We start from the raw sequence: 42,183 nt of genomic DNA, 5'->3' as shown, positions 1-42,183 counted from the left end.
TAATAGCGCGCTTCCTTGGGTGTCGGTCACGCCAACAGTTTTCAATAGATCAGCTAAAGAAATATCTCCGGTATAGGTGACTTTTAAAGCTTGACCCTTTTGATAATCAAATGTTACGGTTTTTCCGCTGATTGCTCCAGAGAACTTATAAGCGGAAGGGGACTTGCTGCTGTCCACTGTCAAGCTAGGAGCGGTTATAGAGCCGGTTAATAGCGCGCTTCCTTGGGTGTCGGTCACGCCAACAGTTTTCAATAGATCAGCTAAAGAAATATCTCCGGTATAGGCTACTTTTAACTCTTGACCTTTTTGATAATCAAATTTTACGGTTTTTTCGCTGATTGCTCCAGAGAAGGTATAAGTGGGGTTGTCGGTGTTTAAAGCGCCTATGGTTAAGCTGGGATTGTTGATTGAGCCGGTTAATATCGGACTTGCTGTAGTGGTAGGAACTCCCACAGATTTCAATATATCTGCTAGAGAGCCAGCACCGTTATAAGTGGCTGTAATTGAATCGGCTTTAATCTCAAAAGTTAATGGCTTTAAAGTATCGAGGATATCTTGGAGGGCTTTTTTTGCGGTTGCAGATATGCTAACTTTGGCATCTGCTAAACTTTTTTCTACTTCTGACAAAGAAGAAGAAATCAATAATACAGAAGCATAATTTGCCATCGTTTCTGGAGTAAACGCAGAGGCAAATTTGCCTTCTCCTAGAGCGACTTATAACTCCCAGTCACCGCCCAATGCAGCATTCCCAGTTAAGTTAGCTGAGGCCGCAATATTTGCGCCAATCAAAGTCCTTAATTTGGCGAGAAATTCTGTACCTGCATCTCCTGCGGCGACTTGACAGCCATAAAGAAACAAGCTCGGTGATGCACTTTCACCGGCTACAAACCACTGTTTCAGTTGTTGGGCATACTTGCTCAGAGTATCTAGGCTGAGTTGGGCATTTCCCAAATACACGCAACCGGGCGCACCGTGGGAAACAATATGCACTCCCGAAATAGCGTGGCGATTTGCAAGTTCTTCAGTAATTTGGCTAATGCCATCTTTTGTAGCGTCAAGAATAATTACTTCTGTTCCTGCTTCTACTCCTGCTGCCAATGTTTGATAATCGGCAATTTTAGCATCGATGAAAAGAATAGCCTTTTCGATATTAGAATTAATCATGTTAGTCAGGGTGGAGTGTTTTTTCGGGTGATTTGTAAATGGTTCTGGGTAGAAAACACCACGCCGAGTGTTGCGGTAAACTGCTCTTGAGTCAGTCCCGTGTTACTTATTGAATAAATCTGCCTATATTAAGTATTTACGGTGATCGGTGGCAGACATCCGGAAAGTCCACTTAAATAAATCTTCCTAATGGCAGTTGCCATTGCACGGCAGCTCGTGTAAGCCTGCATCCAAACCCCGATCGACAATATGCAGGGATTTTAGGTAAACGCTAGATCGCATTTGACATCGTTGGTTAAGCAAAAACATAATTTTGCTCATTTTGACGGCAGGACGGCTTTTTTAAGCTCGTAGCGGGTGCTGGCAGCATTGACGATCGCCCGCGTCGCATTTCCCCCCGATCGCTCCTGCCCCGGAATTGCCTTTAATCAGTTAAAGTAAGAAAAATAAGCGCAAGTACCGTCACTTTTGAGCGACAATGGCATCCTCTTCCTCTGTAGCAGTTCGCGAACTCCCCTTATTTCCGTTGCCGGAAGTGGTTCTATTTCCAGGTAGACCGCTGCCGCTGCAAATCTTCGAGTTTCGCTATCGAATCATGATGAATACGATTCTGGAGGGCGATCGGCGTTTCGGTGTGCTCATGTGGGACCCCAACCAAAACAAAGTCTCTGCCGTTGGCTGTTGCGCCGAAGTGATTCACTGCCAGCGCCTGCCGGACGATCGCATGAAAATTATGACCCTCGGACAGCAGCGGTTCCGAGTGCTCGACGCAGTTCGGGAAAAACCCTATTTAGTCGGTCTAGTAGAATGGATGGAAGACGAACCGCCGCAAAAAGACCTCAGACCTTTGGGAAAAGATGTCGAACAACTGCTGAGAGATGTAGTTCGCCTTTCCAGCAAATTAATGGATCAGCCGATCGACCTGCCGGAAGACATTCCCAGTTTGCCCACCGAATTGTCCTATTGGGTAGCCAGCTACCTTTACGGCGCAGCGACAGAACAGCAAACTCTTTTAGAATTGCAAGATACTGCTGCGAGATTGGAACGCGAAACCGAAATTTTGACTTCTACTCGCAATCACTTGGCAGCGAGGACTGTACTTAAAGATACCCTCAAGTAGTCAATGGGGCAGGCAAAAAGTACGATCGGTTTTGCCTGCATGGAAGCAAGAATCACACAGAGTCATACCATTTTCGATTTGCGATTTTCGCATTGGAGATTAAATAATTGAGAATTAATAGACCTTTTACACAAATATTTAGAAACGGGCAAGATGCCCGTTCCACAAAAATAAATTATTCTGTGGAACGGGCATCTTGCCCGTTTCTAAATTAGATGCTTGTGTTAGAAAATCACGACCAACCGAAACCCTACGATGCAGTTAGAGGCGGTCAACTGCCACCTCCTGTGGGCGGTGTAGTGCTCGGCGGACTAGCAGGAGTTAAACATCGGCTGTCTAGTTCTGTCAAAGAACATCGAATTGCCGCCCTGAGAGAGACCTTGAATTACGGCGATGCAGGCTTAAAAATAGTCATCAAGATTTGTCAAAGCGAAACAGGGACTGTGCAGCGGGCGGCCTGCGATTTGCTTCGACAAAGGCTGAATTCGATCGCCCGCGAAAAATTACAGGCCTTTGTAGCTTCAAGTTCAGATTCAGAAGCTGAGTTAGACAGCACGGAAAAAATATTAAAGCACTCATCTCGTGCAGTCTCAGAAAAAAATTACGATCGGCAAATGTCCGAAGCACAGTTAATATTTGAGACAATTACGCAGCAAATGCAACCAAATTTGTTGCTATTAGAAGCACTGGTAGCCTCTGTAGAACGCGAAGAATTTACCAGCGAACTGATGAATCTTTGGGAACTATTAATCTTAGAAATTCAGGAACCTCTCAAAGAACTGCGTCAGGCTGTGGGCATTGCGATTTCCGCCCAACTGCGGATTCAGTGGCTGTACAATCAAGCTGAATCTCAAGCCAACCAGTGGCAGCAGCGAGCTTTGCTAGCTCTTCAGAAACAGGATGAGAATTCAATCCGCCTCGCCGTGGTTCGCCAGCAGGTTCAATTCGATCAGGCTGCAGAACTAAAAATTGACTTAGACTACCAAACTGTGCGAGTAGAAACTCTCAGTCGCAACTTGCTGGCTTTGGAAAGTAAGATTGCTCAAGCTAATTCCAAGAAAGAGATCCTCAAGATGCAGCTTCATTTTGCTAAGGTACAGCAGCAAATAGACTTCACTTTCAGCCAAGTCAATAGTATATTTTTTAGTCCTTAGTTGTCCGATTCTCCGGTTATATATTGCGTGAACTCAAACTTGTCTGACGCAAAAATGTATTGCCCCACTTAAAATTGCCTTATCTAACTTAGCTCCGTCCAGATTAGCGCCGCACAAAAATGCCCCGCTCAAATTAGCACCCCTCAAGTCAGATCCTCTCAAGTCAGCGCCCTCAAGGTTACTTTCACACAAAAAAGCGTTTCTCAAGTCGGCTCTTCTCAGACTCGCTCCCCGCAGTTTAGCCTCGCTTAGATTGGCTTTTTCAAGGTTTGTATTGTCCAAGCAAGCATCTAGGAGGTTTGCTTCCATCAAGTTGGCGTTTTCCAAGTTTGCTCCCCTCAAATTAACACCAATCATTTTGGTGTCGCTCAAGTTGGCTTTTTTCAGGTTTGCGTCAATCAGGTCAGCTCCTGTTAATCTTGCGAAAGTTAGATCGGCTCCGCTCAGGTTAGCCCCATTTAGGCTGGTCATCACCAGGCAAGCATTCTTTAGCTTGGCAGCTATTAAGTTTGCCCCCCTTAAGTTCGCCAAAGCAAAATTGATTTCCTTCAGATTTGCACAGGCTAGATTAATATGAATTAGGAAAGCTTCTCGCAAAGAAGCCTCTTTCAAGTTGGTTTCATGAAAATTTCTTTCTCCGGCTGCGTATCGCTTGAGAAGTTCATCCGCATTCATCTCGCCAGCCTCCTAAGTTTTACTTAAAAATAAATTATACTACTGACAGTACATTGTAGCAACCAAATATTTTTAAAGTTTCTGTGTGATTTTTTAATTCATCGAGTGCCGAGCGAACAACTGCTTGGCAGGCGTTAGCCTCAACGTCCATAAAGAAAATATATTCTCCGAGCGATCGTTTAGTCGGTCTAGATTCAATCCGACTTAAATTAATACCGCGACTGGCAAATACTTGCAAAGGTTTTACCAGTGCTCCCGGCATATTGGCAGGTACGCTAAAAGCTAGTGAGGTATGGGTGCAATTAGACGGTGAAGCATCGAGGATCAACTTAGAAGCAGATTGGGTAATGGATTTAAGGGATGAATGATCCCCTGGTTCTACGCTGGGGATTTCTCCCAAACTCTTGCTGAGTACCCAGAATCGAGTGTAATTATCGGGATAATCATTAATGGGGTGAGCTAACACTGGCAAATGGTAAAGTTCAGCCGCTCTTGGCGAAGATATCGCTGCTACATTTGTATCTTCCAGATATTGCAATGCTTCCGTGGTTGAGTTGGCGGGAATTAATTGAGCTGAGGGAATAAACTGCCCCAACCATACCTGACACTGAGCTAGCGCTTGCGGATGAGAGTAAATTTTTTTAATCTCGTTAAAATTTTTAGCATTAGACACCAGCGCATGGGAAATTGGCAAAACTAAGGCGTGTTGAATGCGGAGTTGATCGAGTCGCCACAGTGTATCTAAGGTGACAGTCACGCTGCCTTCGATCGAATTTTCGACGGGCACAACTGAATAGTCAACCTGCCCTACGGCAGATGCCTCTAGCGCTTGGGAAATGGTGGAATAAGGACATAGGGTGCATTCCAAGTTAGTTTCTTGGCTCAACCAATTGACATAAGCTAGAGCCGCTGTTTCTGCATTTGTACCAACAGGGCCGAGATGTGCGATCCTCTTCGAGGGCTTCGCTAACGAAATTTTCATTTAGAGGCAATTTTAGGTTACAAATGTTTGCTTTACTCTCATCAGCTAGGAAGTATGATGAAAAATTAGCGATGTCCCGAAAGGTTTTATCAGTGATTTCTCGGATGACATTGCTGGGTTAGCGACAAGCGTGCGCGACAAGGGTGCGCGACTGATGTCACCTTAAAAAAGGTGATACTTTATTAAGATATGCTTAGGAATCCTATATTTTGATATTTTCTCATGTATACCCGCTTTAATTCTTCCCAATCCGTTGAGCTCGCCGTACCAGAGGAACGGGTTCCCATTCAACATTATCTGCGCCAGCCGAGGCGACTGGTGAACGCCCTTGTCGATCAAAGTCGCACACAACAGCTAAACGATGACTGTTTCCGCCTGAAAATGCGACCGTTACAATTTATGATGCTGAGCATTCAACCCACAGTAGACATGAGGGTGTGGGCCCAGTCGGATGGCACAATCAATTTGGAGTCAGTCGCCTGCGAAATTCTCGGCGTGGGTTATATCAACGATCGCTTTGCTCTCAATCTCAAAGGAAAGCTTTGTGTACACCAAAGCAGCGGGGTAGCATACTTGAAGGGAAAAGCGGATTTGGAAGTGCAAGTAGAATTACCGCCGCCGTTTTGGCTGACGCCCAAACCCATTTTAGAAGCAACGGGGAATGCTTTGCTCAAGAGCGTACTGCTGAGCGTCAAACAGCGGTTGATGCACCAGTTGCTCTTAGATTACCGCCGCTGGGCAAGCAGCGAAAGTGAGCTAAGATCGATCGATCTCCCCCCAATCTTATCTTTAGAAGGGTGAAATCCTACTATAGAAGTTGTTAATTAATGTATAGGGATATTTAGGCGCAAATCAGGCGACTTACCACAATATTAGTTAGACGCTCGAATTGGGCATCGGTCTCTTTGTGGGAAGTAGCCAGCAGGGATGGATAGATAGCTGCGGGTCAGTCAAGATCGATTTGAGTGATCCCTCCAAGTTCATCGTCTTGGATTATTCCCACGCCCCCCGGCAAAGGAGTTGACCTGTCTTTTGAAACTTCGTCCTTTGGGCGGAGTTCCCGCTGCGGTGGCTTGATTATTTTGCCCGGTTGATTCGTTGCGGCCACCCGAATCCTGATTTTTGGCCCGGAATTGCCCAAGCGAATGGTCATCCCGTCCACAACTGACACCTGAGCGATCGGTCTATCATCTACATAAGTGCCGTTAGCACCAAAATTAATAATTTCCCAGCCGTGGGCGTGATTCCACAGTTCTACGTGGTGGCGGGAAACTACAGCGCTGTAAATAATTACATCATTGTCGTTCGATCGACCGATGCGAACCACCGGTTCTGATTCAAAACACCAACTTTGAACCGGGACAGACTGGATAGGATGTAAAAGAGTTAAGGTAATCACTGATGTTTTGACACTCCACCGCCAGACAGAAACGGGGATACTTCCAGAGAGATTTTTTGGGAGAAAACTGCAAAAATTTGGATTTTTAAAGCCGTCATCAGTGCGCCATGATTCCCTCTATTTGCCGGAAAAGTCGAACTTTTGGCTGCTTGAGGGTGAAGCAACTTTTGACGGTTAGCTTTTGGCGCAGGCGCAAATTTTTGCGGTACTCGGTAACAACCAAACACGATTTTATTAATCGGGTGAACTTCCCAATGATGGACAGCAGTTTTAACCGCTTGATTAATTTGGTCTGTGAGGGAGCGATTGTGCCGATGGCTGAGTCGCTCAATTCGATCGGTCAAATCACCGAAAAACGAGCGAGAAGCCCCTGGCTTTAGACATGGGGAGGAAAGCGGCAGCGACGACCGTCGCCTTGAAATATTTTTAAAACCCATAGCTATAGCCATCTTTTTTGTGGATTGCTTTGCAATACTTGTGGCTAATACCTGTTACTCTCCCAGCCTTCGTTACAATATCAAAACTGCCTGAAGCACGGCATAGAAGCCGCCCTGTATAAGAGCCGACTTTCTTCCCTGCGGTAACGGTTGCGCTGACAATATCGCCAGTCTGAAACCCTTTGTGAAGTTGCACTCTGGACTTGTGCCGAATGGGAAATCCGTACTGGTTTGTGCCGCACATCTGTCGTGTCCCCTGACCTTTTGCCACAATCAACAAAGGCTTTGAAGTCAATACTTTGAGCGTATCAATGCTGCCCACACACGCAGCATCAAGCCAGTGCGATTTAGCCAACCCTAACCGATGGCGATTAAACTTAGTTTGTCCGCCCGTGCCAGTAATGACGGGCAATCCCGTTTCTTTAAGTGCATTAAATAATGCCCATCTGGTTGAATTGATGGCTGCTGCATCTTTAAGAGGCAGTTTTGCCTGTTTGAGGATGCGGCTTAGCAGGTCGGGTTTAGTTGCTAAAAATGCTCGAACATCTTGATTGCCTTTCTTTCGGTTGCAATTGTGACAAGCAATCGTCAAATTGGAAACTCTGTCCGAACCGCCTTTTGATTTGGGTTGAATGTGTTCAACCTCAAGAGGTACATCTTTAACCGAGCAATAAGCGCACTGCCGATGCCATTTTTCCAAGAGATACTGCCGGACTTCGTAACCCTGCAATTCTCCCTGTTGATACATAACGCCTGAGATTTCAGGGTTTTGCATGAGTTGCAAGTCGAACCGCACTAGCTCTTGAGCAATACTGGCAACGGGAGCGAGTCGAATCAATTTGCTCCCCCATGTAAGTGTTGTTTCGACTCGGTGTTGCCCCGATGGAGCGAGCCAACCATCGGGGCGAGTGCGATTGAGGAATCGCGCCTTACGGTATCGAGTTTTGCGATTGCGTCTTCCTCGCCTAAGTTGACGGCGAGAGAGAAGTGCATCTTTAATTTGCTGGCCCCGGTGTTGCAGTTCGGCTCCGAAGATAATCTTGTTGCCCTGTTTGATTGCAACCCCCGTGACTTTCGATCCCGGATCTAATTTCAGTTCTAGCGGTTCAGGATTCGTCTCAACTGCTTTTTTCAAAACAATCGTAAACGGATAGCGGAGAAATACCGCTGCTTTTCCAGCTTTCAGCAATGGCCTTGCCATTCCTGGTTTACAGGGTGATAGCGGTTTGCGATTGGTATCAATTACAAAAACAAAGTTAGACATTGTTGCGTCTCCTCTGATTGCTCGTAACGTTCGCTTCGCCAATGTTTTCAAGGCTTGTCATGTTGGCTGCACTTCCTTAACCCATTACAGATGTTTAACAACCAACGATAGGGCTACAAACTAGCGACGCATTTGTAGGTATCGTGACCTTGAAAACGTAGACGCTCGTTGCGTCTGAGGCTGGTCGTGTTCTGGCTTGTATCCCGCTTGCGTTAGTCGGACAGTCTACAAGCCCCTGCCTTTAGGCATGGGGTTCATGACCCTTTTCCCGCTGATGAACCAGAGAATTCAACTCAGACCCGCGCTGGTTGCAGCGCTGATTCGAGTTCTCGATCGGGCCACAGTCACTGCTCAACGACTTGCTGTTTACAAAGAAAGAAGTTAACCAATTATTAATCCTGGGGTCTCTAGATAAAATACTTGTTGATTGTATCTGAGATGTTGCACCATTCTCAATTACTTGTTTAGGAACAGGCAAGATGCCTGTTCCACAATAAAATTCACTCTTTGTGGAACAGGCATCTTGCCGGTTCTTGAGAATGGTGCAAGATGTGAGTTGTATCAAACAGCATAGGTCATTTTGAGTTGCTAACATTTTCCTTATTGATGCGATACCTTTAAAATACAATGCTTTGAGCAGCACTGGAATTTTGAGCGACAACGCATCACTCTCTCATAGCGAAAATACCGATCGACCTTCCTCGCGCGGGCGGCCCCAAAATGCGCTCGGCAATTAGTCCCCCGGCGAGGGGGAAGGCCAAACTTCAGCTCAAATCTGACTCAGGCGGCTCCGGTTTCGGCTCTGGCTGGACAGATTCTTGCCTTTGCCGTTTCAACTCTGCAACTTTTTCTTGAGCTACATCCCTGACTTCGAGAGCTTTATCTTGGAATTTTTCCGCCAGACTTTGAGCGCCCCGCTTCACGCCTGCCACATTTTTGAGAGTTCTGTCGAAATCTTCATGTAAAAACTCTGCTACCAGACCGACTTTTTTGTGCAGTCCCTCCGCGTACTGGATGGGCTCCGATACAGCAGCTTCAGAGACGATCGCCCGCTTGCTGCCGATGGTCGAAATAGCTGCCACAGGTAACAAGTAAATGTCGTCTAAAACACCGCGCCAGCCGCTCGATTTAAATAGGTAGTGGGTGACTGAACCCGTGCGGACATCAAATAGGTAGTCAACCACTGCACCTGCCTGATTACCAGCGTCCGTGAGTACCTCAAGGCCGATCGGACAAACAGCTTGTTCCGGCTGATGCAATGGGGGCAGTTCCTGGTTAATAGTGACAAAAACATTTTCCCCCACCGTATCAACTTGCGCCCAAGCGAACCAAGTTTTTTTGCTGCCCAAAAGTCCCGACTTGCAAGTAAAGCCGATCGCCCGCTGGGAGTGAGCATCGAGCCAAACCCGATCTACCCTGCCGACCTCTTCCGCCGTTCTGCGGTCGATCGTGCGGCGGTTTAGCAGTTCGCTGCGCCTAACAATTTGTGGTGATGTACTCATAAATAAACTCCTGAGTGCCGCCTTTGAAAAATGTCGATCGTCCAAAGAAGCCGATTTAATATTCTTCTTGCGAATAATGGCGAGTATTATCTGCCTCGGTTAACTCATCCTCTTCCCTGGAAGTGCCAACTTCTTTGTGGTCGGGAACAGGAATCGTGCTAATGTGCACGCCGCCCGAGGGAGCGTGAATTTCCTTAGCCTCCCTGGGCTTGACGGTAATTTGTCCTAACTGGACAGAGGACTGATTCGGGCCTACGTTGATTTGAATTTTCGGCCCTGAGCGAGCCAAGTGAACGATCAGACCGTCCACAATGGGAACCTTAGCGATCGGCTTACCATCGAGGTAAGTGCCGTTGGTACCTAAATTGATCAGTTCCCAAGTTATGCCGCTGCGCCGCAATTCGATGTGGCGACGAGAAACCACAGCGCTAAAAAGAACGACGTGGTTTTCCGTCGATCGCCCGATCCGGACGACCTGCTCGTCTTCAAAGATCCAACTGCGGACGGGTATAGACTGGAGTGGATGTAGCAAGGTCAGCTTAATCACATTGGCAGCATTGAGTTTTGGTAGAGCGCCTCAAGATGCGATTTTAGATTTTAGACTTTCGATCGCCCAATCCAAACTCGCTCTAAGAGATTTGAAATAAAAACGTAACCAGGTCTCCTTTGCCCAGAGAGATGCGGTCTCCCGGTCGCAACCGGTGGCGGTTTCCCTTGGGTAGCGGAGTATTGTTGACGTAAGTGCCGTTGGAACTGCCTACATCTTCTAGGTAGCAAGCATCTCCCTCCACCCGGAGATTTGCGTGTACCCGAGAAACTATCTCAGAATTAGCAAATCCCGAAACATCAATATCCGGCGGTACTAAGTCATTTGGCTTGCCTATGTGAACCACAGACAGACTGTGAGGCAATTCCATCGGCGTATTTGTCTGAACGTGTAGCAGGCGCGCCGACTGCTGTTGCAGTTGAGTTTTAGCTACACCTGCTGGCTGTGGGCCAGGAACCGGAGGAGAGATATTTACTGGTGTTGCCACAGATTCAGTTGTAACAGGAACCGAGGGCGAAGGCGGGGGATCTGGAATCGTCGGAATGCTGGCGGGAGTTTTTTCCAAGTTGAGCCCCTTATTCAGGGTAACTAGAGGTTCCATTGCCATCAGGGGTTCGGGTGGCACTAAATCGGGCGCCGGTGACGATACCACTGTGGGGCCTACAGGCGAGGGGGACGGTACTGTCACCTCAACTTCTGGAACTATGGAACCCGGACGTAAGTTAAAGCCACACTGGCCGCAAAATGCTGCATCTGTCTGAACTGCTGCACCGCAGTTCGAGCAACTTGCGGTAACAGGTAAAGGCGTGTAGCAAGCCTCACACTGGCTGGCCCCGTCGGGGTTCTGGTGATTGCAATTGGGACAGACAATCATCGATTTCTCCTTGCTATCGGCCAGATTTTCAAATCAGCCTCATAAAAATACTCGTCGTGTATATGGTCAAATTTTAACTTTAACCGCCACAATTCTTATATTGCTTCGCTAATACTAGCAACTGAGCTGACGCCGTGACGTTAGCTGGGATGGGCAAGATGGAGTTAGTGATAATGCTGACTGTGTTGGCACGCTTGCGGCTCTGTCGGCTATTTTACTGCTTCGCCAGCAGCCGCATCGAGCAGCCACCAAAGCTCGCCCTCTGGTTGAACGAGTCTGGCTGGATAAGTCATTTCGTCGGCTGCGGGGGCAAAAATTTGAGCAAGAGCGGGTTGTTTGCTGGCTCCTGCGACCATGAAGATGACGCACCGGGCCCGGTTGATTAAGGGGACTGTAAAGGTAATGCGGGGTTGACCGTCTTTGTTGCCGACAGTTACTAGGGCGTCGCGGACTTGCAAGGCTGCTGTGCCGGGAAATAGAGAGGCTGTGTGGGCGTCGTCTCCTATGCCCAATAAAATGATGTCGAAGGCAGGAAACTCGCCCTCGGATACTTTGAAGAACTGCTGCACTTCGGTTTGGTGCGCGGCAGCGTCGGCTGCGGGGTCGCCGGCGGCTGTGGGCATGGGGTGGATGTTGCGGGCGGGGATATTCACTCGATCGAGCCACGCGAGGCGCGCCATTTTTTGATTGCTGTCTGGGTGTTCTGGGGGAACGTAGCGTTCGTCGCCCCAGAACACGTGAATTTTATCCCACGGCAGGTCTTGGGCTGCGATCGCTCTGTAGAGGGGTTCCGGTGTGCTTCCGCCCGCTGCGGCGATCGTACAAAGTCCGCGTTCTGCTATGGCTTCTGAGATTTTCGACAGCACAATCTCCAGCGATCGATCTATTAGTTGTTCACGATTTGCTAATACTTCAACTATTTTTTTCATTAATTTCCTCTCAACTTTCCTCTTCCTGTTGTTCTCAGCAATTGCCAATTTTACCTTGACATTTTGGTTAGACATTTTGGTTTGAGGTTGCTCTGCTGACAGACCCGGCAGGCATGGCACAGCATCCCATACAATTTTATCATCTTATGCCCCTTAATTTAAGGAAAGCAAGACATATTTCTACCAGTTCTTTATGGATTGTCACCGGTTGCATTGAGCTTTCGCAACTTTCAATCACAAGGGGAGCATCTCATATTTGTAAAAATACTTCTTCTGGCTCCTTCCTTCTTTTGGCTCCTTCCTTCTGCCTCTTTCCTTCTGCCTCTTTCCTTCTGCCTCTTTCCTTCTGCCTCCTGCCTCAAAACTCCAATTTCTAGCGGAGGGCTGCAAAGGTGAGATGCTCCCATCAAAAGTTCGATCGTACTGGCAGCATCTGGGCAGAAAGTAAAAAGCGTTTTTTGGGACTCCGAGCCGTCCCGCACAGCAAAGTCTATAAATATAGCGAGCCGGACGATCGCACACCGACAGTAAAAGCCAAACCGAGATGCTCCCGATCGCACTTACCCCGGCCTTGCAAAAATAATCAAGATTGATGTGGTAGACTAGGAAAAATAGTTTTAAATCCGCACGATCGGAAGGAAGCAAAACTATGTCACTTTTTAAGCGATTTCCTACATCAGTCCGCTATCTAATAGCGCGGTTGCGCCACTGGACCCAACCGGCGGTTTGGGCTCCGTTAGCCGTGCTGTGTGCGGGGGGGTTATTTATCTGGGAGGTCTCTGTAAATCCAGAAAGGTTGAGCATAGATGGCGAAGAAGAACCAGCCACAAACAATCCAGTTTCGCTATCGGGACTATCTGCTGAAGATACCGCCATTGCGGCTGAAATCGACAGCTCGCCAGTGCTAGTCAATCAGTTTAATGGCTCTACTGCTTCTGAACTGAACTTGTTAAATTCATCAGTAGTAAAAAGCAAAGGTTTATTCGAGGAACTTCGAGATCGGGAGTTAGAAACTCCTCAGCCATCTTCAGCCCCCAAGCGGGTAGGAAGCAGCGGATTTTCCCCCTTGCCAAATTTAGCAACTCCTGCTGTCGAGGCTGGAAACAATAATCCCCAAAATTCCAGCTTGCCCAGTTCAAACGCAACATCAGCGTTGAGTTTATCTGGCAGCGGGAGACTGACTTCCGGGATAAAAACTATCGAGCCTGAGTCTGGAGGTACAGCGAAAGCAACTTTATCGCAGGCGTCGAGTGATGCTAATTCAGATAAACAAAAGGAAAATTCTCTGCCTTTGAGTCCGCTGCAAGCAGCTATGAAAAAATACGTTGTTGCTAACACTTCGGCAACAGCGGCTTCGCCTGAGAAAACGGCAGACTCGGCTACATTGCTCGATCGACCGGCTTCCGATCCGGCGGCAGTAAATGCGACAAATTTGCTCCCAACGACCGCTACAGCTCAAGGTGGAGCAAATCCTGTGAATGTTCCCACAGCACTTCCCCCACTTGTGGCTCCGACAAATACTGTGAGCAACGAATCTCAAGAATTCTTAAAACCGACAGCTACAGTCTCTGAATCATTTGCTGGGTTAAATTCCAGAGTACCCAGCCTCCCCGAAATTAATGCAGCGGCTGCACCGGTGGCTTTGCCGAAAAATCCCTACCAAACTAATTTATCTGGTTCCGGCTTCGCACCAGAAGTTCAACCTGTGGCACTTCCAGTAGCCATACCTTCGCCAACACCTTTACTTCCCAATGTCGGTCAATCTCCCTTTCCGAATGTGATTGGGGGAAGTAAGATAATTAGCCCTCAATTCTCTCCCAATTCAGCGAATTCTCAATTTCAAACACCTCCACCGAGTCAGCTTAATTTGCCGCAGCAGCCTAACTTTGGAGTTGTTCCCCAAAACACAAATCAGGGCGTGCAGCCCATTCAACCTCAAACTTTTGCTACACCCCGCTCCCTGACTCCGGGACGCTACATTGGCGGCGGCGAAATCAATACTTTTTCTAATCCTTAAATGAAGGAAGTTCGACCACGAAAAAGATATTATCAATTCCCAATTTCCAATTCCCAATGTTAGTGGTAAAACTTACCTAGCGGCGGCCCGCACCAACAACAATCCCCCGATTCCCAAGCCAAACACGATGGGCAGCCAAGCCGAAAGAATCGGAGTCAAAACAGCTTTCACGCCCATAGAACTGGTGATGAAAGAAAATACGTAGTAAGTAAAAATCACAACTACGCTAATACCAAAACTCGTTCCTCGACCGGATCGGCGCGGTTGAGTTCCCAAAGCTGCTCCCACTAAACCAAATACCATGCACACGAAAGGAAAAGCATATTTTTCTTGAATTCGCACCTTTAATTTGCGAATTTGCGGTTCGTCGCCACTGTTTTTAATGATATCCAAACGCTCTAAAGCTTGGGCAATGTTCATTTCCTTGAAATCCCGCGCTCTAGCAGCTAAATCTAAGGGCGTGCGGGGGAGTTGCAACTGCTGGTGTTGAAACCTAACTATATTGCGGTAAGAACCGTCAGGAGCAACTATATAAGCGGTTCCGTTGAAAAAATCCCAGGTATTTTCTGAGGGATTCCAAGTAGCTGATTCTGAAGAAACGATTTGATTGAGGCCTGGGGTGGAGCGATCGATAATTGTTAAACCTTTCATTTTCTGGCCGTCAAATTGTTCTGCATAAAAAAAGCGGGCGAGGATTTCGTCGCCGCCTTTTTCTGGTTTGCTAAATTCTGTGTAGATAATATTTCTATCTTGAAATATCGGTTTTTCTCGCTTCAGGGCTCTGTCTAAAGTCACAGTAGCTCTGTAGCTGGCGGCGGGTACAACTAACTCTTGCAAAGCAAAGGTGAAGCCTGCAACAATTAAACTCATTATCACAGCAGGCAGTATCAATCGGTAAACGCTCACTCCGCAACTGCGGAGGGCGATGAGTTCGCTGTCGCTGGACATTCGGCTGTAAGCCATTAAGGTTGCTAGCAGCATTGACATGGGGAAAGCCAATACTACGAAGTAGGGAATTTGCAGGAGAAAAATTTCTATGGCTGCGCCATAGGGGAGGCCGGATTCTGCTACTCTGCGGACTAATTCAAATAAGGCTCCAACTGTGACGGCGACGGATGTAAAGAGTCCGACTCCAAATAAAAATGGGCCGATTAGTTCTTTGGTAATGTACCAGTCCATTACTGAAATTCTCGGCAGCCAGTTGATGGGATTGAAAGAATTGGATATTGCTATTTTCATAGTTGCGCGTTCTCGCAGATTGCTCCTCGATCTAAAATCTAAAATCTAAAATTCTGCCGTTGGCCGAATGCCTTCAAAAGACTATCGCACGAAGTTGTCACCTAAGTAATACTGTCGCACTAAAGGGTTGCTGTAGAGTTCTTCTTCAGCCCCGGAGGCTAAAATTTGGCCGTCTCGCATGATGTAGGCTCGATCGGTAATTTCGAGGGTTTCTCGGACGTTGTGATCCGTGATGAGGATGCCGATTTTGCGATCGCGCAGTTTAGCAATAATGGTTTGAATTTCGTCTACGGCGATCGGATCGACGCCTGCAAACGGTTCGTCTAAAAATAGGAACATCGGGCCGTCTCGCCCTGCGGCTAAGGCTCTGGCTAGTTCAGTCCGTCGTCTTTCTCCCCCCGATATTTGAATTCCCAAACTGGATGCTATTTTTTCTAAGCGAAATTCTTGCAATAGGAAATCGACTCGCTCGCGCCATTCCCAGCGCGGCACTTGAGTTTGTTCTAAAACTAACAAAATGTTGTCCCGCACGCTCATGTTGCGGAAAATGCTTGCTTCTTGAGCGAGATAGCCAATTCCCAAATGTGCTCGCTGGTGCATCGCCAATTTAGTGATGTCTAAATCGTTTAGCCAAACGGTGCCTTGATTTGGTTTTTCTAATCCGGTTGCTATGTAAAATGTTGTGGTTTTGCCGGCACCGTTGGGGCCGAGCAAGCCTACGATTTCTCCTTGGGCTACTGACAGGTTGACGCGACTAACTACATTGCGTTTTCCGTAGGATTTGTGAATATTTTCGAGTACAATTTTCATTTTCGCTCCCGGCAACCTCTACAAGCTCAATTTCAGACTGCAGCTTTGTGCGATCGACTCTCTAATTTAAAGTTTACCTTTCCAAGTTTGTGAGTTTTATAAAGACGAAATTTCGCATCTATCCCAAGCAGTATGTTTTGGCTGAGGCGAAATTTCGCTGCTGCGAGCCACTGTTACCGGGGGGCTGTAGTTGGACGTGGGGAGCCCACTGCATTTTGGGCTGCTGCATCTTGTTCCGGGGCCACCAGATAAACAGATTCTACCTGTCCTGGGTTGTCTGGCAGGGCAATAAACCGCCCTTCGTCGATCAGGTATGTTATGGTTTCGCCGCGCAGGCTGTTGCCCTGCTGCAATACGTAAACATCTCCGCTGAGAATGATCCGGCGCTCGCGGCTGAAGTATTGAGCTTGAGCCGCAGTTGCTTGTATTTGGCGGGCTGGATAGTTGATTTGCACGTTGCCGCGGGCTGTCACGATGCCGGTTTTGGAGTCGGCTTCTTGAATGTCCGATCGCACACTGAGAGTGCGGGGAGGGCCGGCTTGCGGGTAAGTGGGAGAGGCGATCGCGCCTGCCAGAGTGAGGGGCAACAGCAGCGATAATCCTTTAAATATTCGCGAATTAAGTAGTTTAGCGGAGAGCATCATAACTTACAAGCCTCAAAATTTGTGAAATTGCTGAAGGGCATTATCTCCAGTTAGGTATTTTATCTTAACGGCCAGAAAGATTCCCGTGAGGTCGATCGATTGACCCGACAGTCTCAACCAATTATCCTAGCAAGACAACAGCGAATTTAATTGGCTATTTTGCTGAGTGGCTGCAACTGTCTTACTCAGAAACAGCCACAAAAGCCTGTGAAGCAACACATAAATTCTATGACTGGGCCCGCGCGACAGCCCGCCCCCTAAGTGTGAGGCAAGGTGTGCTGCACCTGAGACTACAAGCCTTTACTTAAAATTGGCGATCATCGCGCAGTATAGCAAACGCCAAAACGATTACGACGTTATTAATTGCTCAAACATCAGTTTTTATTGCTTCTGGCTTCTTGCTTCTGCTATAATTCGCGGCAATTGCAAGCCTGCGACTTCTGTACCTGCGAACAACTGTACAAAATCAGCAACTTTTTCCGGCCCTGCTTGTTGCAAAGCGCTCAAAAGTTTAGCACTCTGTCCGAGCAAGTCTTCAACGGCAATTCCGGCATAACTGGGCTGATAATAACTGAGCCGATTTATTCCTTCTCCCAGCAAGATTACGGCACCGCGCCAGTTGTGATTTCCTAAGTGATAAAGCGCGACGGCAATTTGTAATATCCCCTGATAAAATCTTTTTTCTGGGTCGCCAGCTTCCATCCACAAAGCCTCTAGTGTGTCGTGACAAGCATAAAAGTCTTGACTATTAAACTGTTCGATACCTTGCCAAAAGTCGATCGGCATTTCCTCTGTCATTCGATTGGGGATTGGGGATTTTCGATGGCGGATGTGTGTTTGAGTAGGCGGCGATCGATTTTTGTTAAATAGCTAAGTCTTAAAAATAGGAAAAATAACGACCTGTTTTCAAAACTACTGCCATTTCACGACCGCCTACTTAACCGATTACATAGTGTCTCTGACAGCTTGAATCTGATCCATTCCTATTTCCTGATTAGTTCCAGCGAAATCGTTATCTGGCGTCAGAAATAACATACAGTGACACTCTTTGCGCTCGCGCATGGGAATGCAGGGACAGTTCCAGTAGGCGGCTTTTACTTCGGCTTCTTTATCTTCGTAATGGCGACAAGGGCATAAGGGAGCGCCTAGTTCATCCTTGTGTTTTGCTAGTCCTTCTATCACGACAGCAGTGACGGAAGGTTCAGAACAAAAGAAAGTTCCGGTGCGCTTGGCGTAGGTTTCGGAGAAATTCTTCATCGCCTCCAAAGTTTTTTCGTTGGAGAGTTTAGATTTTTCTGTTGTGTTCATAGTTTAGGATCGAAGTTGAGGATGCTACGAGCTTTTGACAATTGTAGCGCAGAATGTGATTTTAAACACTTGTATATTTCTGTTTACTTACAAGGAGGAAAACCTTGACAAAGATTGAGTTTTAGGTTGTTGGTTTTTTAGTGGTTTTTGTCTATCCCGGAGGGTGCGGGAAACTTGCAGCAGGGCGGGTTTTTGGAGCTGCCAAAAGATTTGGGCGATCGATCGCCCTCAACAATCATCCCCCAAAGGGGATAAAAATCGGATAAGATAGCACAGCCCTGTCCCTGTTAGTGGCATCTGATGGCAACTTCCCCGAACCGCACCAACAGCAAAAAATCTCCTCCTTCTGGGCTGATTTGGCCGGCTGACACCGAGTTAGTCGGATTAGTGTTTGAATTGACTCCCCGCGCTCCTAGCTATCTGTACGCGCAGTATGCTATAGGTTTGCACGCTTGGTTTTTAGGTCAAGTACAGCAAACTGACCCGGATTTATCGCAACTTTTGCACGATGAACAGTCAGAAAAAGCCTTTACTATTTCGGGATTGGAAGGTGATTTGCTCCCCGGTGGCAAAGAATTTCAGCTTTTGGGCGATCGAATTTATCGCTGGTACGTAACAGGACTTTCAAAGCCAGTAGTGCAGTGGCTGAGTCAGTGGCTGCAAAATTTGCCCCAAGAGATAGATTTGCGAAATGCTCCGCTGGTAATTCGCTCTTGGGATATTGCTTTTCCTCCCACAACTTACCAGCAATTATTAACAGCCGAACCCCCATCTTCGCCAACCATCAAACTTAGTTTTGTGACTCCTACAAGCTTTCGTAGCAAAGGGCATCACTTCCCTCTGCCAGTTCCCGAAAATGTTTTTCACAGTTATTTGCGCCGCTGGAATAACTTTTCGGGTGGAAATTTTGACCAAGCAGAATTTTTGAATTGGATTGATGAAAATGCAATTATTAGCCGCCACAAATTGGAGTCGCAAAAGGTAGCGGCGGGCAAAAAAGGCATGGTAACGGGATTCACTGGGGCTGTGGAATTTGGGCTAGGGCGATCGGCTCACAATCGCCCTGATTTTGTACAATTATTTTATGCTTTAGGGCGGTTAGCGCCTTACTGCGGCACGGGCCACAAAACAACTTTTGGATTGGGACAAACGCGAGCCCAATGGTTGACAGAAGCGCTACCTGAAGTATCGATACAAAGCGTATTGGCGGCGCGAATAGATGAATTGACAAATAAGTTTATGGCGCACAGAAAGCGTAAAGGTGGAAGTCGCGCTGCTGAGATTGCTGAAACTTGGGCGACGATTTTGGCGCGCCGGGAATTGGGAGAATCTTTGTTTGATATTGCTGCTGATTTGGAAATGCCTTATGAAACTGTGAAAACTTATGTAAAGTTGGCAAGAAGGGCTTTGAAAGTGGAAGATTAGAGGGCATTGGGCATTGGGCATTGGGCATTGGGCATTGGGCATTGGGAATGACTGATGACTGATGACTAATGACTGATGACTGCTGACTAAGGACTCTTAGTAAATAGATATATGTTGTCTCGCTGATATTTGAGTTGAAATTGAGGGTTGTTTTTTAGTTTAGTTATGAGGTTTTCCACAAAAGCTCGATCGCTCATCCAGCCAGGATATCTGAGGTTCAGCAATACATAATCAAATTCTGCGAGATTTGCAAGCGGCGCGTTAGCCAGAGTTAATTTTACTACAGGGCGGTGCGCTAAGTGCGGAGCAATCTGAGCATTTGTTAAAACACTGCCTTTGGTTTCAACCAGAGAAATTGCCTCTCTGGTAGCTGGCAAAGTGTCGAACCCATTTAAATAAATAGTCCAAAAATAGCCGTATTTCGCTAAAGCTAAGAAAGCAATCAACGACCAAATTACAATGACTCTAGGCAATGGATAATTAGGAAGTGGCAATCTCTCAAATATTGTTTTTCCCTTTTGGTGATTGCTAGCTGCTAAACTGGAAATTACGGCAACCAACAAAAACGGCAATATCGGCACAGAATATTGATGAATTAAATCCCGCTGAGCGGGAATATCGGAAAGAATATTCATCGCCAACATCGGCACAGCACTAATTAAAGATGACAGATGACGCGGAGACAGCCACCAAATTATAGGTAATACCAATAACGCTAAATATTCAAAAGTATCTAAAGAAAACAAACGCCCTAAAACTAGATTTGGTTTCACTATTAAATTAATAGCAATTTCCAAAACCGACTTTCCCAAATATTGATAGCGCCCGATTCCCGCGTGTTCTCTTCCCTGATTAAAATACGGTATAATTGCCTGAGTAGCTACCAGGAACCAACCCGCGCCTAAAAATAGAGCTATGAGTCCACAATTGCGTTTTTTGTCAAAACACAACAGCCACAAACCCATCGCAGCCACAGTTAAAGATAGCACGGCTTTGCAGCTCAAAACTAATACAATAGCAGCACAAAACCACAAGGTTTTATTCAGCCTCGCGGCTAAGATTGCTGCTAGCATTGCTGGTAAGGCAATTACTTCTGGGTGGAAGTCGAAGAGATTGACATTAAATACTGCGGGATAAAGCAGATATACGGCTGAAATTGCAATTGCTTTCTCTTCGTTTAATCCCGCTTGACGTGCCAAACTCCAACTCGGCCAAATGCCTAAAGCTAGGGAAACAGCTTGTACTAAAAAAAGCCAGTGAACATCTGGATATATTTTGTAAAGTAAAGCTAGTGGATAGAAAATAAAAGCGGCGTGATCCCCCCAAATATTTATTGCCATTAAAGAGGAAAATGGCGTTTGATTTTGGGATATCAAATAAATTGCTTGGTCAAAAATTGCTAAGTCGAATGCAGTTGACTGAAACAAAGCGTGCCGCGCGCTGCTGGCCGTAAATAAGACTATCGTTGTCACGACAATCATTAAAAATAGTGGATGATGTTTTAGGGATTTTAAAGTTAGCATTTTATTGGTTTAATCAACGATTCGTTTAAATAGCAAAACTTCGTTTTTTTGATAAGTTAATTGAAACTTGGGAGAGTTTTTAAGTTGATTTGCTAAGGTATCACCAAGTTTTTCAGTATCAGGCCAGGGATGGCGCAGGTTTAATAATATGTATTGAAATTCAGCTAAATTTGTTTGAGGCGAAATTTGTGACAGCAATTTTACTATTGGGCGGTGGGCAAAGTGAGGGGCAAGTCTATTATCTGTTAAAATACTGCTTTGGGGTTGAACTTGTGCGACTGCTTCGCGTGTAGCTTGCCAGGTATCTAGTCTATTTAGGTACAGATAAAAATCTTTATATTCGCCCAGAAATAGGAAAATTATTAACGACCAAATTATCATGATTCTCGGCAACTGAATTCCTTGCCAAAGTTGAGAAATTCGGAAGTTTTTAAATTGTGGCAGATTGAGCCATGTTAAAAACTGTTGCTTATTTGCTTTATCCTCTTCCTTGTTGCCTTTTCTTTCTTCCCTCTTCCTTGTTTCTTCCTTCGCGATTACTGCTAAAAATAAAAATGGAATTACAGGCACTGAATACTGATAGGCTAAGCTGCGTTGAAATGACAAGTCAGAGAGGATATTGATCAGCAGGGTAGGGATGGCAGGAATTAGCGCTGTTAAATATTGTAGGCGTAGTTTTCCCGAAAATGGCAATAGCAGCCAAATCACAGGTAAGGTGAGGAGAAATAAATATTTGAATGTATCGAAAGAAAGGATTTTTCCTAATACTAACTGTGGTTTTAATATGAGATTGATGATAATTTCTAGTACGGATTTGCCTAAATAGCTGTAGCGCCCGACTCCAGCGACTTCGCTGCCGCTAAACAAGGGGATGATTTTCTGGGAAGCTATCAAAAACCAAGCTGCACCGAGCAAAAGTGCGATCGCCCCGTACCGTTGCTTTTTTTCGCAAAAAAACAGCCAGAAACCCATAGCAACAACGGTTAGGGACAAAACCGCCTTGCAACTGAGAACTAACACAATAGCGGTACAAAACCACACAATTTTATTTAAACGCGCCGCCAAAATGGCTGCCAAAAGTGGGGGTAAAGCGATTACTTCCGGGTGAAAATCAAATAAATTGATGTTAAATACCACCGGATAGAGCAAATAAATCAATGCGATCGCACGGGATTGTTCTTGATTTAAACCTGCCAAACGCGCTAAACTCCAGGTAGGCCAAGCCCCCAGGGATAAAGCAACTGCTTGTACCAACAGCAGCCAATGCACATCCGGGTAAATTTTGTACAGCCAAGCTAGCGGATAATAGATTACCGCTGCGTGATCCCCTAAAATATGAATCCCCATTAAAGAAGAAAAAGGCGTTTGGTTTTGGCTGATCAAGTAAATTGCTTGGTCAAAAATTCCCAAATCGAAAGCAGTTGATTGGAATAAAGCGTGCCTTAAACTGCTACACAAAAAGAAAATTGCCGCAGCAGTAGCGATCGCCCAAACCAAACTCGACGGTAGCTGCGATCGACCTTCCTCTATATTTTCGGCGATCGAGACACTGATGTCCTCACGGTCATCAGCAAAATTTTCCCTATTCTGCATGAAATCTGGCACTAGGTGGTCAATCGATTTTAGATTTTAGATTTTAGATTTTAGATTGAAGCATTGACCCCACGGATAAATTCGGGGGCTCCTTTATCGGATACAGGTTTTTTATTTCTGGACGGATCAATCCGGGGGCTTGTATCCTGGATGCTTTCGGTCACTCAAAATATGATTCCATCGAATGTGCTTTCCACGCAATAGTTAACCACTAATTTTTATCCCCGCAATCGTAATATTAGAATAATCCACAAAACATTAAAAAATTGTGAAAGCAATAACTCTTCTCGGTTCCACAGGCTCGATCGGCACTCAAACTCTGGATATTGTAGCTCAATACCCCGACAAATTTCGGATTGTCGGGTTAACCGCCGGACGAAATGTAACGTTGCTGGCCCAGCAAATTCGCCAGTTTAGACCGGAGATTGTCGCGGTTTGCGACGAAGATAAATTACAGGAATTGAAGGAGGCGATCGCAGACCTCGACCCTCAACCTATTTTACTTGCTGGCGAGTCAGGCGTTGTCGAAGTTGCCCAATACGGCGACGCTCAAGCCGTCGTCACCGGCATAGTTGGCTGTGCCGGTTTGCTGCCAACAATTGCGGCTATCAAAGCAGGCAAAGATATTGCCTTAGCCAATAAAGAAACATTAATCGCAGGGGGCCCCGTTGTCAACCCCTTAATCGAAAAATACGGCGTTAAAATATTGCCGGCTGACTCGGAACATTCGGCCATTTTTCAGTGCCTCCAAGGTGTTATGGTTGGCGGGTTGCGGCGAATTATTCTCACCGCTTCGGGGGGTTCTTTTCGAGATTTGCCGATCGACAAATTAGCCGGAGTAACAGTAGCCGATGCTTTGAAACATCCGAATTGGTCGATGGGGCAGAAAATCACGATCGATTCTGCTACTTTGATGAATAAAGGATTAGAAGTAATTGAGGCTCATTACTTGTTCGGGATGGATTATGACGACATTGATATTGTCATCCATCCTCAGAGCATAATTCACTCGTTAATTGAGCTGCAAGATACCTCGGTTTTGGCGCAATTGGGATGGCCGGATATGCGATTGCCACTGCTTTATGCTTTGTCTTGGCCGGAGCGAATTCATACAGATTGGGAACGGCTGGATTTGGTAAAAGCTGGGGATTTAACTTTCCGAGAACCCGACCACGAAAAGTATCCTTGTATGCAGTTGGCTTACGCGGCGGGACGTGCGGGCGGTTCGATGCCTGCGGTGCTGAATGCGGCAAACGAACAGGCGGTAGCGCTATTTTTGGAGGAGAAGATTCAGTTTTTGGATATTCCCAAGTTGATTGAGAAGGTGTGCGACAAACATCAAGCCGAGAACTGTGAAAGTCCTGGTTTAGACGATATTTTGGCGGCGGATAGGTGGGCGCGGCAGGAAGTTTTGGCAGATAGTATGGAATTGGGCGATCGTATTCTTTCGGTTCGCTAATTGTATCAGCAGACTTGCAGTTACCCACAATTCCTAGGAGTGAATTAATTCCCCGTCTCATAGAAGACAGTCGGTTGAAACCGACTGCCCAACCTTGATAAATATCCAGTCCTCTTTCAGAGGACTGTAGCTATGAGACAGGGGTTTTTAACCCCTGGCGGACTATGCCAAAAAGTGCAAAATATCGGCAAAACTCTATTAAAGTTTTGGGCAATCGATTCTTCAATCCCTTGATAAAATAGAGCTATGAGTCCCATTCCTACAAGCAACCGATGCAAACTGAAACCAAATCAACATTATTTGAACTGAATCAACTAATTGTCCCCCCCGGCAATAAAGTGCAGTTACAAAACGTTAGCTGGGAAATGTACGAAGCTATCCTAGACGAGTTAGGAGAAGGTTACGCAATTCGACTTACTTATTACAAAGAAACACTGGAAATTAGGATGCCACTCCCAAAACATGAAAAAGCTAAATCACTAATTGGTGACTTTGTTAAGTTACTTCTGGAAGAACTTAATGTTGATTGTGAAGTTTTAGGTTCCACTACCTTCAAAAGCAAAGATATGCAGAGCGGCGTAGAACCTGATGATTGTTTCTATATTCAGAACCAAGCTGCTGTCAGAGGCAAGGATCGAATAGATTTAACAGTAGACCCGCCTCCCGATTTAGCGATCGAGATTGACAACTCCTCACAAACCGCTTTAAATAGCTATCAAGCTTTGAAAGTGCCGGAACTTTGGAGATATGATGGGCGAACCCTGAAAATTTATCTGCTTCAAGAGGGCAAATATACTGAGTCCGATACTAGCCAAAATTTCCCTGACTTTCCCATTATTGATGTAATTCCCGAATATGTCGATCGCGCCAACACCGAAGGCAGAAGCCCGACAATGAGAGCATTTCGAGCTTGGGCTAAAGAACAACTACAAATCAAAGACTCCGTTGAGAGCGGGTTTTACTAACTCCCAACTTTCGGCGCAAAATCAGCCGCACTCATCTTTTCGTACATTTCAAAAGGTTGGTGAATCCAAGGATTGTCAGCCAAATAATCTACATAATAATCCGGCTTGGCAACAGAACAAGCCTTGTACCAGAGTACAGCAGTCCGAATTTCCTGAATATCCTCGCCGTAGCGACTCTTCAGCCAAGCGATACCTTGCTCTAAACTAATTCCCGAATCCACCAAATCGTCAACCAGGAGAATGCGGCTGCCCAAATTATCGCCCACCATTGTCAAATCGCGGGCAAACTCGATCGCACCCCGGACATTTCCCTCGGCCCCACCATAGGACGAGGCCGCTAAAATCGCCAGAGGTTTGTCGAAAATCCGCGACAGAGTATCCCCAACCCGCAGCCCTCCCCTCGCCACACAGACAATTCGATCGAATTTCCACTGAGATTCCTCAATTTTTACAGCCAAATCCTCAATTTTCCGATGGTACTCAGGCCAAGAAACGTAAAGGTCGCTCATCAAAAAAATGGGTCTGAAACCCCGTCCTTTTAGGACGGCTTTACATGAATTTTTGTTAAGCTCTACCATTTCACACAAGACGTGCTAGTATGTGAAATAGCGTACTTAAGGTCAGCATGACACTAAAAGCCTTCAGCTATCGATTCTACCCAACGCCGGAACAAGAAAGTTTGTTGCGACGTACTTTGGGTTGTGTTCGTTTGGTCTACAACCGTGCTTTAGCCACAAGAACGGAAGCTTGGTACGCAGAACACAAACGGCTAGGCTATGCTGAGACTTCTTCAATGTTAACCGAATGGAAGAAAACTGAAGAACTAGATTTTCTGAACAAAGTGAGCTGCGTGCCACTGCAGCAATGCTTGAGACATTTACAAACGGCTTATACCAACTTTTTTGATGGGCGGGCACAATATCCTAACTTCAAAAAGAAACGCAACGGTGGTAGTGCAGAATTTACCAAGTCATCATTTAAGTTCAAAGATGGACAAGTCTACCTAGCAAAAAGCACACAAGCGTTACCAATTCGCTGGAGTCGGACACTACCTGATGGTTGCCGACCATCAACTATTACAGTAAAGCTTGCACCATCAGGTAGGTGGTCAGTTTCTCTGCTGGTAGATGTTGAAATTGAAGCATTACCCAAAACAGATAATCAAGTCGGTATCGACCTGGGAGTTACAAGCTTGCTCACTCTAAGCACTGGCGAAAAGATTGCCAATCCCAAAGGATTCAAGGCAAAGTATCGCAATCTTAGAAAAGCGCAAAAATCTTTAAGTCGCAAACAAAAAGGGTCAAACAACCGTCACAAAGCACGACTCAAAGTAGCGAAAGTGCATCAAGAAATTAGTGATGCAAGGAAAGATAATCTTCATAAGCTAACAACACGGTTGGTGCGTGAAAACCAAACCATCGCCGTAGAAAACTTAGCTGTGAAGAACATGATTAAAAATCCCAAACTTGCCGCTTCTATAAGTGATGCAAGTTGGGGGGAATTAGTGAGACAACTAGATTACAAGTGCGATTGGTACGGTCGTACTTTAATTAAGATTGACCGATGGTTTCCGAGTTCAAAACGGTGTGGTAATTGCGGACACATCGTTAACAAGATGCAGTTGAATATCCGGGAATGGGATTGTCCTAATTGCGACACTCACCATGACCGAGATATTAATGCGGCAAAAAATATTTTGGCGGCAGGGCTTGCCGTGTCAGTCTGTGGAGCGACTGTAAGACCAGAACAGAGTAAATCTGTTAAGGCTGGTGCGAAACCCCGTAAGGGACAGAAGCAGAAACCTGAATCGTGAGGTTTGGGAATCCCCGTGCGTTTACGCCTGGGTGGATGTCAATCCTAATATTATTGAAATATCAAAGGTATTATTAATTATTTTGGGGAAAATGACATGGATGCAGAGGAACTTCTCAGACGGTATGCAGCCGGAGAACGGGTTTTTCACAAAGTAGACCTGAGCGATGCCAATATCTCAAGGACAAATTTGCGCGATATTGACCTGAGTCACGCTAATTTAAAAGGTGCAAATTCGATCGGTCTCACCCTGTACAGAGCTAATCTGTATCAAGCAGATATCAGTCAAGCCAACCTCTCCCAAGCCAACCTCATGTCCGCTAATTTTGGCGAATGCGAGGCGGTGGGGGCGAACTTGAGCGGAGCCATCTTGCGGAGTGTCCTGCTCAGCGGGGCCGATTTAACGGGGGCGAGTCTCAGGGGTGCAGACATGAGAGATGCAAACCTTCAGGGGGCAATTTTGATTCAAGTTTATGCAGTTAACGCTAACTTGCAAGGTGCAAACTTGACAGAAGTCAAGCTTTGCGGAATCAACCTGAGCAAAGCAAATTTAACCGATGCGAACTTAACACAAGCTGACCTCAGCCGTGCTAACCTAACTCAAGCAAATCTGAGTTGGGCAAATTTGACGGAAGCAAATCTGGAAAAAGCTGATTTGAAGGGAGCCGATTTGAGCGGAGCTAACTTGAGCTGTGCAAATCTCCATCAAGCAGATTTGAGCGGAGTTTCCCTTAAGGGAGCAAATCTCCGGGGAGCAAACTTGCATCAAGCTTCTTTGCGCGGGACAAATTTGAATGAAGCGAATCTCAGAGAGGCCATGATGCCTGACGGCACAATCTCTGAGTAAATAAGCTGACAAAATAGAAGTTAAAACCGCAGGGTGCTTGTGGCGCACCCTACATTTAGGCTAATGCCGGATTTTTTTAAGGGGATTTAATTCTGCCTTCAAGTGACAGTGCATTTAAAGAGTAGTGGCCAAAAATTTGGAACCGAGTTTAATCTACAACTTTCAGCCAGCCCCGGCGAACGGCGTGGAGCAAGCGGTTGATGGCTGTTTGATCTTCTTCGGTAAGACAGTCATTTAACAGGGCTGCCTTGAGCTGTTGTCGGTGAGTGGGAGTCAGCAGACCGGAGTGATATACCTGAAAGACTAGCTCTGCAATAGTAAATTGAGGTAAAAGCGTTTGGGTGGTCATCATGTGTTTTTTTTGAACTCGCTCTTGACAGTATTGACTGATTTTTCCAATTTTTATGTGATTCAACTACGGGAGTAAATGTGATCCATTGGCTCTTGATGAGTGATTTGTGTCAGCAGGACTTGGGGAGCGGATGTTTCCTGGATAGCCCCGCGACTTGAAACACCAACCCCGTCCCGATTTCTCGCTTTTGGCAACTCCGAAATCTCTACTTTTTGTCAAGAAAATGTGACAAATTTCTGAATATTTATCTATTAAGAGATTACTACTGATTGCTAGCTAAATCGCTTGGCTTAATTCTACGTAAAACTTTTACGGTGTTTATAAACCCGCTTTTACCTACATTTACCTAGTTTCTTGGTGTGGTCTTGGTTCCGTGGATATACTTAATAACTCGCCCCAAAGCCGATACAAGTTTCCGACAGGATCGGCGATCTGCCCCAAATTTTAAGCTCTAGTTCATGCTCCCAGATTCATCTGTGAAGTCAATCTAAAATCTAAAATCTAAAATCTAAAGTCTAAAATTGCCTGACTGCTTCAAATCAAAAATCCCGGCTTCTTCAAGAAACCGGGGCGAGGTTTTCGATCGCAGTACATTTTTTTTTGGAGAGGGTTAATGGAGCGACCTACTCACTTCAATCTTATTGTTGGCAAAGCTTGACAGGAGAGAAAGTAGAAATACTCATCTCAACTTCTTGTGTGAGGGGACTAATCGGAAATCCTGACCCATCCGCGGCGGATGGCGTGCAGCAGGCGGTTGACTGCATCTCTGGCGTCTTCGCTGAGAGCGCTTTGGCAGAGTTCGCGCAATCCGTGGCTGTCAGTGCGAGTCAGATTGCCTGAATGAGTGACTTGATAGAACAGTTCAGCGATCGCGCGATCGGATTTTAAAGTCAGAGCTTGCATGAAATCTCGTTGAACTCGACTATTATAATATCGAGCATTTGAGAAAAGAGTAGGGTGATTGCAGTCGGGTAAGCTGTGTGATCGTTCTTGGCTCGATTTGTGACCGAAGTCGGCCAGTATACGTGAGTTAAATCACAGAAAACCCAAGACCTCGATCGCATAAGCTATAATTGGGGTGGTAGCCTCAAGGTTTGACAAAACCTCAAAAAGCCCTGAAGGCAAGGCGTTGAGTTCCCAATACCGCCGCGTAGCGGGAGTAAGTCCGCTCAACATCGCAGGCTATGGACTCGGATAGCTGTGAAACTTTGGGTTTTAGACACTTGCAGCTTGCAGCTCAGGCCATAAAGTTGCGATCGGCGAGCCACACCCTGAGATACAATATTTATAAATACTCCTATCCCATCTATAGGCAGGCAGGTAAAAAAATGATAATGATGAGCTACTTTTCGATTGCCTTAATCGTTTTTCTTGTTTGGTTCAAAAGTTTTTGGAATGATACTGCGACATCTAAAACAGACGTGATATCTTGGATAGCCTTAATAATCGGTCCTCTGTTTTGGCCTGTTGTTCTGCCCCTATCCCTTTTGCAAATTACCAGCACAAAGTCTGTGGTACAAACAGCTCAATGCGATCAATAATTATAATAAATTGTGGAAGTAACTGGCTTCAACATAGTTGGTGAGCTCCTCATAAATTATTCGGCGTGCATCGCTCATGGCAGCGAGTAATTTATATTGTTTAATTGTAAAAAAAATGCAGCTAGAAGGTAGAAGCCAATAAAAATGCTGAATCCTAAAACAGTATTTTTTGACCGCTATCAAATTCTGCCTTCTGGTTTTTGACCGAAAGCATCCAGCATACAAGCCTCCGGATTCATCCGTGGAGAAAGAAAAAACCTGTATCCGATAAAGGATCCCCCGAATTTATCCGTGGGGTCAATGCTTCAATTCTTTAATCGAAAATCTAAAATCTAAAATCGATTGACCCCGCCCAAAAACCAGGGCTGTTTCATTCTCTTGTAGGGGCAGCCCCCCGTGGCTGCCCCAATCTCTGAAACACGAGCAAATCGTCGATGGGGAGGGTAGGCACGGGGAGTAGGGGTAGCACTACAAGAGTCAAAATTCATGTTTTTGGTGAGAATGAAACCGCCCTGCGCCCAAAAACGGATACAAGTTTCCCACAGGAGTCGGCAGCAGCCCAAAATTTTAGGCTCTTGTTGAAGATCTCAGATTCATCTGTGGAATAAATCTCAAATCTCCAATCGTTCAACTAAGCGAGATTGACTCAGCCCTCGCTGAACGTCTCACGCCGAAGTCTCCAATCGACTGATGCCTAATTTTCTTCTGTCAATTTTCTTCTGTCAAACCGTGATTTAATGGTGTGGCTCAGTTAAAATTGTTCAGGCAAAATTGTCGGACTCAAATTATCGGACAGCGACCACAACATTTTTTTACCCAAAAATTATTTACCACCTCAACCAAGCTCAAAATTCATATGTAATGTAACATGGCTTGTTGCTTGCAAAAATATAACTTCCGACATATTTTCGCCTGCCGCTGACCAACTTAAGAATTTTCATTACCTCCGGCCACTGCGTACTATTAATCGAAAGTATAAAAATCCTGGCGAGGCGTGGAAAAACAGCTACGATCTTTGCCAATTAAGCTTTTCCAGCTCCCTTTATTCAAATCGTAGCAGCTCTCAACAGGAAATTGTAGAGTTCGTTTGTACCCAAAATACCTAACTCTTACCGCAGTTAGATGCAAAATTCAAGGCAGAGACTGCAATATGAAATAGGCAACAAAAACTGTTTCAAATCTCCAGTAGAACTTATTTTTGGCGATCGGGCATCAGGAGTGTATAACGGCAGCCAGCTAAATTTTTAGAGGTGCGAGATGTTGGGGAACTTCTAAAAACAAGTGCCGTCACGGTATCCACATTAGTTATTTGCATAAAAAGTAGGAGTCAACATGAACGAAGTATCTGAGAAACCAATTTATAGAGTTCTTAATCTATTGTCGCTGCTAGCGCTGGCCTACTATGCAGCTACTTCCATCAATTATATTTTCGAGAGTGACGCTCACATCTACAGGTACGACAGCCAGAGCAATTCCAACGCTTCACCAGCGCAACTAGCAGCACACCGCTAGGAATAAATAGTAGAGATTTTCTCTCAATTAATGCCGAATTAAATTTCGGAAAATTTGCTAATCGTTAACGATCAGCTCGAAGTTAACAACAATTAGTGAAAAACTCTTTGCTAAAGACTTAATATTTTCCCTCACAGGTATGAGCGATCGAATGTACCACAAAAATTATCTATAGCCTTTCGAGCTCTCATATGAGGTACTCATGGGCATAGGCCTCCGTGGCCTCCGTGGGCATAGGCCTCCGTGGGCATAGGGCATACCTCACCACGCTTGAGAACCGCTATATATTAATTGGTTCTCCAAAGAGAGCAGAGTGATGAAATGATCGTCAAGCATTTTCATCAGTAAGAGCATTAATAGGTTTAGTAATCGCTTCATCCCGAAGATTTGAAGGTAGATATAGCAATCCTCGCATCATTTTCATAATTATTGTAGGGGCAATCCCACGCCCGGTTGCCCGATAGATAGGCGGTAGGCACGGAGGCACTACCCCTACAAATTTATCTGAATCATTTAGGATTGCTATATGCTTCAGAACGGAAAATCGCTTGGATTTTTGCTCACTACAACTCGATGGGAGATAAATCCGGCGAGTATGGAGGTAATAATTTTACTTGGGAGCCGATAGATACCATCAAAAAAATGGCGGCTTCAGCATTATGAACAGGTAAATTATCCATAACTACAATTGCGCCAACCCATAACTGCGATTCATCTGTGGACTAAATCAAAAATCAAAAATCAAAAATCTAGTGACAGTACCGTCACAAATCTATCGGGCAACCGTTCATCCCAACTTCACCAAAAGACGATCACTGCATTGTCTGATTTGGCGGATGGATGCTGCTCATGGTTGAAATGACGGAGAGGGGTTGAAAAACTGGGTTTTTTAGCCAAAATCCTACATTGATCGTGAGGGATTTGGCTGGAAACATCAAGGTGATGAGGCTCAAAAGTCCGTCAGGGACTGTGTTGGGAGGCACTTGTGATTGAATCCGGCCTCCAGCGTGCGAGGGCTTGCTTTCAAAGCCAGCTAAAAAATTTTGATTTCTGGGGAACTATTGGCGAAAATCAAAAGTCAAGTCAACAACAGTGTACTTAAAAGAAATCGCAGCTCAGTTCCAGCCCCATTGCGGGCGATCGAACTCTCCGGCGATGACAGTGCCCGCGGGCACGGTGCAACTTCTCAATCTTGAGAGCAGACTCCCATTAAAAATGGTCTCTGTGTATCTTCCGGCTATTGTTTTAATAATGACTAGCCACACCGACGGTCATTATGGTAAACTCGCAAACGTTTAAGTGGAATATTTTCGTGTTAGAAGAGGCAGTGGTGGAGTCGAGAGTCAAAAGCAGGAAACAACCGAGATTTGCTGCTCAACGAATACAGGATTCAACTCGCGCTCCGAGGCTCGCTGCTGACAATTTAAATTACATGACAGCTTATAGCAGCCGGGTCAATTAGGGTCTCAACCGATGTCCGGTTTCATTTATTGAATCCCTTTGGAGGGAAAAGTGTATTGTAGAAAAATGATTGATCTTTTAGGAGGAGTGTAAATGACACAGGTAACAAATCCAACACAGCCAGCAAGTTCACTAGCTGGAGGTGTCGGTGGCGGTGGCTTTACCGTTATCGGCACCCAAGGCGACAACAGGTTGAACAATGGCCTCGCCGGCAACGATATCATCCAGACTTTTGGGGGCGCTGATGTCATCGCTGCTAGCACTGGCAACGACCTGATTCTATCGGGCGGTGGCAATGACAGTGTCGGCGGCAACGACGGCAACGATACCATCCTTTCAGGCAGTGGCAACGATGTGGTCGCTGGCGGCACGGGCGATGACTTCCTCTTTGGCGGTAAAGGTGATGACCTGATAGACGGCGGCGATGGCAATGACTTGATTTCTGGCGACAGAGGCAACGACACCGTACTCGGTGGAGGTGGCAGCGATACAGTCTTTGGCGGCCAAGGCAGGGATGTTGTCGGCGGCGGCGACGGCAACGACAGCCTCTACGGTGGTAAAGACAACGATACTGTCGATGGTGGCGCTGGCAATGACTTTATCTCTGGCGACAGAGGAAGTGATGTCCTGATCGGCGGTTCTGGCAGCGATACGTTCTACTTCGCAAGTGCTGGTGGCGAATATGGCGTAGACACGATCACTGACTTTACCCCAGGCGAAGATAAGATCCGCTTGAAGGCGACAGGCGGGGGTGTGTTCTCTGCTTTGGCCAGCAACGGCTTCGAGGCAAGCGAGTTTGTCGTCGTTTCTGGTTTCAACGAAGCTACTCCAGGAGCAGCCACGACGAACAAGTTGGTCTACGACCCAACAAGCGGTAAGTTGTTCTTCAACGGCACCAGCGGAGTCCTAACTGTTGCTCAGTTGCAGCCTAACCTGACAATTACCTCGAACAGCTTCGAGTTGTTCTAAAACAACTGGGTGTTGTGGGGCAGCACCGGATAAGATTCGGGGCTGTTCTCACAAAGCCGGTAGTTTTAAAGGATTTCAACCTCACTCTGCTACAAGCGGGGTGAGGTTGAAATATTCAATACAGGAACTACAGCAGGGGTAGTTAAAAAAAATGATCGACAGTTATTGATAAAATTAATCGATCGCCTGATACCAATTTTTTATGAGGCTGCATAGAATTCGATCCCCCCTAGCCCCCCTTAAGAAGGGGGGGACCGGAAGCTTCTTGAAGTCAACCCCTACTCCCCTTTTTAAGGGGGATTTAGGGGGATCGAGATATGTGCAACTTCACATTAAATTGGTATGATCGGGCAAAATATACATACAAAGTTTTTAAATTAGAATCTTTAGGTTTTACTGAAGCGGTAAAGAAACCGCAACTGCTGGCTAGCAATGAGCACTGAAAAATATATCCGGCAAGCCCAAATTTATTTGAACCGGGGGAAGTTAACTGAGGCGATCGAGTTTTGCAAAAAGGCGATCGAACTTCAACCGTTTTCGCCCACGGCTTACACGACTTTAGGCGAAATTCTCGAAGCTCAAGGCGATCCGACGGCGGCAAGAGACGCTTTTGTGCAAGCTTTGGAGATTTCGCCGCAGTTTTTTCTGGCTCATGCTTATTTGGGTCAACTTTACAGCGACTATGCGTGGCTGGATGAGGCGGTTTTTCACTACCGACAAGCTCTGGATTTGAAACCAGATTGGGCAGAAGTTCATTATAACTTGGGAAATGTTTTTCACAAGCAGGGTAATTTGTTGGGGGCGATCGACTGTTACCGAAATGCGATCGCCCAAAAACCGGATTATCTTGATGCTTTATACAATCTGGCTGTGGTTTTAGATGAAAATAGTCAGCTCGAAGCGGCAATGGATACCTACCGACAGGTGATTGCCGTGGCGCCGGATTACGTGAAAGCTTACAGCAATCTGGGTGTGATTTTGCTAAAGGACGATCGCACGGCTGAGGCGATCGAAGTTTACCAGCGGGCGATCGAGATTAAGCCAGATTGGGCGACGCTGCACAATAATTTGGGTCAAGCCTTCCTGGACAAAAGTCCTGATCGGGCGATCGCATCTTACCTCACAGCTATTGAGTTGGAGCCGGACATGGTTTTGGCTCACTACAATCTGGGGAAAGCGTGGCAATTACAGGGGGAACATTCGGCGGCGCTTGCTTGTTTCGATCGCGCGATCGAGATTAATTCCGACTATATTTCGGGCTATACAGACGCCGGGTTTTCTTTGATGGTTTTGGGCAAAATTGCTGAAGCCATGCCTTATTTTCAGCGGGCTATAGCTCTGAAGCCTGATTTTGTTGAGGCTTACTGTCGCTTAGGAGACAGGCGCAGAGTTGCGGCGGTAGATGATGATGAATTCTCAAGGGCGATCGCTGCGTGCGATCGATTTCTCACAGCATTGATGGGCAGGAAGAAGGAAGGCACAACACCGATTTTGACACGGATAGACGGATTAATTATCGAGAATGAGTCTGATGTTGAAGGAACAGGGAAGAAGTCCGAGGGAAGGCACGACACGGATTTTGACACGGATACACGGATTAATTCTCCACAACAGGGAAGAGGGAAGCAGGAAAAATTATCAATGCCCAATGCCCAATGCCCAATGCCCAATGCCCAATTACCAATTGCTGAAATTTGCGATTATTTAGCCGAAATTTACTTGCATTTGGGAAATGCTTTAACAGAGTATGGCGGACACGAATCTGCCGCCGCTTATTATCAAAAAGCTTTGCAAATTCAACCACAGAATGCAGAGATTTACTGGCGGGTGGGAAATTCCTTAGCCCAGCAAAAGCGGTTCATTGCAGCCATTGCAGTTTACCGCATGGCTTTGACGATTCAACCTGCTTTACCGCAGGTTTATTTTGAGTTGGCAAAACTGCTGGAAAAACAGGGGCGCTGGGAACGGGCGCTCGATTATTATCAAAAAGTTTTAGAGTTGCAATTGCACGGGTATGGGGAGCAGAAAGAGTGGAAAAAACAGAGTTTTATCTTGCCTGATAGCACTTCTATCAAACATCCTCACGCTATTTATTTATCGAGCTGGGATTGGCTGGTTAATGCTAAGTTAGATTCAGACAATTATGTGGAAATATTTTGGAAACCTGCACCCGAAGCAAGTGCAGAAAATATTCCGAATTCCCAATTTGCGAGATCCAATTCCAAATTGGCAAATTCCGATTGTGCCGGGTTAACTTGCGGGCTGTGTTTGCAGCGACTTTCTAAGTGGTTCGATCCGGTGCATTTGGGTTGGGGAGTGTGCCGTTTGTCCAACTCGCAACCGATACCTGTGGAGTCGCCCAAGACTTTTGTGGCTGCAATTCCTAACGGGCGAGTTTGGATTGTTCCACAGGAAAATTATTGGCTGATTTGTAAGGCGATCGCTGTAATTACTCCTGACAATTATTTGTTGGCTGATGTGTCGAGAGATTATCCGGGGTTTTTGCCTGGATGCGAAAAGCATGATGTTAGAAAACACAGCGTTTTTCAGTTAGAATCCTTTCCAGCTTTAAAGCAAATTGACGGCAGGGTGGCGGTGCTTTCTGGTTTGTCGGGAAATGTCTATTTTCACTGGATGGTTGATGTTTTGCCACGGATAGAATTGCTGCGGCACAGCGGTAGGGATTTGGCGGAGATTGATTGGTTTTTGGTCAATAGTTGTCAGCACCAATTTCAGCGGGAAAGTCTAAGAATTCTGGGCATTCCAGAAGAGAAAGTCTTGGAGAGCGATCGCTTGCCTCACATTCAAGCAACCGAGTTAATTGTACCGTCTTTTGCGGGATATTTGGGCTGGCCTTCTGGGTGGGCGATGGATTTTTTGAGGCGGGAGTTTCTCAAGGGAATTATACCTAGTTCGAGCTATCCCAAACGCATTTATATCAGCCGCAGCAAAGCAAGATATAGACGAGTTTTGAACGAGGAAGATGTGGTTGAGGTGTTGGAGAAATTTGAGTTTGTTTCTATTTTACCGGAGTCCTTGTCTTTGGCAGAGCAAATTGCTCATTTTTACCACGCTGAGGTAATAGTTGCCGCCCACGGCAGTGGCTTGACAAATACAATTTTTTGTAGCCAGGGAACTAAAGTAATTGAGTTGGTGTCGCCTCACTATATCAGTCATTATTACTGGGGAATCAGTCAATATTTGCAGTTGGAACATTACTTTTTAACGGGCGAGGCTTTTGAATGCTATCCTATTAGACAGTTGATGTATCAGAATTCGCTGACTGAGGATATTTTAGTGAACTTGAGTTCGCTGAAAAAGATGGTTGAGGTGGTGGGTTTGAGTTAGTTGGTGTCTGGAGAAAGTTTAATTATGCCCTCGATTGAGAAGATGGAAAAGGCAGCGGTTGATTTGAGTCGGCAAGCAGAAGTTTATTTAGCCGAAGGAAGGTTAAATGAGGCAGTTGCTGCTTGCGAGTCAGCGTTGAAAATTGAACCGAATTTGGCGGCAGCTTGCCAGACGCTGGGAAAGGTGATGCAGGTTCGAGGTGAAATCGAGCAAGCTAAGCATTGGTATGAAAGGGCGATCGATCGCAATCCAAATTTGCCGGAAGTTTATGCTAATCTCGGCATTTTGTATTCTCAAGAAAAACAGTGGGAAAAGGCGATCGCCAATTGTGAAAAAGCGATTTCGCTAGCGCCGAATTTTGCTGCTGTTTACCGCCAGTTGGCGAGAATTTGGACGCAGTTAGAGAAGCGAGAAGAGGCGGCAGACTGTTGGTATCAAGCTTTTAATATTGAGCCGAATTGGGCAACGGCTGAGGAGTACGTGACTCTGGGAAATAGTTTGGTGGAATTGGGAAAGTGCGATTGCGCTATTGAATGTTATTCGCGCGCAATTAAGTTAAACCCGCAACTGGCAACAGCTTATCACAATTTGGGGGAAATGCTGGTCGGGGAGAAACGGTGGGATGAGGCGATCGCCAATTACCGACAAGCCATTGCCATCAATCCAAATTCGTTTGAATCTTACCACAGTTTGGGTAAAACTTGGGCGCAGCGAGGAGAATTAGATCGGGCGATCGCCTGTTACCGCAAAAGCATCGAACTCAATCCAAATTATGCTCGTGCTTACGTGGGTTTGGGCAATGTTTTGGTGCAGAAGCGCGAGTTGGATGAAGCCATTAAATGTTACAGTCAGGCTCTTGAAATTAATGATAATTCCTACTGGGCATACAATTGCTTAGGGGACGCTTTGGCTCACAAACAACTGTGGCAGGAAGCTATTAGTTGCTACCGCAAAGCTATTGAAATAAATCCAAATATTCCTTGGTTTTATGTCAATTTGGGAATTGCCTTCACCTGCGAACAATCCTGGGATGAAGCTGTTAGCGCTTACCTGCACGCGGTTCAGATTGAGCCGAATTTGACGGGAATCAATCAGAGGTTGGGATATGTTTTGCGGAAGCGCAGCGAATCGGGTTTAGACAGCACAATCGAAACTTATTGTCAAGGTATCGAGGTACTCGCAAGCGGGAAAATTTACCACAAATTGCTGGTAATTGAGTTAGATGGAGCGGAGTTTTATATAAATTTAGGCAATAGTTTAGCGAAACAGAAGCAGCTTGAAGGTGCGATCGTATTTTATAGCATGGCACTGCAAATTGAACCCAATGCTGCGGAAGTTGTCGCCCAACTGGATAATGTGCGGGTGAAACAACAGGAGTTGTACGCACAAATTGCCACTTACCGTCGCCAAATAGAAATCGAGCCGAGCAATTCTAAGCCTTACAACGATTTAGGAAATATTTTACCGCAATTAGGGGAATTAGAAGAAGCAATTATTTGCCACCAAAAAGCGGCAGAATTGAGGAGTTGGCCTGAGTGTGCGGCGAAAGATTATCAATTTACCCAAGATTGGTTTACCCACAATATTCCTATTTGGAAATGGCATTTGCAGGAATTTACCGGAATTGCGGATTTTCAAGTTGTGGAAATTGGCAGTTTTCAGGGAATGTCGGCTTGCTGGCTGCTGGATAATATTTTAACTCATCCGACGGCAAAGATTACTTGTATTGATTTGTATTTTCAACAACAGTTTAAGGGCAATATTGTTAAAACGGGAGCAGCAGAGCGGGTAATTGAATTAGAAGGTTACTCTCAAGATTTGTTAATTAATTTGACTGCGGAATATTACGATGTTGCTTACATTGACGGCTGTCACAAACCCACCAGTGCTCTGCAGGATGCGATTTTATCTTGGAGGTTGGTGAAAGTTGGGGGATTGATGATTTTTGACGATTACGAGTTCACTTTTCCCGACAGCCCGGAGCAAGATACTAAAATTGGGATCGATGTTTTTGTGGAGATGTTTGGAAGTCAGTTAGAAGTTGTACACAAAGGTTATCAACTGATTGTTAAAAAAATCGGCAATCAAAGTTTGGGCGCCGAGCAAACTCTGTTGTCTCTGGGTTGGGAAAAGTTGGGGGATATTGCTGCGAATTCCGGTTATTTGGATGAGGCGATCGCCCGCTATCAAACAGCTATTAAAATTAAGTCGGGCAACTACTTAACTTACCACAAGTTGGGTAAAGCTCTGCAAGAGAAAGAACTGTTTGACGAAGCTCGGGCAGCTTACCAACGGGCGATCGCACTCAACCCTAATTTTAGTTGGTCTTACCACTTTTTGGGGGAAACTTTGCAGGCGATGGAGGAACACGAGGAAGCCACTGTTGCTTACCGCAAAGCTATTGAGTTAAATCCCGATTTTTGTTGGACTTACAACAATTTAGGCGATGTGCTGATGGAGCTTTCTGAGTGGGAGGAAGCTGCTGTTGCTTACCGCAAGTTAGTTGAACTGAATCCCGATTTTTGTTGGTCTTACGATAGATTAGGTAAGGCTTTGGTTGCACTGGAAAATTGGGAAGAAGCGACGGAGGCTTACCGCAAAGCTATAGAATTAAATCCCGATGATTGTTGGTTGTACAATTGTTTGGGGGAAGTTCTGGAATTCCAAGAAAATTGGCCAGAAGCAGCAGTGGCTTTTGGTCGTGCTATTGAGCTAGAATCCGATCATAGTTGGCTGTACAAAAAGTGGGGTGATGCACTGCGGAAGCAAGGGGAATTGGAAAGGGCGATCGCCATTTATGAAAAAGGTATCAATCTCGATCCAAAATCCTGCTGGTGTTACGAAGGATTGGGTTTGAGTTTAATGGCTAAACAGCAGTGGGAACCTGCAATCACTAATTTAGTTCAAGCCCTGCAAATTAAACCGGATCTGTTTGAAGCATACGATAATATAGGTTATGCTCTGGAACAAAAAGGAGAAGTCGATGAGAGCGAGCGGGGAGAATACAGCAATCAAATCTTACCCTTAAGTATTCTCAAAAAATACTGTGGGTTTACAGAAGATTTGACCGTTGCAGCAGAATCGAATCTGCACCTCACCTGCATTGACATCCATCCTGCGAGTCAAATCAATTTATCTGATTCCAAAACGATCGACAGCAGCCACAGATTTTGGGAGCATCAAAGTCATTCCAGAAAAGCTTTTGTTGCCGTATTGCCAAACGGACGAGCTTGGGCAGATGTTGTGACTACCGCCGTCATTACTTCAGACAATAAACTTGTTACTGATATTTCAATGGGCTGTTCTGAATTGGTAATCACTTCCGACAAATTGCCTCCCGCTGAACACGTCGATGGAAATGTGGCTTTTTTATCGGCTCGCTGGGGTGGAGCCGCTTATTTTCATTGGATGTTTGATGTGATGACGCGATTTGACCTTTTGCAGCGGAGCGGATTGATAGAAACTATAGATAAGTTTGTTGTCAATGCTTCTGATTCTCCCTATCAAGCCGAAACTTTAGAGACTTTAGGAATTCCTCAAGATAAACTTTTAGAAAGTCGCTGCAATTTACACATTACAGCCGATAAATTAATAGTTCCGTCAATATTTTATGACGGAGCGGGAGCGGTTTCTAAATGGAAGTGTGAATATCTCAAACAGACATTTTTAAATGAACAACACCCACTAAACACAGACTATTCAGAGCGAATTTATATCACCCGCCAACAAGCATCCTATCGGCGAATCGTCAATGATGAAGAGGTAATTAAATACTTAGAAAAATTTGGGTTTCGCAGTGTTAAGTTGGAAACGATGTCGGTAGCGGAACAAGCATCGTGTTTGGCTGCTGCTAAAGTAGTTGTCGCACCTCACGGAGGGGGGTTGACTAATCTAGTTTTTTGCAGTCCGGGAACCAAGGTAATTGAGATTTTTTCTCCTCTTTACGTGCCGCATTGTTATTGGATGATTAGCAATTTGTGCGGTTTGGAACATTACTATTTACTTTGCGATTTGGTGGATGACCAAACTCAGAAATATCCGGGACATAAAGATATACGGGTGGATTTGAACTCGCTGGAAAAATTAATGAATCTTGCAGGAGTTTTGCATGGATAATGACTACCACAATCAGGGTAATTCTCTGCAAGAAAGCGGTCTGTTTAATGAGGCTGTTGCTGCGTACAAAAAAGCTATTGAATTAAATCCTAATTTTTCTTGGTCTTATCACAGTGTGGGCGATGTTTTACTGAAACTTGAAAAATGGGAGGAAGCTGTCGCTGCTTACAAAAAAGCTGTTGAGTTAAATCCCGATTTTTCTTGGTCTTATCACAATCTGGGCGATGCTTTGCTGAAACTTCGGCAATGGGAAGAAGCTGCTGCTGCTTACCGCTGCGAGATTGCACTCAACTCGGATTTTGCTTGGTCTTTTTGCAATTTAGGCGACGCTTTAACTAAACTAAAACAGTGGGATGAAGCTATCGCTACGTATTTAAAAGCTATTGAAATTGACGGAGATTTGCCGGGAATTTACGAGAAGTTGGGATATGCTCTCGGACAAACTGAGTCGGATTTAAAGTTGGTTTTAGAACAATATCAATTGCAAATTCCACCGGAAAATTGGGAGTTTTATTTGCAGTTAGGAGAGAATTTAGCCAAGTACGATCGCCCAAAAAGCGCAATTATTATTTACCAATCTCTCTTGACAGCTATGCCGAGTTGTGGTAATGTTTCAGCGAAATTAGAGGAGTTGTTGCAGCAGCAAGAAAAGTGCAATAGCGCATTAGCCTCATCTCGCGCAACTATCGTCCAAAAACCCGATGATTGCTGGTCTTATTATAATTTAGGTGCTGTTATGAGCCACCAAAAATATTGGGAGGAAGCGGCGGCGGCATTTTTCCAAGCAATAGAAATAAATCCCGATCTTCCTTGGTGGTTTTATTACAATTTGTGGGAAGTTTTTGTTAGGCAAGACAAGCTAGATGAAGTTGAGAACTTTTGCCGTCAAGTTGTTGCAGCTAAACCGGAGGCTTTTTGGCCTTATCTGAATTTGGGGGAAGCTTTGACTAGGCAAGGTAAAATTGCTGAGGCGATTAGCTGTTATCAAACTGTTAGTTTTAAACAAAGTTTTGCATCTATTATCAGTAAGAGAACAGGCAAGATGCCTGTTCCACAAGCAGATACAGGCAAGATGCCTGTTCCACAAGCAGATACAGGCAAGATGCCTGTTCCACAATCAGATACAGGCAAGATGCCTGTTCCACAAGCAGATACAGGCAAGATGCCTGTTCCACAATCAGATACAGGCAAGATG

40 protein-coding genes are annotated in these 42,183 nt (G+C 45.6%); 16 read left to right on the top strand and 24 right to left on the bottom strand.

The genetic code is table 11. The features are described 5' to 3' along the window. Window positions 1-666, bottom strand: a 666-nt coding sequence (locus QUA16_RS14875; protein WP_333104133.1) for a hypothetical protein, incomplete at its 3' end; no start/stop codon positions are given. Window positions 667-714: 48 nt separating this feature from the next. Next, complete coding sequence (locus tag QUA16_RS14870; protein WP_333104132.1) at window positions 715-1,164, bottom strand: DUF4347 domain-containing protein; 450 nt, start codon at window positions 1,162-1,164, stop codon at window positions 715-717. 478 nt (window positions 1,165-1,642) lie between these two features. Between QUA16_RS14870 and QUA16_RS14865 the strand changes: the two genes are divergently transcribed. Further along, window positions 1,643-2,284, top strand: coding sequence for an LON peptidase substrate-binding domain-containing protein (locus QUA16_RS14865; RefSeq protein WP_333104131.1), 642 nt, complete (start codon window positions 1,643-1,645; stop codon window positions 2,282-2,284). A gap of 215 nt (window positions 2,285-2,499) precedes the next feature. Next, window positions 2,500-3,438 (top strand): PspA/IM30 family protein, encoded by a 939-nt coding sequence (locus QUA16_RS14860; protein ID WP_333104130.1) that lies wholly within the window; start codon window positions 2,500-2,502, stop codon window positions 3,436-3,438. Between the two features lie 33 nt (window positions 3,439-3,471). On the opposite strand, the gene QUA16_RS14855 is transcribed toward QUA16_RS14860, so the two are convergent. Further along, entirely contained in the window at window positions 3,472-4,113 is a 642-nt protein-coding gene (locus QUA16_RS14855; RefSeq protein ID WP_333104129.1) for a pentapeptide repeat-containing protein, read from the bottom strand. 34 nt (window positions 4,114-4,147) lie between these two features. Continuing rightward, complete coding sequence (pheA, locus tag QUA16_RS14850) at window positions 4,148-5,095, bottom strand: prephenate dehydratase (RefSeq protein WP_333104128.1); 948 nt, start codon at window positions 5,093-5,095, stop codon at window positions 4,148-4,150. Window positions 5,096-5,317: 222 nt separating this feature from the next. Here pheA and QUA16_RS14845 point away from each other — a divergent pair, with 222 nt between their 5' ends. Then, the gene (locus tag QUA16_RS14845; RefSeq protein WP_333104126.1) at window positions 5,318-5,896 is read left to right on the top strand and encodes a DUF1997 domain-containing protein; all 579 of its coding nucleotides are present in this window, start codon (window positions 5,318-5,320) and stop codon (window positions 5,894-5,896) included. A 145-nt stretch (window positions 5,897-6,041) separates the two neighbouring features. Here the strand turns inward: QUA16_RS14845 and QUA16_RS14840 are convergent, their stop codons facing one another. The 3 genes from QUA16_RS14840 to iscB are packed head-to-tail and all read right to left on the bottom strand — an operon-like array spanning window position 6,042 to window position 8,195. Beyond that, a complete protein-coding gene (locus QUA16_RS14840) occupies window positions 6,042-6,494 on the bottom strand; it encodes an FHA domain-containing protein (RefSeq protein ID WP_333104125.1) in 453 nt (150 codons plus the stop codon). Then, window positions 6,491-6,943: a hypothetical protein gene (locus QUA16_RS14835; RefSeq protein ID WP_333104124.1), complete on the bottom strand. Its 453-nt coding sequence runs from the start codon at window positions 6,941-6,943 to the stop codon at window positions 6,491-6,493. The genes QUA16_RS14840 and QUA16_RS14835 overlap by 4 nt, the downstream gene beginning before the upstream one ends. Beyond that, a complete protein-coding gene (iscB, locus tag QUA16_RS14830; protein ID WP_333104123.1) occupies window positions 6,921-8,195 on the bottom strand; it encodes an RNA-guided endonuclease IscB in 1,275 nt (424 codons plus the stop codon). Before iscB ends, QUA16_RS14835 begins: the two co-directional genes overlap by 23 nt. Before the next feature lie 256 nt (window positions 8,196-8,451). Between iscB and QUA16_RS14825 the strand changes: the two genes are divergently transcribed. Then, complete coding sequence (locus QUA16_RS14825) at window positions 8,452-8,580, top strand: hypothetical protein (RefSeq protein ID WP_333181194.1); 129 nt, start codon at window positions 8,452-8,454, stop codon at window positions 8,578-8,580. A 379-nt stretch (window positions 8,581-8,959) separates the two neighbouring features. On the opposite strand, the gene QUA16_RS14820 is transcribed toward QUA16_RS14825, so the two are convergent. The 5 genes from QUA16_RS14820 to QUA16_RS14800 form a co-directional block, all read right to left on the bottom strand. Continuing rightward, window positions 8,960-9,697 (bottom strand): PRC-barrel domain-containing protein, encoded by a 738-nt coding sequence (locus QUA16_RS14820; RefSeq protein ID WP_333104122.1) that lies wholly within the window; start codon window positions 9,695-9,697, stop codon window positions 8,960-8,962. A gap of 55 nt (window positions 9,698-9,752) precedes the next feature. Next, window positions 9,753-10,244 (bottom strand): FHA domain-containing protein, encoded by a 492-nt coding sequence (locus QUA16_RS14815; protein ID WP_333104121.1) that lies wholly within the window; start codon window positions 10,242-10,244, stop codon window positions 9,753-9,755. An 82-nt stretch (window positions 10,245-10,326) separates the two neighbouring features. Next, entirely contained in the window at window positions 10,327-11,118 is a 792-nt protein-coding gene (locus tag QUA16_RS14810; RefSeq protein ID WP_333104120.1) for an FHA domain-containing protein, read from the bottom strand. Window positions 11,119-11,327: 209 nt separating this feature from the next. Then, a complete protein-coding gene (pgl, locus tag QUA16_RS14805) occupies window positions 11,328-12,047 on the bottom strand; it encodes a 6-phosphogluconolactonase (RefSeq protein WP_333104138.1) in 720 nt (239 codons plus the stop codon). Window positions 12,048-12,281: 234 nt separating this feature from the next. Then, window positions 12,282-12,692, bottom strand: a complete 411-nt coding sequence (locus QUA16_RS14800) for a hypothetical protein (RefSeq protein WP_333181192.1) — start codon at window positions 12,690-12,692, stop codon at window positions 12,282-12,284. A gap of 4 nt (window positions 12,693-12,696) precedes the next feature. On the opposite strand from QUA16_RS14800, the gene QUA16_RS14795 reads away from it, so the two are divergent. Further along, a complete protein-coding gene (locus tag QUA16_RS14795; RefSeq protein ID WP_333104118.1) occupies window positions 12,697-14,064 on the top strand; it encodes a hypothetical protein in 1,368 nt (455 codons plus the stop codon). A gap of 72 nt (window positions 14,065-14,136) precedes the next feature. Here the strand turns inward: QUA16_RS14795 and QUA16_RS14790 are convergent, their stop codons facing one another. From QUA16_RS14790 to QUA16_RS14770, 5 genes are all read right to left on the bottom strand, one after another. Continuing rightward, window positions 14,137-15,303, bottom strand: coding sequence for an LptF/LptG family permease (locus QUA16_RS14790; protein WP_333104117.1), 1,167 nt, complete (start codon window positions 15,301-15,303; stop codon window positions 14,137-14,139). A gap of 81 nt (window positions 15,304-15,384) precedes the next feature. Next, window positions 15,385-16,113: an LPS export ABC transporter ATP-binding protein gene (gene lptB, locus QUA16_RS14785; RefSeq protein WP_333034782.1), complete on the bottom strand. Its 729-nt coding sequence runs from the start codon at window positions 16,111-16,113 to the stop codon at window positions 15,385-15,387. 173 nt (window positions 16,114-16,286) lie between these two features. Continuing rightward, the gene (locus QUA16_RS14780) at window positions 16,287-16,757 is read right to left on the bottom strand and encodes an LptA/OstA family protein (protein WP_333104116.1); all 471 of its coding nucleotides are present in this window, start codon (window positions 16,755-16,757) and stop codon (window positions 16,287-16,289) included. A gap of 381 nt (window positions 16,758-17,138) precedes the next feature. Beyond that, window positions 17,139-17,555 (bottom strand): DUF309 domain-containing protein, encoded by a 417-nt coding sequence (locus QUA16_RS14775; protein WP_333104115.1) that lies wholly within the window; start codon window positions 17,553-17,555, stop codon window positions 17,139-17,141. Window positions 17,556-17,702: 147 nt separating this feature from the next. Beyond that, window positions 17,703-18,065 carry a ferredoxin thioredoxin reductase catalytic beta subunit gene (locus QUA16_RS14770; protein ID WP_333104114.1) on the bottom strand — a complete coding sequence of 121 codons (363 nt, stop codon included), beginning with the start codon at window positions 18,063-18,065 and terminating at the stop codon, window positions 17,703-17,705. A gap of 300 nt (window positions 18,066-18,365) precedes the next feature. Here QUA16_RS14770 and cas6 point away from each other — a divergent pair, with 300 nt between their 5' ends. Next, window positions 18,366-19,490: a CRISPR-associated endoribonuclease Cas6 gene (gene cas6 / locus QUA16_RS14765; protein ID WP_333104113.1), complete on the top strand. Its 1,125-nt coding sequence runs from the start codon at window positions 18,366-18,368 to the stop codon at window positions 19,488-19,490. Window positions 19,491-19,576: 86 nt separating this feature from the next. Here the strand turns inward: cas6 and QUA16_RS14760 are convergent, their stop codons facing one another. Next, window positions 19,577-21,013, bottom strand: a complete 1,437-nt coding sequence (locus QUA16_RS14760) for a DUF2079 domain-containing protein (protein WP_333181191.1) — start codon at window positions 21,011-21,013, stop codon at window positions 19,577-19,579. Window positions 21,014-21,022: 9 nt separating this feature from the next. After that, window positions 21,023-22,606 (bottom strand): DUF2079 domain-containing protein, encoded by a 1,584-nt coding sequence (locus QUA16_RS14755; RefSeq protein ID WP_333104112.1) that lies wholly within the window; start codon window positions 22,604-22,606, stop codon window positions 21,023-21,025. Window positions 22,607-22,874: 268 nt separating this feature from the next. Here QUA16_RS14755 and dxr point away from each other — a divergent pair, with 268 nt between their 5' ends. Together dxr and QUA16_RS14745 are read left to right on the top strand one after the other, a co-directional pair. Further along, window positions 22,875-24,065: a 1-deoxy-D-xylulose-5-phosphate reductoisomerase gene (gene dxr, locus QUA16_RS14750; RefSeq protein WP_333104110.1), complete on the top strand. Its 1,191-nt coding sequence runs from the start codon at window positions 22,875-22,877 to the stop codon at window positions 24,063-24,065. A 272-nt stretch (window positions 24,066-24,337) separates the two neighbouring features. Beyond that, window positions 24,338-25,030, top strand: a complete 693-nt coding sequence (locus tag QUA16_RS14745; RefSeq protein ID WP_333104109.1) for a Uma2 family endonuclease — start codon at window positions 24,338-24,340, stop codon at window positions 25,028-25,030. On the opposite strand, the gene QUA16_RS14740 is transcribed toward QUA16_RS14745, so the two are convergent. Then, window positions 25,027-25,539, bottom strand: a complete 513-nt coding sequence (locus QUA16_RS14740; protein ID WP_333104108.1) for a phosphoribosyltransferase family protein — start codon at window positions 25,537-25,539, stop codon at window positions 25,027-25,029. The genes QUA16_RS14745 and QUA16_RS14740 overlap by 4 nt on opposite strands. A gap of 116 nt (window positions 25,540-25,655) precedes the next feature. Between QUA16_RS14740 and QUA16_RS14735 the strand changes: the two genes are divergently transcribed. Beyond that, the gene (locus tag QUA16_RS14735) at window positions 25,656-26,843 is read left to right on the top strand and encodes an RNA-guided endonuclease TnpB family protein (protein WP_333104107.1); all 1,188 of its coding nucleotides are present in this window, start codon (window positions 25,656-25,658) and stop codon (window positions 26,841-26,843) included. A 96-nt stretch (window positions 26,844-26,939) separates the two neighbouring features. Next, entirely contained in the window at window positions 26,940-27,689 is a 750-nt protein-coding gene (locus tag QUA16_RS14730) for a pentapeptide repeat-containing protein (protein ID WP_333104106.1), read from the top strand. 148 nt (window positions 27,690-27,837) lie between these two features. On the opposite strand, the gene QUA16_RS14725 is transcribed toward QUA16_RS14730, so the two are convergent. The 3 genes from QUA16_RS14725 to QUA16_RS14715 all read right to left on the bottom strand — a co-directional run bounded on the left by QUA16_RS14725 (window position 27,838) and on the right by QUA16_RS14715 (window position 30,897). Beyond that, window positions 27,838-28,038 carry a hypothetical protein gene (locus QUA16_RS14725; RefSeq protein WP_333104135.1) on the bottom strand — a complete coding sequence of 67 codons (201 nt, stop codon included), beginning with the start codon at window positions 28,036-28,038 and terminating at the stop codon, window positions 27,838-27,840. Window positions 28,039-28,746: 708 nt separating this feature from the next. Continuing rightward, window positions 28,747-28,944: a hypothetical protein gene (locus QUA16_RS14720; protein ID WP_333104105.1), complete on the bottom strand. Its 198-nt coding sequence runs from the start codon at window positions 28,942-28,944 to the stop codon at window positions 28,747-28,749. A gap of 1,830 nt (window positions 28,945-30,774) precedes the next feature. Next, a complete protein-coding gene (locus tag QUA16_RS14715; protein ID WP_333181190.1) occupies window positions 30,775-30,897 on the bottom strand; it encodes a hypothetical protein in 123 nt (40 codons plus the stop codon). A gap of 17 nt (window positions 30,898-30,914) precedes the next feature. On the opposite strand from QUA16_RS14715, the gene QUA16_RS14710 reads away from it, so the two are divergent. Continuing rightward, window positions 30,915-31,094: a hypothetical protein gene (locus QUA16_RS14710; protein WP_333104104.1), complete on the top strand. Its 180-nt coding sequence runs from the start codon at window positions 30,915-30,917 to the stop codon at window positions 31,092-31,094. A gap of 563 nt (window positions 31,095-31,657) precedes the next feature. Here QUA16_RS14710 and QUA16_RS36920 read toward each other — a convergent pair. Then, window positions 31,658-31,729 (bottom strand): hypothetical protein, encoded by a 72-nt coding sequence (locus tag QUA16_RS36920; RefSeq protein WP_445305409.1) that lies wholly within the window; start codon window positions 31,727-31,729, stop codon window positions 31,658-31,660. A 641-nt stretch (window positions 31,730-32,370) separates the two neighbouring features. On the opposite strand from QUA16_RS36920, the gene QUA16_RS14700 reads away from it, so the two are divergent. The 5 genes from QUA16_RS14700 to QUA16_RS14680 all read left to right on the top strand — a co-directional run. Further along, window positions 32,371-32,556 (top strand): hypothetical protein, encoded by a 186-nt coding sequence (locus QUA16_RS14700; RefSeq protein ID WP_333096849.1) that lies wholly within the window; start codon window positions 32,371-32,373, stop codon window positions 32,554-32,556. Window positions 32,557-32,648: 92 nt separating this feature from the next. Continuing rightward, window positions 32,649-33,524, top strand: coding sequence for a calcium-binding protein (locus QUA16_RS14695; RefSeq protein WP_333104103.1), 876 nt, complete (start codon window positions 32,649-32,651; stop codon window positions 33,522-33,524). 432 nt (window positions 33,525-33,956) lie between these two features. Then, on the top strand, window positions 33,957-36,872 hold the full coding sequence (locus QUA16_RS14690; protein WP_333104102.1) for a tetratricopeptide repeat protein: 2,916 nt from the start codon (window positions 33,957-33,959) through the stop codon (window positions 36,870-36,872). 24 nt (window positions 36,873-36,896) lie between these two features. After that, window positions 36,897-40,988 (top strand): tetratricopeptide repeat protein, encoded by a 4,092-nt coding sequence (locus QUA16_RS14685; RefSeq protein ID WP_333104101.1) that lies wholly within the window; start codon window positions 36,897-36,899, stop codon window positions 40,986-40,988. Further along, the coding region (locus tag QUA16_RS14680) for a tetratricopeptide repeat protein (RefSeq protein WP_333181187.1) at window positions 40,981-42,183 on the top strand (1,203 nt) is incomplete at its 3' end. The genes QUA16_RS14685 and QUA16_RS14680, both read left to right, overlap by 8 nt.

The organism is Microcoleus sp. S13_C3, assembly GCF_036700905.1.
In the GTDB taxonomy this organism is placed as follows: Bacteria; Cyanobacteriota; Cyanobacteriia; order Cyanobacteriales; family Microcoleaceae; genus Microcoleus.
This window is presented reverse-complemented; position numbering and strand designations above follow the sequence as displayed.

Coding starts and splice junctions, on each gene's coding strand:
- QUA16_RS14820 (WP_333104122.1), bottom strand. CDS start 9,697: ATGAGTACATCACCACAAATTGTTAGGCGCAGCGAACTGCTAAACCGC.
- QUA16_RS14835 (WP_333104124.1), bottom strand. CDS start 6,943: ATGGCTATAGCTATGGGTTTTAAAAATATTTCAAGGCGACGGTCGTCG.
- QUA16_RS14720 (WP_333104105.1), bottom strand. CDS start 28,944: ATGCAAGCTCTGACTTTAAAATCCGATCGCGCGATCGCTGAACTGTTC.
- QUA16_RS14865 (WP_333104131.1), top strand. CDS start 1,643: ATGGCATCCTCTTCCTCTGTAGCAGTTCGCGAACTCCCCTTATTTCCG.
- QUA16_RS14690 (WP_333104102.1), top strand. CDS start 33,957: ATGAGCACTGAAAAATATATCCGGCAAGCCCAAATTTATTTGAACCGG.
- QUA16_RS14845 (WP_333104126.1), top strand. CDS start 5,318: ATGTATACCCGCTTTAATTCTTCCCAATCCGTTGAGCTCGCCGTACCA.
- QUA16_RS14735 (WP_333104107.1), top strand. CDS start 25,656: ATGACACTAAAAGCCTTCAGCTATCGATTCTACCCAACGCCGGAACAA.
- pheA (WP_333104128.1), bottom strand. CDS start 5,095: ATGAAAATTTCGTTAGCGAAGCCCTCGAAGAGGATCGCACATCTCGGC.
- pgl (WP_333104138.1), bottom strand. CDS start 12,047: ATGAAAAAAATAGTTGAAGTATTAGCAAATCGTGAACAACTAATAGAT.
- QUA16_RS14810 (WP_333104120.1), bottom strand. CDS start 11,118: ATGATTGTCTGTCCCAATTGCAATCACCAGAACCCCGACGGGGCCAGC.
- QUA16_RS14745 (WP_333104109.1), top strand. CDS start 24,338: ATGCAAACTGAAACCAAATCAACATTATTTGAACTGAATCAACTAATT.
- QUA16_RS14760 (WP_333181191.1), bottom strand. CDS start 21,013: ATGCTAACTTTAAAATCCCTAAAACATCATCCACTATTTTTAATGATT.
- QUA16_RS14855 (WP_333104129.1), bottom strand. CDS start 4,113: ATGAATGCGGATGAACTTCTCAAGCGATACGCAGCCGGAGAAAGAAAT.
- QUA16_RS14730 (WP_333104106.1), top strand. CDS start 26,940: ATGGATGCAGAGGAACTTCTCAGACGGTATGCAGCCGGAGAACGGGTT.
- QUA16_RS14775 (WP_333104115.1), bottom strand. CDS start 17,555: ATGACAGAGGAAATGCCGATCGACTTTTGGCAAGGTATCGAACAGTTT.
- QUA16_RS14740 (WP_333104108.1), bottom strand. CDS start 25,539: ATGAGCGACCTTTACGTTTCTTGGCCTGAGTACCATCGGAAAATTGAG.
- QUA16_RS14860 (WP_333104130.1), top strand. CDS start 2,500: ATGCTTGTGTTAGAAAATCACGACCAACCGAAACCCTACGATGCAGTT.
- QUA16_RS14710 (WP_333104104.1), top strand. CDS start 30,915: ATGAACGAAGTATCTGAGAAACCAATTTATAGAGTTCTTAATCTATTG.
- QUA16_RS14825 (WP_333181194.1), top strand. CDS start 8,452: ATGACCCTTTTCCCGCTGATGAACCAGAGAATTCAACTCAGACCCGCG.
- QUA16_RS14795 (WP_333104118.1), top strand. CDS start 12,697: ATGTCACTTTTTAAGCGATTTCCTACATCAGTCCGCTATCTAATAGCG.
- QUA16_RS14780 (WP_333104116.1), bottom strand. CDS start 16,757: ATGATGCTCTCCGCTAAACTACTTAATTCGCGAATATTTAAAGGATTA.
- QUA16_RS14770 (WP_333104114.1), bottom strand. CDS start 18,065: ATGAACACAACAGAAAAATCTAAACTCTCCAACGAAAAAACTTTGGAG.
- iscB (WP_333104123.1), bottom strand. CDS start 8,195: ATGTCTAACTTTGTTTTTGTAATTGATACCAATCGCAAACCGCTATCA.
- QUA16_RS14790 (WP_333104117.1), bottom strand. CDS start 15,303: ATGAAAATAGCAATATCCAATTCTTTCAATCCCATCAACTGGCTGCCG.
- QUA16_RS14695 (WP_333104103.1), top strand. CDS start 32,649: ATGACACAGGTAACAAATCCAACACAGCCAGCAAGTTCACTAGCTGGA.
- QUA16_RS14685 (WP_333104101.1), top strand. CDS start 36,897: ATGCCCTCGATTGAGAAGATGGAAAAGGCAGCGGTTGATTTGAGTCGG.
- QUA16_RS14715 (WP_333181190.1), bottom strand. CDS start 30,897: ATGCAAATAACTAATGTGGATACCGTGACGGCACTTGTTTTTAGAAGT.
- QUA16_RS14725 (WP_333104135.1), bottom strand. CDS start 28,038: ATGACCACCCAAACGCTTTTACCTCAATTTACTATTGCAGAGCTAGTC.
- QUA16_RS14700 (WP_333096849.1), top strand. CDS start 32,371: ATGGTAAACTCGCAAACGTTTAAGTGGAATATTTTCGTGTTAGAAGAG.
- lptB (WP_333034782.1), bottom strand. CDS start 16,113: ATGAAAATTGTACTCGAAAATATTCACAAATCCTACGGAAAACGCAAT.
- cas6 (WP_333104113.1), top strand. CDS start 18,366: ATGGCAACTTCCCCGAACCGCACCAACAGCAAAAAATCTCCTCCTTCT.
- QUA16_RS14755 (WP_333104112.1), bottom strand. CDS start 22,606: ATGCAGAATAGGGAAAATTTTGCTGATGACCGTGAGGACATCAGTGTC.
- QUA16_RS14870 (WP_333104132.1), bottom strand. CDS start 1,164: ATGATTAATTCTAATATCGAAAAGGCTATTCTTTTCATCGATGCTAAA.